Below are 54,887 nucleotides of genomic sequence, written 5' to 3'. Positions count from 1 at the left end.
CGAACCGACGTGTTCGACACGTTTGAGTTCCTTGGCGGCATGGTCACGGGCGATGCGGGCGGCTTTCTGGGCGTATTCGGCGTCGGTGGACGCCTCCCGGCCACGGTCCAGCTTCACCGCCAGCCCGGCGGCCTGCTTGGACAGATCCTCACGCAGGTTCCAGAATTCGTCGGCGCTGTCGGGGACGGGTACGCCGTGGGCGGTGACCATCTCCTCGTAGGCCGCGCGGCGGCGGCCGATCTCCTCGGCCTGTGCCTCGGCGCCGGCCACCTGCGACTGCAGCGGGCCGACGTTGGTGCTGGCCCCGCTGATCTGCGCATTGAGCGAATCACCTTCGGCCTTGGCAAGATTGAGCTGGCGGGTCAGGTCGCCGTACTCGTTCTCCAGCTGGTCGATGATGCTGTCCAGGTTCTCGACCTCGGCCGGGCACTGCTGCAGCCGGGCGTGATCGGTGTAGGCGCGGACCATCTGCATGTCGACGAGGTCGATGATGCCGAGGTCCGAGGACTCCGAGGCGTAGCGCTGCTGGATGGCCTCGATATCGCCGAGGATCTTGCGCTTACGCTGCGCGACCGCCAGCAGTTCACGGGCCTCGACCAGGGGGTCGATCTGCTTGAGTGCCTCGGGCAGCCGGGCCAGGCTGTCGGGTTCGTCGAGCATGAAGTCGCGGACGAACTGCTCCAGGCCGCCGACGCTCTTGAGCGACTTGGCCTTTCCCAGCAGCTGCTGGGCGGCCTCGGAGGCGCGGATGCCGATCGACGCGTAGAGCTGGGCCAGGTACTGGGACTCCACCTTGGTGGAGAACCGCCAGCGGTCCTTGAACACCGCGGTGTCGAACCGTCCGGCCGCCCAGCGGTTGCATACCTCTTCGATGTCGAGGTCGCCGTCGCCGAGCACGAATCGACTCGACGAGTCCGAACGGGACTCTCCGGTCAGCCATTTCAGCACGAGGCCGGTGATCGACCGGCCGGTGTTGCTGGTGTAGGTGACCGCGACCGCCGACCAGGTGGTGCCGTCCCCGCGCAGGTACATCACCTGGCTGACACCGGCATCGCTGCGCTGACCCCAGGCCCCGCGCACGTATTTGTCCACGGTCCGTCGGCCGGCGCTCGACCCGGCCGCGGTGTTGTCGCCGGAGGCATTGAAGTTGCGCCGGTTGAAGGGCAGGAACCCGAGCGAGATGGCGTCCAGCAGTGAGGATTTACCGCTACCCGAGGCGCCGGCGATCAGCGATCCGCCGGCATTGATGGGCACCGAGTGATAACCGTCGAAGACACCCCAGTTGATCACCTGCAGCCGGGAGAGGTGGAACTGCTCACTCATTCCGAACCGCCCTTCAACAGCTGCTCGAACTGCTGCTGCAGTTCGGTGATCACCGAGGCCGTCATGATCGCGGTGATGACCGGGCTGACGGTGTAGCTGTCCTCGTCGTCACGGGTCTTGCGCAGGATGTCCAGACCGGCCAGGCGGGCGATCGCCGCGTCGATCCGCGCGGTGAAGGTGACGGTGTCGCGGTCGGTGTCGTTGAGCACCCCGGAGAACAGCCCGTGGATCTCGTCGCGGGTGATGAGGAAGCTGACATCCCCACCGGCGCGCATCATCTGGGCCAGGTGCAGCGCCAGGATGGAGTCGTAGGTGCCCAGCGGCTCACGCCGCAGCAGCTTGATGCCCTTGGCGGATTCGTACCGGGCCTGTTCCACGTAGGCGATGTCCACCCCCTCGGCGATGCGTAACTGCAGGTCGAGTTCGGAGAGCCGGACCGACAGTTCGGAGCGGTACTCGATGATCCAGCTGTACACGTCGCGGTCGGACTCGCTGCTGATGTAGCGACGGGTCAGCAGGTGCTGCAGGGCCCAGCAGGCCCGGTCGGGCATGGCACTGACATCGCCGTCGAAGCGCGGGCGGCGCGGCCGATTCGAGTGGCCCCCACCGGAACCGGTGCGGTCCACCTCCGGCAGCGAGGCGAAGTCGATATCGGAGTCCGGTGTGGTCACGACGCACCTTCCAGGATCGGCTCGGTGAACATCAGATGCGGAACCTCCATTTCGCGGTCATGGCCGTCCAGCGACTGGAACCGGACCGTGACAGGCGGTGCATCCGAGGTGTTCGGCTGCTTGAGCGCCCACGACCACAGCACGATCACGTGACCCAGATACGCCGCGTCCAGCATCGTCAACGCGTCCGGAAGCGACACCGGCAGAGACGAATTCAGCATCTGCGTCAGGGCGGGCGCGTCGACCTGCGTGGTCAGCGAGGAGAAGGTGGACAGATCCACCTCGCCCTGGGCCGGCTCGGCGGGCTTGGGTGCGGACAGGTCGTTGATCCGGAAGCTGAGCGCACCGACCGAACTGATGGCATGCCGGGCCAGCGGCACCTCGATGTCCAGACGCGAGTCGGTCAACGACTCCTTGAGCAGTGCCCGGGCGGCGCCGATGGCCTCGTTGAGCTGACGGGCCACCCCGCGGGTCTGCTCCAGAGTCCCGAACGCGGTGAACCGCTTGACCCGCTGGGCGCAGCGCTGCTGGATACGCTCCACCTCGTCGATCTGATGCCCGACCAGTTCGAAGAACCCGGCCATCACCTTGCGCAGTGCGGGATCGAGTTCGGGCAGGGTGGACGCGACGGTGGCGATATCGGCTTCGAACTCGGCGCGCTGATCGGGATCGTTGATCATCCGCAGGAACGCCCGATGCGAGTCGCGGCCCGCGGAGTCCCAGGCGGCCTGGTAGTCGGCGTACATCTGGCGCTGCCGGTCCCGGTACTCGACATTGGTGTCGATCGGGTCGTCCAGGGCTGCGGTGGCCTGCTCGATCATGGTGCCGTACAGGCCGATATCGGTGATCAGGCGTTCCATCTGCAGGGCGATGGCGCGGGCCTCGTCGTACATGGCGGTGACGTCGGGTTCGGGTCGCAAACCTGCGTCGAGTTCGTCGAGTTCGGCGTGTAGTGCCGCGATCTCGGCTTCGATGCCGGCCCGGATCCGGTCCGGGTCGTCCCCGACCCGGATGGCCACCTGCTTGAGGCGCGAGGCGATGCCGTTGATGGATCCACCGGTGGCGATGGTGTCGTTGCGGCGCATCCCGCGCACGAAGTCCAGGGCGCGGCGCGCGTCCTGGGTGAGGTAGCAGACATTGCGTTCCCCGCTGGCCACGCGGTGCAGCCAGCCCTGGCTGGCCCACGACTTGATCAGTGCCAGTCCGGACTGCTCACCGGTCTCGTGCAGAGCCTCCAGGTCGCGTTCCAGCCGGACCACCAGGTCCGTCTCACCGATCAGCCCGTCGAGAAGATGACGTTCCATCAGGGTCGCGTAGACCGCCAGGTTCGAGGTGGCCAGCAGTCGCAGTGCGCGCGAGCCCTGCACCTCACGGTTGGCCTCGAGTAACTCACGCATGGGGCACGAGGCTATCTGCGCGGACATAGCGGTGCCGGTGGTGCAGCCGGAAACCGGAGGACTCGTAGAGGGCGAGCGCGGGTCCGTTGTCGTCGAGGACCTGGACATAGGCGCGGGTCGCGCCCTGGTCGGCGCCCCAGGACCGCAGTGCCTCCCAGACCCCGCGGGCCAGCCCGGTGCGCCGCGCGGACCCGGCGACACGCACGCACGACACACCGAGCCAGCGGGTGCCGTCGGGCGCGGTGGTGACCGCGCCGCGCCCGACCGCCGCGACATCGCCCGTCGCCGGGTCGGGCAACGAGGCGAACGTCACGGTGCCGTCGATCACGGCGGTGAGGACGTCGACCGGGACGTCGCGTTCATAGATCCGCAGCCACTCGGGGGACGGCGTGGAGGTGAGGGTGGCGGCGCCCGGGCCGGTGGGGGCGAGGTCAAAGACCAGCACCCGGTTGGCCTTGATGCCGGGGGCTTTGATCGGCAACAACCGTTCCGGCAGGGCCAGCCAGGGCTCCAGGCCGCGCGCCGCGTACCAGTCGATGATCTGGGGCAGGGATTGCACCGAGGACGAGAACAGCAGCGGCGCGGCCGAATTCGCGCGACTGGTGTGACCGTGCGCGGCGCGCAGCAGCCAGCCGTCGCACCAGTGCTGCTGGGTGCCGGGCCAGGCCAGCGCGGCGGCGTGCTCGAGGGCGCGGATCTCGGAGTTGCGCACCGGGGTATGCGAGAGCTCACGCACCGACACCACGTCGGCGGGGTCGATCTCGACGACCTCGCCGGATTTGGTGCGCACCATCACCACGGGGTCGGTTGCCTCCAGATGCCCGACCACGTCGTTCAGACCGTCGGGTATCCGGTATCGCAGGGACACCCGCGCGCCCAGAGACGCCATGCTTCAGTGGCCGAAGGGGTCGGGATCCTCGCCGGGCAGCCAGCTCAGTCCGGGCACACCCCACTTGTTGGACTTGATCATCCGCTTCGCGGCGCGGGCGTGCCGGCCGATCAGGCTGTCGAGGTAGGTGAAGCCGTCCAGGTGCCGGGTCTCGTGCTGCAGCATCCGCGCGAACAGCCCGGTGCCCTCCAGCGTGATCGGGGTGCCGTCGGCGTCCAGGCCGGTGACCCGGGCCCACGATGCCCGACCGGTCGGGAAGGATTCACCGGGCACCGACAGGCAGCCCTCGTCATCGTCGTCGGGATCCGGCATCGTCTCGGGGACCTCGGAGGTCTCCAACACCGGGTTGACGACGACGCCGCGGCGGCGCGCGGTCTTGCCGCGGTCCTCGGCGCAGTCGTAGACGAAGACGCGCTCGGTGCGACCGATCTGGTTGGCCGCCAAGCCGACACCGTTGGCGGCATCCATGGTGTCGTACATGTCGGCGATCAATGCGGCCAGTTCGGCCGGCAGTGAACCGTCGGCGGCGACGGGCACCGGAGTGGTCGGGGTATGCAGGACCGGGTCTCCCACGATGCGGATTGGTACGACAGCCACGATTGGTCAGCTTAGTCAGCCGACGCGCGGGTAACGATCACGCCTCAATTCCCGGCGCCGTGATTGAATGAGCGCCGAACCACACAACTGTCATTTGCGAGTTATCGGAAGGGTCCAAACAGCGATATGGATGGCGCCATCGCGCGGACCGGCCAATCCGGGGACGACTCCGAACCCGCGGACGGGCTGACCCGCCGCGAACACGACATCCTGGCGTTCGAACGCCAGTGGTGGAAATACGCGGGGTCGAAAGAAGACGCCATCAAGGAGCTCTTCTCGATGTCGGCGACCCGGTACTACCAGGTGCTCAATGCACTGGTGGATCGACCAGAGGCCCTCGCCGCCGACCCGATGCTGGTCAAGAGGCTCCGCAGGGTCCGGGCGAGCCGGCAGAAGGCGAAGGCGGCCCGGCGGCTCGGCTTCGACATCACCTGAGCCGTTAGGCTTGCGCCGATGAACCAGCGAGACTCTTCCGGGCTGCCCTTGCGCGCCATGGTGATGGTGCTGCTCTTCCTCGGCGTGGTGTTCCTGCTGGTTGCACTCCAGTACATGGGCCCCGACGACGAAGGGGACAGTGACGCCACCGTGGTGAGCACCACCACCAGCAGCGCCACCTCCAGTGCCAAGGCGTCTCCGGAGCCGGAACAGCCGAAGGCCGAGGTGCGGGTGTTCAACATCTCCGAGGTCGCCGGCGCCGCCGAGACCGTGGCCAGCCGACTCCGCGACGCGGACTGGAACGTGACCGAGACCGGGAACCTGGTCCTGGAAGGCGTCCCGGTGACGACCGTCTACTTCGGTGAGGCGGAAGGTGAGCGGGAAGCCGCCGAAGAGGTGGGCAAGACGCTGGAGGCACCGGTCGAACCGCGACGACCCGAACTTGTGGAGCAACCACCGGGCGTCATCGTGGTGGTCACCGGCTAGGCTCTCGGGCATGCCGATCTCAGCCTCGATTCGCCTTCTCGCCGCCGCTGCACTCATCGTGCCGATCGCCAGCGCGTGTGCACCCAACGAGCCGGTCGCAACGGAGCCCGGAACCACCCCGCCGGTGTGGACCGGATCGCCCTCCCCGACGCCGACGGCCGGAGCGGATCACGGCGGCGGCCACGGCGCCGCGCCCTCCGGTGAGACCCTCACCGCAAATCTGGCATTGGTGGACGGCACCGAGGTGGCCACCGCCACCATCGAATTCACCGACGACTACGCGACGGTGACGGTCGAGACCACCGCGGCCGGTGAACTGACTCCTGGCTTCCACGGCCTGCACATCCACCAGGTCGGCACCTGTGAAGGCGATTTCACCAGCGCCGGTGGGCACTTCCAGACCGAAGGGCACACCGGGCATCCGTCCAGCGGTGACCTGAGCTCGCTGCAGGTTCGCAGCGACGGCTCGGCCAAGCTGGTCACGACGACGGACGCGTTCACGGCCGAGGATCTGCTCTCGGGCACCAAGACCGCCATCGTGATCCACGAGAAGGCCGACAACTTCGGCAACATTCCGGCCGAGAAGTACCAGCAGGTCAACGGCACCCCCGGTCCGGATCAGCAGACGCTGGCCACCGGTGATGCCGGCGGCCGGGTGGCCTGCGGTGTCTTCGCCGCGGAGTAACCGCGCGCGAATCGACTTTGCCGGGTCGCCCCGGCCGACCGTCGGTGTCGAGTGGGAGTTCGCTCTCGTCGATCCCGACACCCGCGACCTGAGCAACGAGGCCGCGGCAGTGATCGCCGAGATCGGCGAAACCCCGCACGTGCACAAGGAATTGCTGCGCAACACGGTCGAGGTCGTCACCGGGATCTGTGAGACGGTTCCGGAGGCGATGACCGACCTGCACGACACCCTGGTCCCGGTGCGCCGGATCGCCCGGGAACGCGGGATGGAACTGTTCTGCGCGGGCACCCATCCGTTCGCCCAATGGGAGATGCAGCAGCTCACCGAGGGCGCACGCTATGCCGAACTGATCAAGCGCACCCAGTGGTGGGGCCGGCAGATGCTGATCTGGGGTGTGCACGTGCACGTCGGCATCTCCTCGGCGCACAAGGTGATGCCCATCATCACCTCGCTGCTCAATCACTACCCGCATCTGCTCGCGCTGTCCGCGTCCTCGCCCTACTGGGACGGTGAGGACACCGGCTACGCGAGCAACCGGGCGATGATGTTCCAGCAGTTGCCGACCGCCGGTCTGCCCTTCCACTTCCAGAAGTGGTCGCACTTCGAACGGTTCGTGCACGACCAGAAGAAGACCGGAATCATCGATCACATGAACGAGATCCGGTGGGACATCAGGCCGTCACCGCATCTGGGGACCATCGAGGTACGGATCTTCGACGGGGTGTCCAACATCGCCGAACTCGGTGCGCTGGTGGCGCTCACGCACTGTCTGATCGTGGACCTGGATCGTCGCCTGGACGCCGGTGAGCAGCTGCCCACCATGCCGCCCTGGCATGTGCAGGAGAACAAGTGGCGCGCAGCGCGATACGGGTTGGACGCGGAGATCATCCTGGACGCGGACAGCAATGAGCGCCTGGTCACCGAGGACCTCGACGATCTGCTGACCCGGTTGCAGCCGGTGGCGGCATCGTTGGGATGCGCCGACGAGCTGGCGCGGGTGTCCGACATCTACCGACACGGTGCCTCATATCAGCGGCAGCGCCGGGTCGCCGAGGAGAACGACGGTGACCTGCGGGCCGTCGTCGACGCGTTGATCGGTGAACTGGTGCTCTGATGGCGGCGACCCCGATGTTTCCGCTCGAAGTGGCCATGCTGCCCGGCGAGGAACTGCCGCTGCGGATCTTCGAGCCGCGCTACACGGAGATGATCTCGCACTGCCTGGCCGGCGAACCGGAATTCGGGGTGGTGATGATCGAGGCCGGCCGCGAGGTCGGCGGCGGTGACCTCCGAAGCGATGTCGGGGTGCTGGCCCGCATCGTCGAACACGCCGATCTCGGTGGTGGGCGGTATCGGTTGCGCTGCATCCTCGGTGAGCGCATCAGGGTGACCGAATGGCTCGAGGACGCGCCCTATCCGCGGGCGCACACGGTGCCGTGGCCCGATGAGCACGGCCCCACGGTGGCCGGTGCGGACATCGCAGGCGTGGAGGACGTGGTGATGGCACTGTTCGAGCGGATCGCGCAGGCCCGCGACGCCACCCTGCCGCCGCGCGAGGAGTTGCTGGGCGGGCCCGAGCCGGGCCAGCAGGCCGGAGATCGGCTGTACGCGTTGGCCGCCCGGCTCCCGATCGGCCAGGCCGACCGGTATGCGGTGCTCGCCGCGCCGAGTGCGTGCGCGCGGCTGGAGGCTTTACGTGAGGCCGTCGAGACGGTCGCGGCGATGGTGGAGTTCCAGCTCGGCTGACTACTCGGGGTCGGGAAACGGGTTGTGCGCCAACTCGTCGGACACCACGCTCTCGCCGACGTTCTGTTCCCGGTAGGCCAGTTGGCCGACACGATTGGCGACCACCGGCGCGGTGATGAGGGTGAAGAACCCGGCCAGGATGATCATGCCCACGTCGGGATGGCCGCGCAGCCGTGTCGCCGCACCCGCCAGCACCAGCAACAGACCCAACACCTGCGGCTTGCTGGCCGCGTGCATGCGGGTCAACGTATCCGGGAACCGCACCACCCCGATGGCCGCGGTCAAGGCGAGCGCCGACCCGCCCAGCACCAGGACCGCGGTGATGATGTCGACAGCGGTCATCGGATTCTCCGATCGGTCACGTCCCGATCGGCCAGGTCGCGGTCCGGGACGCGGAAACGGGCCACGCTCACCGAACCCACGAAGCTGATCAACGCCAACGCGGTCAGGCTGTAGGTGACGGTGCTGTCCAGGCTGAACGCGGCCCAGGTCCCGACCCCGCACATCGACACGGCCACAAAGGCATCCAGGGCCACCAGCCGGTCCAGGGTGCTCGGCCCGGCCAGCAGCCGGTAGACCGTGATGGCGGCGGCAGCGGTCAGCATCACCGCCGCGGCGATCCACACCAGATGCATCAGGCGTCCTCCTTCTCGGCCGACGGTCGCCAGTCGGCGTCCCGCTCGAACGCCGCGACCATCAGCCGCTCCACCGTCTTCACCTGGCGGTAGAAGGATTTCACGCCCTTCTCGGAGCCGACGTCGAGCACGTGCACGTAGATGAGCCGCCGTTTCTGGTCGATCTCCAGCACCACCGAACCCGGGATCAGCGTGATGACCCCGACCGCCAGTGCCAACACCAGATCGGACTTGACGGCCAGGTGCGCGCGCAGCACCGCGGTGGCGGGCGGCGGCCCGGGCCGGATGGCCAGCCAGGCGACCTGGAAGGAGGACGCCACCAGTTTCACGGCGACGTAGAGCACCAGGCGCAGGAACGCCAGCGGCCGGAGCTTGCCCTCGACCGGCACCCGGGGCAGCGGCAGCAACAGGGTGATCACCAGCGCGACGACCAGCCCGCCGATGACGTTGGCGGCCGAGAAGGTGCCCCACAACAGCACCCACACCAGGGTGAGGAAGCACAGCGTCCAGATGCGTAGGCTGAATTTCCTCATGGCTGCAACACCGCCGAGACGTATTGGCTGCGGTCGAGAATCGCCTCGGCCGCCCGCTCACTGTAGGCGTAGATCGGTCCGGCGAACACGGTGAGCGCCAGGCCGACGGCGATCAGCGCGCCGGTGGGCAGCAGCATGCCGACCGGCATCCGCCCGACGTCGTCGCGGTCGGCGAAGGCGATGTCGTCATCGTCGTCGATCAACGCGGCCGGCACGGTGTTGGACAGATCGCCCTCGGGGGCGTCGGCACGGGCGCGCCAGAACGCCTTGGTCCACACCCGGGTGACCGCGTACAGGGTGAGCAGGCTGGTGACGACGCTGCCGGCCACCAGGATCCAGGCCAGCACCGAACCGTCCTGCGCGCCGGCCTCCACGAGGGCGACCTTGCCGATGAAGCCCGAGAACGGCGGTATGCCGCCGAGATTCAGTGCGGGGATGACGAATACGAAGGCCAGCAACGGGCTGGCCGCGGCCAGCCCACCGAGGCGTTGCAGGGTCGAGGCCCCGGCTTGGCGTTCGATGAGACCCACCACCAGGAACAGCGTGGTCTGTACGACGATGTGGTGCGCGACGTAGTAGACCGCACCGGACATCCCGAGGTGGTTACCCAGCGCGATACCGAAGACCATGTAGCCGATGTGGCTGACCAGGGTGAAGGACAGCAACCGTTTGATGTCGTTCTGGGCGATGGCGCCCAGGATGCCGATGATCATCGTCAGCAGGGCGGCCACCATCAGGACGTTGTCCAGTGCACCGCCGGGGAACAGCAGCGAGTGCGCCCGGATGATCGCGTACACGCCGACCTTGGTCAGCAGGCCGGCGAACACCGCGGTCACCGGGGCGGGCGCGGTGGGATAGGAGTCGGGCAGCCAGGCCGACAGCGGGAACACCGCGGCCTTGATGCCGAAGGCGACCAGCAGCACCGCGAACAGGGCGGTACGGGTGCCGTCGGGGACATCATCGAGGCGTAGCGCCACCTCGGCCATGTTCAGGGTGCCGGTGGTGGCGTACACCAGCGCGATACCGATCAGGAAGATCAGCGACGACACCATCGACACCATCACGTAGGCGATCCCGGCGCGGACCCGTTCGGCGCTGCCGCCGATGGTCAGCAGCACGAAGCTGGCGGCCAGCAGCACCTCGAAGCCGACGAACAGGTTGAACAAATCACCGGCGAGGAACGCGGTGCACACGCCCGCGGACAGGATCAGATAGGTGGGCTGGAAGATCGACACCGGTTGGCGTTCGTCGCCGTCGCTGATGCCCTGCCCGATGGCGTAGAACACCACCGCCAGCAGCACGATCGAGGACACCACCAGCATCAGTACCGAGAGCCGGTCGGCCACCAGGGTGATGCCCAGCGGTCCCATCCCGGGTTCGCTCTGACCCCAGCCACCCACCTGCACGGCCACCGTGCCGTCGCGGTCCACCAGGTACAGCAGGACCGAGCACACCGCCACCACCGCGGTCAGCGATGTCAGCGAGATCAGTTGCTGCAGACGTGGACTGCGGCCGGCGACCATGGTGATGGCCGCCGCGATGGTCGGGATGAGGACAGGCAGGGGCGTGAGGACTGTCGCAAGGCTCATCAGCGTGACCCCTCCGCACCCGGTAGCGCGTCGAGTTCGTCGGGTGCGTCGGTATCGCGGGCGGGCACCACGTCGGGGATGTCGCGGTCGACGGTTTCGTCGTCCACCCGCTCGGCCACCCGGGTGTCCTCGGGGTCGTTGCTGACTTCTTCGACGGTGGTCAGCTGGTAGGACCGGTACGCCAGCGCCAGCACGAAGGCGGCGATGCCCATGCTGATCACGATGGCGGTCAGGATCATGCCCTGGGCCAGCGGGTCGGCGTCGGTGGTCGAACCGTTGCTGGTGCGGCCGTAGATCGGGGGATTACCGGACGGGCCACCGACATTGAGGAGCAACAGGTTGACGGCATTGCCGATGAGCAACAGCCCCAACAGCATTCGGGTCAGGGTGCGTTCCAGCAGCAGGTAGACCCCGGTGCTGGTGAGCCCACCGATCAGGATGAGCGGGACGAGGTAAGCGGTCATCTGGCCATCTCCACATCGACGCGGGCACCCAGGCTGCGCAGGATGTCGAGAACAAGGCCGACCACGATCAGATACACACCGAGGTCGAAGAACAGGGCGGTGACCAGTTTGATGTCACCGAGCACCGGAATGTCCAGGTACAGCACCGCCGAGGACAGCACCGGCGCACCGAGCAGCAGTGAGGTCAACGCCGTTCCCGCGGACAGGCAGAGACCCGCTCCGAGGATCTTCCCGGCGTCCAGTGGCAGCGTCTCGCCGAGTTCGTAACGGCCGCCGGCCAGATAGCGCAGCACCAACGCCAGGCCCGCGGTCAGGCCCCCGGCGAACCCGCCGCCGGGGGTGTTGTGCCCGGCGAAGAACAGGTATGCCGAGAGCACCATGATGAGCGGGAAGATGATGCGGGTGGCCACCTCGAGCACCAGCGAGCGGTGCCGCGGGTCACGCAATTCGCTGCCGCGCAACCAGGTGACGTCGCCGGCGGCCGGGCTGTACGCGGCGACCGGGCCGATGTCGGGTTGGCCGACGCTGGCGGGCCGCGCCTGGGAGACTCGGGGGGCGGCGCCGAAACGCCTGTTGCGGAACACCATCGAGGCCACCCCGGTGGCGGCGACGACCAGTACCGAGATCTCGCCCATGGTGTCCCAGGCGCGGATGTCGACGAGCAGGACGTTGACGGCGTTGGCCCCGTGCCCGCGGTAATAGGCGGCGTCGGGCAGCAACTCGGCGATCGGTCTGCTGTCGCGGGCCGCCATCGCGAACACCGCCAGCCCGGTGACCGCCGCGCCGACCGCCAGGGACAACGCGGCCCGCGGCAGCCGGCTGCGGCTGATGTTGGACCGGTCGGCCTCGGCCGGCAGGGTACGCAGCACCAGCACGAAGATCACCAGCAGCAGCGTCTCCACCAGGAACTGGGTCAAAGCGAGGTCGGGAGCGCCGTGGAAGGCGAAGATGGCGCCGCAGCCGTAGCCGGTGACGCCGACCAGCAGCACCGCGGCCAACCGGTTGCGCATCACCGTGGCGCCCACCGCGGCGGCGAGGATGACCAGGCCGACGACCACCTGCAGCGGGGAATCCCAGAGCGCAAGTTCCGGGCGGTCCCGGGCGCCCAGCACCAGGGCGGCCACCGGCAGCAGCACCAGGGTGCACAGGATCACCGACTGCGTCGCGGGCAGCGACCCGCGCTGGGTCTGGGCCGTGGTGCGGACCGCCAGCACGTCCAGACCCCGCATCACCTCGTCGTAGATCCGGTCCGCGTTGCCCAGTGGGGTGAAGCCCCTTTTCCCGCGCGGCAACCGTTGCCGGCCGAAGAACACCACCGTGCCGACCGCCAGGATCAGCACCGAAAGCAGCAGCGGCGCGCCCACTCCATGCCACAGCGCGAGGTGATACTCGGCCCGGCCGGGGACGGTCTTGGCGTAACCGCCGAGCGCGGAATCCAGCGCCGCCGGGTACAGCCCGAAAACCAGTCCCGCGGCGGCCAGGATGGCCGGCGGCAGCAGGAAGTTCACCGGCGGGCGGTGCATCTCCTGCACCCGGACGCTGGGTTCGGTCTGACCCTTGCCGGAAAAGGCGCCCCACAGGAAGCGCAGGCTGTAAATGGTGGTGAAGACCGAGCCGATCGCGATGCCGGCCAGGACGAAGGGCGCGGCCGGCCCGAGTGCGGCACTGTGCAGCACGGTCTCCAGATCCGCCTCCTTGGCGACGAACCCGAAGAACGGGGGCAACGCCGCCATGCTGGCCGTCGCGCCCACTGAGATGACGAGCAGCGGTCGATGCGCCGTGCCCAGCCCGGCCAGCTTCCGGATGTCGCGGGTACCGGTGGCGTGGTCGATCACCCCGACGACCATGAACAACGCGGCCTTGAACATGGCGTGTGCGCAGAGCATGGCCAGCCCGGCCAGCATCATGTCCGGTCCGCCGGCCCCGACCATGATGGTGATCAGGCCGAGCTGACTGACGGTGCCGAAGGCCAGGATCAGCTTGAGGTCGTACTCGCGGACCGCGCGCCAGCCGGCCAGCAGCATGGTGAGCAGACCGAGACCGATCACCATCGGCCGCCACAGCGGGGTGTCGGCGAATCCGGGCGTCATCCGGGCCACCAGGTACACGCCCGCCTTCACCATGGCGGCGGCGTGCAGGTAGGCGCTGACCGGAGTCGGGGCGGCCATTGCCCCCGGCAACCAGAAGTGCAGCGGCACGATCGCCGACTTGGACAGGGCCCCGACCAGGATCAGCGCGATGCCGATCGTGGCGGCCAGACCGGTCGGCGGGGCGGCGATGAGTTCGGAGAGCAGGTAGGTGCCCGACAGGTTGCCCAGGATGATGATGCCGACCAGCATGGCCAGGCCGCCGAACGTCGTGACCAGCAGCGCCTGGGTAGCCGCCCGACGGCTGGTGGCGCGTTCGGCGTAGTGCCCGACCAGCAGGAACGACAGCACCGTGGTCGTTTCCCAGAAGATGTAGAGCAGCAGCATGTTGTCGCTGATCACCAGGCCGAACATGGCGCCGGAGAAGGCGACGAGTTCGGCGGCGAAGCTGGGCAGCCGCTTCTCGATCTTGCCCTCGTGGTGGTGGAAGTATTCGGCGCAGTAGAAGAGGACGAGCGCGCCGATGGCCAGGACCAGCACGCTCATGATCGCGGCCAGCGAATCGAAGCGCAGCGTGATGTCCATGGCGAGTTCCGGTACCCACGGGATGTGGACGGTCGGAACGTGCCCACCGGTAGGCCAGTTCATGCCCACCCAGATCAGTGATCCGAGCGGCACCAGTGCCAGGGGATAGAACGCCAGACGACCCCACCTGGCGACCAGGAGGGGCGCGATCGCGGTGGCAACCGCGTGCGCGATGAGAACGGTGAGCATGGCACTCCGATCGGATTGGGGTCGGGGTGTCAGCCACGAGGGCTAAAGGCAGTCTACCTGCACCGATTTTGCGACCCGGTGCCAGCCAGGATGGGAATGGCATGAGAAAATACGCCGATTCCCCAGCTCAGGATGGGCCAGATCGGCCAGAAGTACCATCCGCCGCCGCCGAGTCCGACGGCCAACCAGATACCGAGCATGAGCACCGCGCCGGCCAGGTAGGCGCCGAGGTGGATCCGCACACTCAGTCGGGCAGCCCGGACCTGTTCGGCCCGGCGGCGGGGGTCGTTGCGCCGCAGGGTGCCGACCGGCAGATCGGCGACCAGTCGGTCCAGTTCTTCGGTGTCCTGGGCGGCGAAGGCGCGGCCGAGGCGGTCCTCGTACTCGTCCATGGGCAGGTAGCCCTGGGCCAGGGCCTGACCCAGGGTGCCGGCGGTGCGTTCGCGCTCACGGTCTCCTGCGCGGATGACGGGCATGAGAGCCTCCCGGGGTAACTAGTCATTGACTAGTTCCACTATGGCCCGGGAACTTGTCACCGTCAAGATGGGTAGCCTGCGGAGGTGGACCGGATTGTGAGCGCCAGCCGCGAGATCGCCGCGGACCCCGCCGTCATCTTCGAACTGATCGCCGACCCCGCGCAGCATCCGCGGTGGGACGGCAACGACAACCTCATCGAAGCCGCGGCCGGACAGCGCGTCCACGCCGTCGGCGATGTCTTCCGGACCCTGATCTACACCGGCGACCACCGGGAGAACCACATCGTCGAATTCGAGGAGGGACGCCGTATCGCCTGGCTGCCGTCGGAGGAGGGCAAGCAGCCCCCCGGTCATCTGTGGCGCTGGGAGATCGAACCGCTCGAAAACGGTCACTCGAAGGTGACCCACACCTACGACTGGACGAACCTCACCGAGGAGAAGCGTCTGGTGCGTGCGAAGGCGACCACGGCGGACAAGCTGGCCGCCTCGATCGACCGGCTAGCGGTCCTCAGCGAAGGCGCGTAGCGACTCCACCTGCACCGGATCCAGTGAGGGGCGCACGTTCTCGCGTGCCTTGGCCACATCATCGGCGGTGACGTCGGCCGCGTCGATGGAACGGCGCATCGCGGTCAGCGCGGCCTCACGCAGCAGCGCCACGCAGTCCGCTGCGCTGTAGCCGTCCAGATCGTCGGCCAGTGCATCGAGGTCGACGTCATCGCTGAGCGGGATGGATTTGCCTGCGGTGCGCAGGATCTCGCGTCGGGCCGCGGCATCGGGCGGTTCGACGAAGACCAGCTTCTCCAGCCGGCCCGGCCGCAGCAGCGCCGGGTCGATCAGATCCGGACGGTTGGTGGCGCCCAGGACGACGACATCGCGCAGCGGGTCGATGCCGTCGAGTTCGGTCAGCAGCGCGGCCACCACCCGGTCGGTCACCCCGGAATCGTGGCTCTGCCCGCGCCGCGGCGCGAGCGCGTCGATCTCGTCGAGGAACACCAGCGAGGGTGCCGAATCCCGGGCCCGGCGGAACAATTCGCGCACCGCCTTCTCCGAGGACCCGACCCACTTGTCCATCAGTTCGGCACCCTTGACGGCGTGCACGGACAGCCGGCCCGAACTGGCCAGCGCCCGCACCACGAAGGTCTTCCCACAGCCGGGCGGGCCGTAGAGCAACACACCGCGCGGCGGTTGCACACCGAGACGGGCGAAGGTGTCCGGATGCTGCAGCGGCCAGAGCACCGCCTCGGTCAGCGCCTGTTTGGTCTCGACCATGTCGCCGACGTCTTCGAGGGTGACTGACCCGACCGCCACCTCCTCGGTGGCCGATCGGGACAGCGGACGGATCACCGACAGCGCGCCGACGAGGTCGTCCTGTTTCAGTGCCGGTGACTCGGCGCTGGCGCTGGCCCGCGCCGCGGCCCGCAGCGCGGCCTCACGGACCAGAGCGGCCAGATCGGCGACAACGAAACCCGGTGTGCGGTCCCCGATCTCGTCGAGATCCAGTGCCTCGGCCGGTACATCGCGCAGCAGCACCTCCAACAACGCCTTGCGGGTGGCGCCGTCCGGCAGGCTCAGACCCAGTTCGCGGTCGCACAACTCCGGGGCCCGCAACCGGGCGTCGACGTTGTCGGGCACAGCCGAGGTGGCGATGAACACGACGCCGTCGGTGGCTACCGCGTTTCGCAATTCGGTGAGGATCAGGGTGGCCACCGGCTGTGGGGTGGCCGGCAGCAGCGCGTCGATATCGGTGACGAGCAGGACACCGCCGGAGCTCACCGCGGCGACCGCCGAGGTCACCGCCGACAGCCGGTCCTCCTCGGCCAGCGCGCCGATCTCGGGCCCGTCCAGTTCGATCAGCCGGCGCTCGGCGCACACCGCCCGGACCAGGGTGGCCTTCCCGACACCGGCGGGACCCGACACCAGGACGCCGAGATGTGCCGTGGCGCCGAGGCTTTCCAGCAGTTGCGGTTCGTCGAGGGCCAGTTTGAGCCATTCGGTCAACTTGCCGGCCTGCACGTGCGCGCCCTTGAGGTCATCGAGCGGGATCGCCGCGGGGGCCGGTGACCGGCTCGGTGCGACGGGCGCCGCGGCGGTGGAGATGCCGTCCCCCCAGCAGACATTCGAATTGGGTTGCACGCTCACGGTGCCCGCCGGGTCGACACCGGTGACGGTCAGCAGTTCCGAGGTCCAGGTGATGCCCACCGAAGTGGTCAGCGCCGTGGTCGCCGCCGAGGTCGACGTGCCCGGCCCCAGATCGCGGGGGAGCAGGGACACGGTGTCCCCGACGGTCATCACCTTGCCCAGCAGCGCCATCCGCAGGGTGGCCGGTGAGACAGACTGGGTGGCCAGCCGGGAGCCGGTCAGGGTCACCGAACGGGCACCGAACACCGTCACCGGGGCCACCACCACGGGGCTGTTCTCCCGGAGTCCGGCGTTGGACAACGTCACATCGTCGAGCAGTGCGACCCCGGCCGGGGTCCCGTCGGGGGCCACGCCCACCACCGCGGCCGTGGTCCGCGAACCGAGCAGCGATACCGCGTCCCATTCCCGGATACCCAACGCGGCGATGGCCTCCGGATGCAGGCGCACCACACCACGGCGACTGTCCAGGGCGGACGTGTTGAGGCGGGCGGTCAACCGGAGTTCGGTCATTGGCGCCCGGTCGGTTTACGCAGCCCCAGCCGCATCATCGACCGGCGGTTCGGCTGCGCCCGGCGGATCTCGCGGCGCTGCGCCCGCCGCTCCCGGGGTTTGGCATCCCATGCTTCCGGCCGGGCGGCCACCCAGCGCTGACTGCGCACGGTGAACGGGATGATGCAGACGTAACCGACGATGATCAGCAACACCAGCACGTACGGGAACAGCAACAGCGCGGCGGCCGCCGCGGCGATGGCGATGAGGAGGATGGGCGCCGCATTCGGCGGCATCGAGACCGACTTGAGCGCCAGGGTCGGGACCCGACTGACCAGCAACGCGGCATTGGCCGCGAACCAGAAGCAGACGAACCATTGCGACGTCCACCACCCGCCACCGAACTGCAGCATTGCCGCCAGCGGCCCGATGACGCCGACGGCACCGCACGGCGCGGGCATCCCGGTGAAGTACTGCCGGGTGTAGGCGGGTTTGGTGTCGTCGTCGAGCAGCGCGTTGAACCGCGCCAAGCGCAGCACGATGCAGACCGCGTAGAGCAGCGCGAAGATCCAGCCCACCGGAGAAGACGGCAGCAGCGTCACATAGACCACCAGCGCGGGGGCCACGCCGAAGTTCACCGCATCGGCGAGCGAGTCGATCTCGGCGCCCATGCGCGATTGGGCATCCAAGGCACGGGCGATACCGCCGTCGATGCCGTCGAGGACTGCCGCGGCGCCGATGAGCGCCAACGCGATATGCGGCTGGCCGTCGAGCGCGAACTTGATGGACGTCAGCCCCGCACAGATGGCCAATACGGTCGTCGCGCTGGGCAGGATCCGCATCGCCGCCGGGCGCTGCCTGTTAGCGGTCGGCATCACGCAGCTCGGCCAGGATCGTCTCGCCGCCGATCGCGCGCTGGCCGCTCTCCACCAGCACGTGGGCATCGGTCGGGAAGTAGGTGTCCAGCCGCGAGCCGAACCGGATCAGCCCGTAGGTCTCGCCGAGGGCCAGGTTGTCACCGGCCTGCGCGCTGCACACGATGCGCCGGGCGATCAGCCCGGCGATCTGCACGGCGACTATGTCGACGCCCTCGGGCGTGCGGAGCCACAGGCTGTTGCGCTCGTTGTCCTCGCTGGCGGTGTCCTTGTCGGCGGACAGGAACCTGCCCGGCCGGTGCACCACGCCCATCACCTTGCCGGCCACCGGCGCCCGTTGGACATGGGCGTCGAAGATCGACAGGAAGATGCTGATCCGCTGCATCGGGGCATCGCCGAGACCCAGCTCGGCCGGCGGGACGGCGGTGTCGATCAGCGTCACCAGCCCGTCGGCGGGGGCCACGACGGCCCCCTGCCGGGTCGGCGCGACCCGGGGCGGGTGGCGGAAGAACAGCGCACAGAATGCCGCCGCGCCCAGGCCGGTGTTACGCAGCCAGCGACGGTTCTTGCCGGCCGCGGCCAGGCCGAGCCCGCCGGCGATGAACGGCAGGCCGGCCTGATGGACCGGAGGGACGGTGGAACGGACGAGTTCGATGAAGCGTTGCGCTTCAGAGCTGTCATCATCGGGTGAACGCGCAGGTCTGGCCATTTGGGTCCCGATTCTACGTTGGGTTTTCGGGGTGTCAGCCGCCGGTGAGATCCCACACGTCGACCTGTGACCCCGCGGCCACCTTGTCGATACCGAGCGGAATGTCGAGCAGGCAGTTCGCGGACGCCAGCCAGCGCAGGTGATGCGAGGCGGGCGGGCCGTAACTGGTCACCACGGCCTGTCCCTTCTCATAGCCGAGGACACCGCGGCGGAACTGGCGCTTGCCGGCCGGCGACGTCAGGTCCTCGCCCAGGGTCGCGGTGATGCGGGGGCGCTGGGCGGGCAGGCCCATGGCGGCCCGCAGTGGCGGCCGCAGGAACACCTCGAAGGAGACCAGCGCGCTGACCGGGTTGCCGGGCAGCGTCACGATGGGCACACCGTCCACCCGGCCGGACCCCTGCGGCATCCCCGGCTGCATGGCGACCTTGACGAACTCGACGGTGCCGCCGAGGGCGTCCTTGACCACCTCGTACGCGCCGGCGCTGACACCGCCGGTGGTGACGATCAGATCCACCGCCCCGGCGTGCTCGGCCAGCGCGGCGCGGAACAGCTCGGGGTCGTCGCTGACCACCGGCCCGGTGACGGCCTCGGCACCGGCGTCGCGGACCGCCGCGGCCAGCATGACCGCGTTGGATTCGTAGATCTGGCCCGGCTGCAGCGGGGTGCCCGGACCGACCAGTTCCGATCCCGTGGACATCACCAGCACCCTGGGCCGGGGCGACACGCTGACCTCGGGCAGACCCAGCGCGGCCACCAGTCCCAGTGCGGCCGGGCTGAGAAGCTGGCCGGCCCGCAGCACCGTGGTGCCCGCGGCGACGTCCTCACCGGCGCGGCGGATGTGCTGGCCCTCGCGGGTGGCGACGCGGATCTGCACCTGGGGCTGGCTGGCGAAATCCGCTCCGAAATCGGAGTTGGTGGCTTCCACCGGGACCACGGTGGTCGCCCCCGGCGGCAGCGGGGCGCCGGTCATGATCCGTTGGGCGGTACCGGGTTCGAGCGGCTGGGTGTCGGTGCGGCCGGCCGGGATGTCGTCGGCGACCGGCAGCGTCACCGGGGCTTCCTCGCTCGCCCCGGCGATATCGGCGGCCAGCACCGCGAATCCGTCCATCGCCGAGTTGTCGAATCCGGGCAGCGATACCGGGGCCGTCACATCGGCGGCCAGAACCAGGCCCAGCGCGTCGGCCGGCGCCACGGTCCCGGCGGGGCGGGGCTGGATCAGACCGGCGATGACGTCCTGGTGTTCTTGGACTGAGCGCATGTGTCAGACGGGGAAGTGCACGTCGGTCAGGTCCTCGGAGACCGCCCACAACCGCTGCTGGATGGCCACGTCGTGGGACTGGCTGCTCGACGGAACCAGATGCGGATGCCCGACCACGCCGAACGCGCGGACGGGGAAGGCGGGGCCGTAGTACTGCCCGCCGCGGACCGCCGGGTCGGTGGCGGCGCGCAGGGTGGCCAGCGCACCCACCAGCGGTGAGTTGGTGACCAGATTCGCCAGGGTGGCGTAGCCGGGCAGATTCGTCCCGGGGGTGTGCCGCATCAGTTCGGTGTTCGAGACGCCCGGATGCGCGGCGACCGAGAGCGTGTTCCTGCCCTTGAGTCGACGGTCCAATTCGTAGGCGAACATCAGGTTGGCCAGCTTGGACTGCCCGTAGGCGGCAACCCGGTTGTAGCTGCGCTCCCACTGCAGATCGTCGAAATGAATTTTGGCCTGATTGCGGTGCGCGATGCTCGCGACCGTCACCACGCGTGAATTCTCCACGGGCAGAATGTTTTCCAGCAGGAGCCCGGTCAGGGCGAAGTGGCCGAGGTGGTTGGTGCCGAACTGCAACTCGAAGCCGTCGGCGGTGGTCTGCTTGGGCGGGTACATCACCCCGGCGTTGTTGATCAGCAGATCGATGCGGGGGTGCTCGGTTTTGAGCTGCTCGGCCGCGGTGCGCACCGACTGCAGCGAGCCCAGGTCGAGGGGGACCACCTGCAGGTCGGCCTTCGGGGTGGCGGCGCGGATCTTGGCCGCGGCCTGCTCACCCTTGGCGGTATCGCGGACCGCGATGACCACCGCGGCGCCGCGGGCGGCGAGCACCCGGGCCGTCTCGTAGCCGAGGCCGGTGTTGGAACCCGTGACGATCGCGACGCGCCCGGACTGGTCGGGGACATGTGATTCGGTCCATTTCTGGGTCATGTCTAGAACATACGGTGCCCGACGGCCATGCTCGAGTGATGGGTGCACCCGTGCAGATGGCCGAACCCGCCTATCCGCCCAGCCGCAGCGCGCCGCTGGTGTGGGCGCTGGGCGCGGCGATTCCGTGGCTGGGCGTGGTGTTCGCGCAGCTGATCTGGTTCGTCGTGGACCCGCGGATGCCCTGGTTGCATGCCGCCGCGGGGGCACTCACCGCGGCGGGTGCGCTGGTATCGGTGGTGGTGGCGCCGATCTGGCGGTACCGGGTGCACCGCTGGCAGATCGGTCCGCAGGCGGTGTACACCCGCACCGGCTGGCTGGTGCAGGAGCGTCGCATCGCACCGATCTCGCGGGTGCAGACCGTCGACACCTACCGTGGCCCGCTGGACCGGCTGTTCGGGTTGGCCAACGTGACCGTGACGACGGCGTCCTCGGCCGGCGCGGTGCGGATCGTGGCTCTCGATGCGCCGGTGGCCGATCAGGTGGTGGCCCAGCTGACCGACATCGCCGCGCTCGGCGGCCACGACGCAACATGACGGCAACGGAAAGTGCGCAATGGCAACGTCTTTCACCGCGCATGTTGTTGGTGCACCCGGTCCATGAGGTGCTCAACCAGCTTCCGTTGCTGATCGGGGCGATCGTTCTCGGATCGGCCACCCAGAATCCGGTGTGGTCGTTGGTCGGGGTGGGGCTCATCGTGGTGCTCGGTGTGGCCCGGTGGTTCACCACGAGCTACCGGATCGACGATCAGGATGTCGTGCTGCGTACGGGCCTGCTGCAACGCAGTGAACTCTCGGTGCCGCGCAACCGGATCCGCTCGGTGCAGACCGAAGCGCGGGTGCTGCACAGGCTGCTGGGGCTCAGTGTGCTGCGGGTCAGTACCGGCCAAGAAGACAAGGGCGGCAACGCCTTCGTGTTGGATGCGGTGGAAACCGGTCAGGTCGCCGTGCTGCGGGGGTTGCTGCTGGGCCAGGACGGGCAGTCCGCTCCGGCGGGCCGGGTGCTGGCCTCGTGGAAACCGTCCTGGCTGCGCTACAGCCCGCTGAGCTGGTCGGGGTTGCTGAGCATCGGTGCGGCGCTGGGGGTGGCCTATCAGGCCGGGTTCGGGGACGCGCTGAGCCGGTGGTTGGCCGGCCGGCTCAGCCCCGCGGTGGTGTTGGTCCTCGTGCTGGCGGCCGCGGTGCTGATCGCGGTCGGGCAGTCCCAGCTGACCTACGCGAACCTGGTGCTGACCCGGCGGCCGGACACGCTGAACCTGGTGCACGGACTGCTGCGGGTCCGGGAGCGCACCTTCGATCTGGACCGGCTGCGCGGCGGCAGCCTGCGGGAGCCGTTGTTGGTGCGGGCCATGGGCGGGGCGCGGCTGGATGCGGTGATGACCGGCGTGGCGGGGGCGGGGGAGTCGTCGCTGTTGTTGCCACCGTGCCCGGCCGGCACGGGGCGGGCCGTGCTGGCGGATCTGGTGGGGGACCCCGAGGTGGTCGCGGGCACGCTGGTGGCGCACGGGCCCGCGGCGGTGCGACGCCGGTGGGTGCGGGCGCTGGCGCTGCCGGTCCTGGTTGCGGTCGTGTTGCCGTTCACCCCCGCGCCGGGTTGGGCCTGGGCGGTGTGGAGTCTGCTGCTGGTCGGGGCGGCGGGGCTGGCGATCGACCGGGTGCGGGCCCTCGGGCACCGGGTGGATGCGTACTGGCTGGTGACCCGGTCCGGCAGTGTCGAACGACGCCGCGATTGTGTGCAGACCGCGGGCATCATCGGGTGGACGGTGCGGCAGACCTTCTTTCAGCGCCGGGCGGGTGTGGCGACCGTGGTCGCGGCCACCGCGGCGGGCACCAAACGCTATGTGCTGATCGACGTGCCGGCCGAATTGGCGTGGACGGTGGCGGCCACGGCGTCACCGTGGGTGGCCGACAGTCAGTGGGCCGCTTAGTCTCGCTGCATGGCAATCGGTGGAGTCCTGTTCGATATCGATGGGGTCCTGGTGACCTCGTGGCAGCCGATCGACGGTGCCGCCCGGACCCTGCAAGTCCTGGCGGACAACCAGATTGCCCGGTCCTACCTGACCAACACCACCACCCGGACCCGGACCCAGATCGCCGACCTGTTGACCGAGGCGGGCATGACGGTCCGTCCCGACGAGGTGATCACCGCGGCCGTGTTGACCGCCGACTATGTGCGAGACCGATATCCGGGGGCGCGGTGTTTCCTGGTCAACAGCGGACAGATCGCCGAGGACATGGCGGGCGTGGACATCGTCTACTCCCACGAGTTCAGCGGGCCGGCGGCCCCGGAGACCCCGGACGTGGTGCTGCTGGGCGGCGCCGGACCCGAATACAACCACCTGACCCTGTCCTGGGTGTACGACTGGATGGCGCAGGGCGTCCCGGTGGTGGCCATGCACCGCAGCACCGCGTGGACCACCAGCGACGGCCTGCGGGTGGACACGGGTATGTACCTGATCGGTATGGAGGAGACATCCGGGCGCAAGGCCACCGCGGTCGGCAAACCCGCACCCGAGGGATTCCTGTCGGCGGCCAACGTGCTCGGGCTGAACACCGAGGAGATGTGCATCGTCGGCGACGACCTCAACAACGATGTGCTGGCCGGTCAGGTGGTCGGTATGACCGGCGTGTTGGTACGCACCGGTAAGTTCCGGCAGGCCACGTTGGACCGTTGGGCCGCAGATGAATTCGCCATGCAGCCCAACCACGTCGTCGATTCGGTGGCCGACCTGCCGGAGCTGCTGGGCCTCTAGCGCTGCGAGGAGCTCAGGCCGCGCACGGCGTCGATGCGGGCCTTGATCTGCTCGCCGGTGGCCGCCGCCAACGGCGGGCCGCCGCAGATCTGGCGCAGTTCGTTGTGGATCTGCCCGTGCGACTTGCCGGTTCGGTGGTGGGCGATCGACACCAGCGTGTTCAGCTCGCGCCGCAGTTCCTGCAACTGTCCGTGGGTGCTCCGCGGTGCGGGCGGCCCGCCGGCAGCCGCGGCGGCGGTGCGCTTCTGCAACTGCTCGTCCTGGCGGCGGCTGAGCAGGTCGCGCATCTGGCTGGCGTCCAGCAGGCCGGGGATGCCGAGATAGTCGGCCTCCTCCTCGCTGCCCGCGGCGGCCGCGGTGCCGAACGACGACCCGTCGAAGATCACCTGATCGAGTTCGGCGTCCGCACCGAGAGATTCGAAACCGCGGTCCTGGTCGGTCTTTTCGTCCTTGGTCTTGTTCGCGTCCGCGATCAGCTCGTCTTCGAGTCCGTCGGATTCGCGGTGCGGCTTGCCCAGCACGTGGTTGCGCTGCGCCTCCAGCTCGCTGGCCAGCTGCAGCAGGTTGGGCACCGACGGCAGGAACACGCTGGCCGTCTCGCCGGGGCGCCGGCTACGCACGAACCGGCCGATCGCCTGGGCGAAGAACAACGGTGTCGACGCGCTGGTGGCGTACACGCCGACGGCCAGCCGGGGCACATCGACGCCCTCGGAGACCATGCGCACCGCGACCAGCCACGGCGTCGAGGAATCGGAGAACTCCGAGATCCGGTTCGACGCGGTCGGGTCATCGGAGAGCACCACGGTCGGGGCCTCGCCGGTGATGGTGGTCAGCAGCTTGGCGTACGCGCGGGCGGTCGTCTGGTCCGAGGCGATGATCATGCCGCCGGCGTCGGGCACGTGGGCGCGCTTCTGCAGCAACCGTTTGTGTGCGGCGGCGATGACCGCGGGCATCCACTGGCCCTCGGGGTTCAGCGCGGTACGCCAGGCCCGGGCGGTCTGCTCGGCGGTCAGCGGCTCGCCGAGGCGGGCCGCGTGCTCCTCACCGGCGCTGTCGCGCCACCGGGCCTCGCCCGAGTACGCCATGAACACGACGGGGCGCACCACGCCGTCGGCCAGTGCGTCGGAGTAGCCGTACACGTGGTCGGCCTTGGAACGTTGGTAGCCCGCGCCGTCGGTCTCATAGGTGACGAACGGGATGGGACTGTCGTCGCTGCGGAACGGGGTACCGGTCAGGCACAGGCGTCGGGTGGCGTCGCTGTAGGCCTCGCGGATCGCGTCGCCCCACGACTTGGCGTCACCGCCGTGGTGGATCTCGTCGAAGATGACCAGCGTCTTGTGGTTCTCGGTGCGGACCCGGTGCCGGGTCGGGTGGCTGGCCACCTGGGCGTAGGTGACGACGATGCCGTGGTAGTCGCTGGAGGTGTGCCCGGCCGAGTTGCTGAACTTGGGGTCCAGGGCCATGTGGAACCGGGTGGCCGCCTGCGCCCACTGGATCTTGAGGTGCTCGGTCGGCACCACCACCACGACCTGCTGCACGGTGCCGTCGGCCAGCAACTCGCTGGCGATGCGCAGCGCGAAGGTGGTCTTGCCGGCGCCCGGGGTGGCCACGGCCAGGAAGTCCTTCGGCTTGGCGGCGAGGTATTTGACCAACGCTCGACGCTGCCAGCTCCGCAAATTCTGGGCGCTGGGCGCTGTGTATGCCCGCACCCGGAACTCCTTTCTGGTCGAAGGGCAGTCTAGGTCAACGGGTTACGGGATCGCATATCCGCAGGAGACGTGTCGTGGCAGAGGGCGTGTCAGACGAAGATGTTGTCGTTGTCGATGAACCACTGGGTGCGTTCCTCGTCCGTGAGATCGCCCAGCCGGGCCAAGCCCTCGAAGTAATGCTCACGCGGCGCGCCGGGAGCAAACAGCATCAGCATCGAGGCAGGCGCGTCGGCGGTATTGCGGAAGCCGTGGATTCCGCCCGGCGGCACGTACAGGAAATCATTCGTGCCTGCCGTGGACCACTTGTCGCCGTCATAGATCTCCACCGACCCGGTGAGCACGAAGAAGGCCTCCGACATTCTCCGGTGGTAATGCGGGCCGGGTCCGCCGGCCTGCGCGGCCAGCTCGATCCGGAACAGGCCGTAGTCGCCGTCGGTCTGCTGTTGGTTGGCCAGGTAGTGGTACCGGACCAATCCGAACGAGTCGTGATCGGCGGGTGCGTCGCCCGGGCGCACCCAGGCACTGACCTCCGGCTCGTCCTTGGTGTATCGGGTCGGGGGATAAGACGGCACGTTCTCGGGGTCCCAGAGTGACACGCCCCCCACGCTAGACCGGGAAGGTCACCTCGGTGAGCTCTTGGGAGACCGCCCACAGCCGGCGTTGCAGATCGGTGTCGTAGGACTGGGCGCTGGAGGCGACGACGACGGGGGCGCCCTTCTGCTGGGCGATGCCGTCCGGTCCGTAGTACTGGCCGCCCAGCACGCCTGGGTCGGTGGCGGCGCGCAGGCTGGGCAGTGCGCCGGCGGCGGCGCTCTGGGCGATCAACGGCGCGACCGTCAGGAAGGCGCGCTCGGCGGGGCGTGGGATGTTGCGGGCCAGCTCGGTGATCGACGTGCCCGGATGGGCGGCCACGGCGATGGTCTTGCCGCGCGGAGCCAGCCGGCGCTGCAGTTCGTAGGTGAACATCAGGTTGGCCAGTTTGGACTGGGTGTACGCGCGCATCCGGTTGTAACTGCGCTCGGACTGCAGGTCGTCCCAGTGGATGGCGCCGCCCATCTTGTGACCGTTGCTGCTGACGGTGACGATGCGGGCGCCGTCCACATCGAGGATGGCGTCGAGCAACAAGCCGGTCAGGGCGAAGTGGCCGAGGTGGTTGGTGCCGAACTGGAGCTCGAACCCGTCCTTGGTGACGCCCTTGGGGGTGGTCATGACGCCGGCGTTGTTGATCAGCAGATCGATCTTCGGGTGGTCGGCTCGCAGCTGGGTGGCGGCCACGCGGATCGAATCCAGCGAGGTCAGGTCCAGTTCCTGCACCGAGACGGTGCCGGAGATGCGGTCGGCGGCCTGCTTGCCCTTCTCGGTGTTGCGGACGGCGAGCACGACCTGGGCGCCCCGGGCGGCGAGCGCCCTGGCGGTTTCGAAGCCCAGGCCGGTGTTGGCGCCGGTGATGACGGCCACCCGCCCGGTCTGGTCGGGGATGTCTGCGGTGGTCCATGCGGTCATATCGGCTCCTGGTGGGTGGGTATTCTTGTTCTCTCGAACATACGGAACGCTCGCCCCGTTTAGCCAGGAGGTGCGCTGTGAGCGAAAACGACCGTCCCCTGCGTGCCGACGCGGTGCGCAATCGCGCGAAGGTGCTGGCGGTGGCGTACGAGACGTTCGCCGCCGAGGGGCTGGCCGTGCCGATCGATGAGATCGCCCGGCGGGCGGGCGTCGGAGCGGGCACGGTGTACCGGCACTTTCCGACCAAGGAGGCCCTGTTCGGCGCGGTTTTCGAGGACCGGATCCGGCGCATCGAGGAGGCGGCGCACGGGTTGCTGGTCAGCGTTGGACCGGGTGAGGCGCTGTTCGCCTTCCTGCAAGAGATGGTGCGCGTCGGGGCCACCGACCAGGGCCTGGTCGACGCGCTGGCGGGTTACGGCATCGACCTGGAAACCGCCGCGCCCGGCGCCGAAGCCGTCTTCCTCGGCACGCTCGGTGAACTGCTGACTGCCGCCCGGAGCGCCGGGACGGTGCGGACCGATATCGGCGTGATGGACGTCAAGGCCCTGCTCGGGGTGTGCAAGGCCGCGCATCTCTATGGCGACGGCGTGTCGGAGCGGGTCGCGGGAGTCATCGCCGACGGGCTCCGGGCCTGACCCGGCGGCTGGTGTTTCCTTGCACTCGCCATGGGCGAGTGCTAAAAATGACGTTGGCACTCGCGATCGGTGAGTGCTAGGTCGGGACGGTGAGGCAGGGAGCACACCCACGCCGTCCGTCGCGGGCACTGAACCCGACCAACAAGACGTGCAATTCCCAACCGGAGGAATCACTTCGCAATGGCCAAGACAATTGCGTATGACGAAGAGGCCCGCCGCGGCCTGGAGCGGGGCCTGAACAGCCTCGCGGACGCCGTAAAGGTGACGCTGGGCCCCAAGGGCCGCAACGTCGTCCTGGAGAAGAAGTGGGGCGCCCCCACGATCACCAACGATGGTGTGTCCATCGCCAAGGAGATCGAGCTGGACGACCCGTACGAGAAGATCGGCGCTGAGCTGGTCAAGGAAGTTGCCAAGAAGACCGACGACGTCGCGGGCGACGGCACCACCACCGCCACCGTGCTGGCCCAGGCTCTGGTTCGCGAAGGCCTGCGCAACGTCGCGGCCGGCGCCAACCCGCTCGGCCTGAAGCGCGGCATCGAGAAGGCTGTCGAGGCTGTCACCGCTCGACTGCTGTCCACCGCCAAGGAGGTGGAGACCAAGGAGCAGATCGCTGCCACCGCCGGTATCTCCGCCGGTGACCAGTCCATCGGCGACCTGATCGCCGAGGCCATGGACAAGGTCGGCAACGAGGGTGTCATCACCGTCGAAGAGTCCAACACCTTCGGCCTGCAGCTCGAGCTCACCGAGGGCATGCGCTTCGACAAGGGCTACATCTCGGGTTACTTCGTGACCGACGCCGAGCGCCAGGAAGCCGTCCTGGAGGATCCCTACATCCTGCTGGTCAGCTCCAAGGTCTCGACCGTCAAGGATCTGCTGCCGCTGCTGGAGAAGGTCATCCAGTCCGGCAAGCCGCTGCTGATCATCGCCGAGGACGTCGAGGGCGAAGCCCTGTCGACCCTGGTCGTCAACAAGATCCGTGGCACCTTCAAGTCCGTCGCCGTCAAGGCCCCGGGCTTCGGTGACCGCCGCAAGGCCATGCTGCAGGACATCGCGATCCTGACCGGTGGCCAGGTCGTCAGCGAAGAGGTCGGCCTGTCCCTGGAGACCGCCGACGTGGCACTGCTGGGCACCGCCCGCAAGATCGTCGTCACCAAGGACGAGACCACCATCGTCGAGGGTGCCGGTGATTCCGACGCCATCGCCGGCCGGGTGGCCCAGATCCGCGCCGAGATCGAGAACAGCGACTCCGATTACGACCGGGAGAAGCTGCAGGAGCGTCTGGCCAAGCTGGCCGGTGGCGTTGCCGTCATCAAGGCTGGCGCTGCCACCGAGGTGGAGCTCAAGGAGCGCAAGCACCGCATCGAGGACGCCGTCCGCAACGCGAAGGCTGCCGTCGAAGAGGGCATCGTCGCCGGTGGCGGCGTGGCCCTGCTGCAGGCCGCTCCCGCGCTCGACGAGCTGGCTGTCGAGGGTGATGAGGCGACCGGTGCCAACATCGTGCGCGTCGCGCTGTCGGCTCCGCTGAAGCAGATCGCCTTCAACGGTGGTCTGGAGCCGGGCGTCGTCGCCGAGAAGGTGTCGAACCTGGAAGCCGGTCACGGCCTGAACGCCGCGACCAACGTGTACGAGGACCTGCTGGCCGCCGGCGTTGCCGACCCGGTCAAGGTCACCCGCTCGGCGCTGCAGAACGCGGCGTCCATCGCGGCGCTGTTCCTCACCACCGAGGCCGTCGTCGCCGACAAGCCGGAGAAGGCCGCCGCACCCGCGGGCGACCCGACCGGTGGCATGGGCGGTATGGACTTCTAAGTCCTACTCATTTCGGGAAGGCCCGGTCTGCTTTGGCAGACCGGGCTTTTCGCGTTTGCGGGACTGTGGTGAGTTACTTGATGAACAACACCACCGCGACCACAAGGCCTGCGCAGATCACGGTGTAGCGCAGAATCCGTTCGGACATCCGGCGGGTGACCACGGCGCCGAGTACGCCGCCCAGGTACGCGGTCGGCGCCAGTACGAGCACCGGCAGCCAAGCCACCTGGCCCGAGAACGCGAAGATCGCGACCCCGATCATCTTGATGAAAAGCGATACCGCAGAACGTAATCCGTTGAGCCGCTGCAGACCATCTACCACCAGGACCCCGAAGACGGCCAGCAAGATCACCCCCAGGCCCGCACCGAAGTAGGTGCCGTAGATCGCAGCCAGCAGGATGCCGATGTGAACCCCGGGGCCCAATCGCTTGGACTGATCGATCCCGTTGCGCTCATTTCGTTGCTGAACAAGTGCTTTCATCCGCGGTTGCACCATCAGCAGGGTGCAGGCCAGTAGTACGAGGTAGGGGACGATTGCGCTGAAGGTCGCGCCAGGGGTGAGCAGCAGGAGCACCGCCCCGGCCACCGCGCCGAGCACCACCGTCGGTGCGATCTGTCGCACCCGCCAGCCTTGGCCGCGAAGTTCCCTGCGATAGGACACCGATCCACCGAGGTAGCCGGACAGCAGTCCCACCGCCGAGGTGACGTTGGCGGTGATGGGCGGAAAGCCCAAAGCGATCAGGGCGGGGTAGGAGATGAAGGTCCCGCCGCCGGCGATCGTGTTTGCCGCGCCGGCGGCGATGCCGACGAGACCCAGTACCGCGATTTCCAGCGCGTCCATCGTGCCCTCTTCTTCTCTGGTTGCGTTGCAAGCTTCTAAGTTATAACTTATCTTATAAGTTGAGAGCCAGTTCACATACGCAGGAGGTTGTTAAGTGGGTTACGGGAAGTTCGGCGTGGTCGGGGCGGCGGCCGTTCCCCACGCCCCGCAGTTCTTCACGCTGCCGGATACCGAGGACCATGAGCAGGTCGCCCGGGTCGAACGGACGATGGCAGAGATGGGTCGGCGGCTGCTCGACCTGGAACCGGACGCGGTCGTCGTGATCGCCAATGATCACTTGGAGAACTTCCTGTTGCACGCCGTCCCGGCGTTCACGGTGCTGCGCGGTCCGCAGGCGCGGGGCAGTTTCGCCGGCCGCGACTTCGCCTGGCCGGTAGCCACCGAGGCGGCGACGCGCCTGGTCGTCGAATTGCAGGAGGCCGGATTCGATCCGGCGGTTTCGCTGAACGCGCCGATCGGCTACGAGTTCGGCATCCCGATGACTTTCCTGGGCATCCCGGCCGACAAGCCGGTCATCCCGATCTTCGTCAACAGCTACGTGCCACCGCAACCGTCGCCGGACAGGTGCTATGCGTTCGGCAAGGCGCTGCACCGCAGTGCCGTGCTGAGCGGGCTTCGGCTGGTGGTGGTGGCCAGTGGCGGACTCTCGCACTACCCGGGTACCGACCGTTACAGCGACCCGGACGTGGATACCGACCGCGACATCCTGACCAGATTCGAGCGCGGAAACATTCGCTCTCTCTTGGGTTTCGACGCCCACGCACTCGATGCGACCGGCAATGTAGAGGCCCGTTCCTGGTTGATCCTGGCAGGGGCGATCGGCGAGCGGGAACCAGCCGAGGTCGTCATGGAACCGTCGTGGCATCACAACTACGCCATGGTGTCTTGGGACGGGAGCCGCCCGCAAACCGATGCGGAGCCGCTGCACTATCCCATCCCGCAGGCCGACCGCCTGCCGCTCTACGAGGCGTTGTACGACCTGCGGATGAGTGCGGACCTGTGCCGGCAGTGGATCAGCAATCCGCAGGACGTCGCAGACCGTTATGACCTCGACCAAGTGTCCCGCACGGCGCTGCTGTCTCTGAACGAAACGGATCTCGCACGCACCGGCGTGCATCCGCTGCTCGGCTTCCTCGCCAACCTCAACATCAACCTCGTTCGTAAGAAGGAGAGCCACCGATGAAACCCGACGTCGCGATCAACCCTTGGACCGGCGATGAGGTCTGGTCGCGGATTGCCGACACGGAAGCCGATATCGACGCGGTGATCGGTCGCGCGCAGCGCGCATACCTGGCCACTCGCCGAGACTCGGGGTTGTCCCGCGCCCAGCGGCTGCGCACGGCCGCCGACGCGGTCTCCGGCGACCGGGCTGCGCTGGTGGACTTGCTGGTGCGCTGTATCGGCAAGCCGGTTCGCGCCGCCAATGTCGAGGTAACCCGCACGGTGGAGGTGTTGCGGCTCAGCGCCGAGGAGATTGCCCGGGCGACTGGCGAGACCCTGCCGCTCGATGCGGTTGCCAACGGCCAGGGCCGGTGGGGGCTGACTTTCCGGGAGCCCTACGGCGTCGCCGTGCTGGTGACCCCGTTCAACGCGCCGCTGAACTTGTTGGCCCAGAAGCTGGCTCCCGCGCTTGCGTGCGGCAACACCGTCGTCGTCAAACCCTCGGTGGAGGGTGCCGCAGTCACCGAGCGCCTGATGCGCACGCTGACACCGTGTTTCGCCGACGATACCATCCAGGTGGTGCACGGCGGCCCGGACCAGGTGCGGGCCTTGGTCGCCGACAGCCGGGTTCGGGTCGTCAGCCTGACCGGTGGTGCCGCTGCGGGGGAGGCCGTCCTGGCCGCCGCAGGTATCAAACCCGTGCACCTGGAACTAGGGTCGAACTCACCCAACATCGTGCTCGCCGACGCGGATGTCGAGTCCGCGGCCAAACAAATCGCCCGTGCCGCATTCGAAGCATCAGGGCAACAGTGCATTTCGGCCCAGCGGATCATCGTCACCGAGAGTATCGCCGAGCAGTTCACCGTGGCGATGTGTGACGAAGCCGCCGCGATGGTCGTCGGCGACCCCAGCGATGACAAGACCGATGTCGGCCCGGTCGTGCACACCCGCAGCGCGCGCCGGATCGCGGCGATGATCGCCGACGCTGAAAAATGGGGCGGCCGGGTGGTTCTGGACGGACGGACATACAGTGCGGACAACGAACGCCTCATCGGCCCAACCATCGTGGCCGACTCGCCGGCCACCGCGTCGGTTCGATGCGAGGAGGCGTTCGGACCGGTGGCCGTGATCATCCCGGTTGCCGACCTCGATGAGGCGGTGACTGTCGCCAACGATGTGCCCGGTTTGCTGCAGGCGTCCTGCTTCACCCGGGACCTCGCCGCGGCCATGCGGGCGGCCGATCTGGTCTCGGCCGGCGCGGTGTGGATCAATGAGGCCACCCGGTTCCGCCTCGACATTTACCCGTTCGGCGGAACGGGCACCAGCGGCCTTGGCCGCGAGGGCATCAAGTACGCGATGGAGGCGTTCTCCCAGACCAAGTTCGTCGGGGTGACCCCGTGATCGGACCGGTGCGCGGTGGCAACCTCATCGCCCGGCGGTGCAGCGCCGCCGGGCGGCTGGGTGTCGTCGGCACCAGCGCCCCCGAAGCGGCCTGGATCGGCCGTGACATGTTGCGTGCCGGCGGTAACGCCTACGATGCGGCCCTCGCGGCGGCCCTCGCCGAAACGGTTCTGGTGCCGTCCAAATGTGGATTGGCCGGTGACCTCATCGCGCTGACCCGCACCCCGGACGGGGAGGTGCGGTGCCTGGTCGCCATCGGCGGCGCGGCCGCCGGTCTCGCGGATGCGGTTGCCGAGCAAGGGTTACCGGTCACCGGCGGGCTCGCCACCGGAGTGCCGGGCGCGCCGGCCGGTTACCAGGAACTCGCCTCGCTGGCGACGTTGGCGCTGCCTGAACTCGCCGCGCCGGCGATCGGACTGGCCCGCAACGGTGCCGCGTGGTCCCCTTTGACCTACGACTACACCGTCCGTGCGGCAGCAACCCTGCGCCGGGAGAACCCCGAGGGCGTGGTGTTCCTGCCCAAGGACCAGCCCATTCCGGCCGGGAAGTGGACCGCGCTGCCCGGCCATGCCGACGCGCTCACCGAGTTCGCCCGGGTGGGCGCCGAACTGTTTCACGGCGTGCTGGGTGACGCGATGGTGAGCAAGGTCGCTGACCGCGGCGGGGTGATCACCATTGACGATCTGAAAAGTGCTTACGCGCAATGGGTTCCCCCGGCCACCGCGATGATAGGTGGGCGTCAACTGTGGGCGACGCCGTTACCGACGCACGGGCCGGCACTATTCGATGCATTGATGGGATCCGGCCCGGTCGCCGACCAGGCGACCCGCGTGCGTGATGCGCGTGACCGCCTGCGGGCCAGTGCCGGTGACCAGGTAGGTGACTCGGGCACGTCGGTGGTGACCGCCGCCGACGGTGCCGGAAACGTGGTGGTCCTGGTGCACTCGCTTTCACACCCGACGTTCGGTAGTGGTCTGGTGTTGCCCGGCGTCGACCTGGTCCTCGGAAATCGGCCCGGTCGCGGGTTCACCGATGAGGCCGGACACCCGAACGCTCCGGCACCGGGTCGGCGGCCGGTGACCACGCTGCACGCCTGGGCGATCGGCGGGACCGATGCCATGCCGTTCACCGCGGGCGCCACTTCCGGTGGTATCCAGCAAGTGCCGTGGAATCTTCAGGTGATCGAACGTCTGACCTCCAGTACCTGTATTGAACATGCTGTGCTGGAACCGATCTGGGAGATTTCTGGCGACGGTGTGGTCCGGTACGAGGACGAACCGTGGAGCATGGAATCAGGAATTCAGATCGTGCAACCGCCCGACGAGGCCGGCGTGTGCCACGTCGTCTCCGACATCCGCAGCATCGGTGGCACCGCCGCCGCATGAAATGTCAGCCGAGGAATCAAAACCGAAAGGAAACACCGCATGACCAACCCTGATTTCGAGCATCCCTACTCCGACACCGTGACCGTCGGTGACACGGTTTTCGTGTCGGGCTGCCTGCCGGTCGACGAGGCCGAGAACCTCGTCGAGGGTCCCGCCGCGTTGGACGCCGCACTGGGCATGGTGTCGCGTCGGCTCGCATCGGCCGGGCTCGGCCTCGACGACGTGGTGAAGTTGACCTACTTCGTCACCGATATCGGAGACCGGCCTGCGGCGAACGACCAGTACGTGCGCACCTGGAATGAGCCGCGCCCGGCTCGCACGCTGATCGGGGTCGCCGCGCTGCCGCGGGGGGCTTCGGTGGAGATCGATGCGATCGCTCGAGTGGCCAAATGAGCGCGCCCACAATGGCATCGCGGACCCGTGAACGCGCGGCGGTGTCCTTTCAGGGCGTCGGCCGTACGTTCGGAGGCGGGCGCACCGGCCTCGGGGAGGTGGTCGCCGTCGAGCATGCCGACCTTGACATCGCCCCGGGTGAGTTCGTCTGCGTGCTGGGCCCCAGCGGCTGTGGCAAGTCGACGTTGCTGAACATGGTGGCCGGACTCGACGCACCGTCGAAGGGCCGGGTGCTTTTCGAGGGCACCGAGGTGACCGAGGTCAACACCAAGGTCGGCTACATGCCACAGGAGAGCAAGCTGTTCCCCTGGCTCACCGCCGAACGCAACGTGGACTTCCCGCTGCGGGTCCGCAATGTGCCCGGCGAGCAGCGCAAGAAGCTGGTGTCGGAATATCTCTCGAAGGTCGGCCTGACCGGATTCGAGAACGCCTACCCCCATCAGCTGTCCGGCGGTATGCAGAAGCGGACATCGCTCGCGCGCACGCTGGTGTACCGACCGTCATTGCTGCTGATGGACGAACCGTTCAGCGCGTTGGACTCGCAGACCAAGATGGTGATGCACGAGGAGTTGCTGGCGCTGTGGGAAGCCGAGAAGTGCACCACCCTGTTCATCACCCACGACCTCGTCGAGGCCATCACGCTGGCCGACCGCGTAGTGGTGATGACCCGGCGCCCGAGCAGGGTCGCCGAGATCGTCGACATCCCGTTGAGCCGGCCCCGCGACGTGTACGCGATCTACGAGCAGCCCGGTTTCGACGCAATCTATGACCATTTGTTGGCGCTGGTCAAAAAGGAGATGCGCTATGAGTAAGACGCTCGATCAGGCCAGGCCGGTGCACCAGCCGTCCGGCTCCGCCCGGAACACCGGTGGAATGTCGTTGAAGACCAAACGGACGCTGATGACCTGGGGTCTGCGCTACGGCGTCATCACGTTGGTGTTGATCTCCTGGCAGCTGGCATCGGGCCGCGTGATGGCGTCCTACCTGATCAGCAGTCCGGTGGAGGTGGCGCAGTCGTTCATCTCCGGGATCACCGACGGTGAATTGCTTCGTCACACCGCGGTGACCCTGGGCGAGATTGCGCTCGGTTACCCGATCGGCGCGTTCATCGGAGTCTGCACCGGGTTCCTGCTCGGTTCATCCCCGTTGCTGGCCAGGGCTTTCCAACCGATCGTCACCGCGCTGTTCGGTATCCCGATCATCGCCCTGGCGCCGTTGATCGTTGTCTGGCTAGGCATCGGCTACGCCTCAAAGGTCGGCATCGTTGCGCTACTGGTCTTCTTCCTGACCTTCTTCAACACCTACTCGGGCCTGAAGAACATGGACCGTCAGTTCGTCGACCTCGCCCGCCTGATGGGTGCTGACCAGCGCACCGTCATCCTCAAGGTGGTGCTGCCCACCATCACGCCGTCCATCTTCGCGGGTTTGTCGATCGCGTTGCCGCAGTCGGTGATCGCCGCAACAGTCGGTGAGTTCATCGCCGCCTCAGAAGGTCTCGGCTACATGATCCGTCGCGCCGCCGGTGTGTTCGACACCCCGACGCTGATCGTCGGCGCGCTCGTGCTGATGCTGTTGGTGCTCGCGGCGAACGCGGTGCTGTCGGTCATCGAGCGCCGGGTGCTGGTCTGGAAACCGCAGAAAGAAGGAAACTGACATGGCAAACATGGTTACGGCACGACGCCTCGCGGGTGTGGCCGCGGTCGCAGCGCTCGCACTGGCCGGCTGCGGTGGGGGATCGGACACCAATGCCGACCCCAGCAAGGACAATCCGGTCGAGGTGACGTTCGTCGAGGGGCTCGACGTATTCCCCTACGAGGTCGTCACAGTCGGGATCGAGGAGGGCTTCTTCACCGAGCAGGGCATCGATGTCACGGTGACGCACACTGAGAACGAGATGCAGGCACTGGCCTCCGGCGGCGCACAGTTTGCCATCGGTGGGACGTTGGCGGTGCTACAGGCCGCTGACAGCGGTATCGACGCGACCACGATCTTCGCCTCGATGCAGGGATTGGGTATGAACTCGGCGTTCAGTAACCAGATCATCAGCGAGAACGGGCTGACGGCCGAGACGCCGATGCAGGAGCGCATGGAAGCGCTTCGCGGCCAGACGATCGGCCTCACCGCGCCACTGGGCGACGACGAGGTGTTCTTCCGGTACTTCCTGTCCAAGGCCGGAATGAACCCGGACACCGATGTCGAATTCTCCTATATCGGAGGTACTCCCGACCGGATCACCGCGATGGAGGCGGGTGAAATCGCGGCCTACATGTCGTCGGTGCCTGCGGCCGAACTTGCCGAGGACCGTGGAGTCGGACAGCGAATGATCACGCCGATCATCGAGCAGATCGACGGTCTCGACGGCATCCCGTACTCGGGGGTGCATGTCACGCGCGAGTACGCCGAGCGGAACCCGAAGGTGGTCCAGGCCGTCGGTCGGGCGTTGTCGGATGCGGCCAACTTCATGCGTGATGAGCCCGAGGCCACCATCACGATCGTCGAAGCGGCCTACCCGGAGTTGAACCCGGAAGTGGTAAGGGCCGGGATGGAGACCATCTTCCCGGCGGTGCCGGAAAGCGGCCGGATGACGCAAGAGGGCTGGGATCGGCTGCGGGATGCCGGCGCCGCGGCGGGAGTGGTTTCGGTCGACCGGGACGTCAGCGAAGGGCACGCCTGGACCAACGAGTACCTGGCCCCGTGACCGATCAGCAGTACCGGGTGATGTCCGTCGATCCCTGCGCGACGTTGCCGGACATCCCCGGTGCCGGTGGCACCACCGCCGACCGGCTCTACGTGGTCCTGGAGGAGGCGATCATCGATCGCTCGCTTCCCCCGGGAACACATCTGAAGGCGGAATCCCTATGTCGCCGTTATGGAGTCAGTATGATCCCCGTCCGCGAGTCCCTGCGCACGCTGCAGGCCAACGGCTGGGTGGACATCAAACCGCATCACGGCGCATTCGTCATCTCCGGAACCGAATCGGAGGTCGCCGACCTCTACGAGGCGCGGATCGTGCTGGAGACCGCGGCCAGCGCGATGGCCGCGCAGCGCCGCACCGACGATGATCTGCGCATGCTCGACGCCGCGGTGGCGGCTGGCACCGACATCGTCAGCAGTGGCGCGCTGCGCGACTTCGCGAGGCTGAACAGCCTGTTTCACGAGCGGGTGACCGAGGCGACCCATAACAGCACCCTGATCGTGGTGCAGCGGCGGTTGAGTCAGCGGGTGCGGTTCTACTCCTCCGTGCTCACCATGGACCGAGTTCAGAGCTCCGTCGAGGAGCACGCCGCGCTGGTCGAGGCGATCCGCAACCGTGACCCGGATACTGCGAGATCCGTTGCGCAAGAACATATCGGTGAATCGCGGGCGAAGGTGGCAGAGCGTCTGCCCGTGAAGCCGGCGCCGCGACGAGGATCAGGACGGATCGAGGCCACGCACCCGGCGTAGCGAGTTGTCCAGATGCTCAGCGGCCAGCGCGCCGGCCGAGGCGGCGTCACCGGCCTCGATCGCTTCGACGATCCTTGCGTGTTCATGCGCCGACGCTTCGATTCGCTCCAGGTCGATGGCCCTGGTGTAGAGCCGCACCCGTTGATTCAGCACCTGCTGGCTCTCGCGCATCACCTGGTTGCCCGCGGCGGCAGCGACGGCGTCGTGGAAGCGGCTGTTCATGTCCGGGAATCTGGCGAACTCGCGGGCGTCGACGAGGTCGAATCCTTCGGTGACGATGCCGCGCAGCAGATCCACGTCAGCATCGGACCGTCGCTCGGCAGCCAACCGGGCGGCGGCCACTTCGATGACACCCCGGAATTCGTTGATCTCGTCGAGTTCCCTGCGGGACAGCGATCGCACGAAGGAGCCGTGATGGGGCCGGCTGACCACCCAACCCGCGGCCTGCAACGCCCGAAGCGCTTCCCGGACCGGAATGATGCTCAGGCCGTACCGCCGGGTCAGTCCCTCGGCCTTCAGATGCGAGCCGGGCGGGAGCGTCCCGTCAAGGATCGCCTCGAGCAGGACCTCATGGACCTGGTCGGCTAGTGTCCCCGGGCGGTTGGCCAGCGGCGGGAGGTCATCGAAGGACGCCGCCTGGCTCAGTCCCGGTGGGAAGTCAACACTCACGAGCGTCATTATGCGGGATCGAGGACTGCTGAATCGTGTCCGCACCTTTGAGCGGAACACAGTCGTGAAGGCCCCCTGGATCGGTGCCTGCACCGGGGGCGACGGCGCTACGGTGCAGCACCGCACGGCTCGGGGTAAGCCGGATCACGTTGTCGGCGACCCGCGCGGCGCCGTCGACGATGAGCGAGTAGCCCGTCGGCTCCCGTGGCGGCCAGAGCACGGTGACGGCGTCATGGGCGGCAGCATTGCGCGCGGTGGTGCCGCCGATGGGCCCGATGGTGAAGACCTCGCCGTCGAACACCGGGGTGACGGCAACGGTGTGGGCGCGGTGATCGTCACCGACGGTGATCAGGTAGCCGAATGGGAAATCGGCCAGGGTGTCGGCGAGTTTGTCCAGATCGACTTTGACGCTCATGAAGGCGAACCTACCCAGTCGGCGCCGGGCGGCGGCCGCGCACCAGCCGGCCCGGCCGCGCATCGGTGGGCACCCCGTTCTCGGCGATGATCTCACCGGAAACGATGGTCGCCACATAACCATCGGCGCCCTGGTCGAGTCGGCGTCCGCCGGCGGGCAGATCGTGCACGACGACCGGGCGGTGCAGACGCAGCTCCTGGGCGTCGATGACATTGAGGTCGGCCTTGTAGCCGACGGCGATGCGGCCCCGGTCTCCCAGGCCGGCCACTCGGGCCGGGACGGAGGTCAGTTCCCGGACCGTCGCGGCCAACGACAGCCGGCCTTCCGGGCGGTCGCGGACCCAGTGGGTCAGCATGTAGGTGGGAAAGCTTGCATCGCAGATCATTCCGTAGTGGGCACCGCCATCGCCGAGTCCGAGAACGACATCGTCGCGGTGGATCAATTCGGCGACGGTGTCCAGCGAACCGTCCCGGAAGTTGGCGAGGGTGACCATCAGCATGGCTTTGCCGTCATCGTCGAGCACCCGGTCGTAGGCCTCTTCCAGTGGGCTCACCCCGCGGGCGCGGGCCCGTTCGGCGATGCTGTCGGCGCGATCGGGTTCGTAGTTCGGAGGGTCTTCGAGCGGGAACATCCACTCGAACGCCTGTGCCGCGAACATCAGCGGATGCCCGTCCCCGGCCGGCGTGTCGTTCAGGATACGTTCGCGGACTTCGGGTTTACGCATCTCGGCGACCCGCTCGGCCAGTGGCAGATGCGCGAGCTCGCGGTAGCTGGGGTACAGCACGAAGGGATGGCCGGACAGGCCGAGCCCGAGGACCAGGCCGATGGGTCGCGGGAAGATCTGCGCGGTGACGGTGGGGCCGTCCGCTCCGGCCTGTTGGTTGGCCTTCTCCACCATCCGCAGCGCGTCCAGATGCAGGGGCGGCCCGGCATTTCCGATGGCCAGCGTGAAGGTGACGGGCAGGCCGACCTCGGCGGCCGCGTCGAACACCGACTGCAGCGCCTGCTCATAGTCGGTGGCGAACAGATCGGGCACGAACTGGATGAGGCCGCCTCCGGCATCGTCCACCCCGCGGGCGATGGCCTCGATCTCGGCCTGGGCGGCGTCGAAGCTGGGGATCGGTTGCCCGCTCTCGGTTTTATGGATGGTCAGGCGTGAGGAGGCGAAGCCCAGCGCGCCGACCTCCACTGCCTCGGAGGCCAGCTTGCGCATCAGCGCCAGGTCCTCGGCGGTGGCGGGTTCACGGTTGACGCCGCGCTCACCCATCACATAGACGCGCAGCGGGGAGTGGGGAAGGAACGCGGCCACATCGATATCGCGTCGGCGGGCATCGAGTGCGTCCAGGAATTCCGGGAACGTCTCCCAGGTCCAGGGCAGCCCGTCGACCATCACCACGCCGGGAATGTCCTCCACACCGGCCATCACGTCGACGAGGGTCTCGTGATCCTCCGGGCGGCACGGGGCGAATCCGACACCGCAGTTCCCCATGACCGCGGTGGTGACACCGTGCGCCGAGGACGGGTTGAGTCGGTCGCTCCAGATGGCCTGGCCGTCGTAGTGGGTGTGCAGGTCGACGAAGCCGGGTGTGACGAGCAGCCCGGTGGCGTCGATCTCGCGGTCACCCGGTTCGGTGACGGTGCCGACCGCCCGGATCACGCCGCCGGACACCGCGACATCCCCGACGTAGGGCTCGCCGCCCAGGCCGTCGACGATGGTTCCGCCCCTGATCACGAGGTCATATGTCATCCCTCGAATGTACGGTGGCCCCGTGATAGATCACTTCGGAATCAACTGCGCGGATTGGGAGCGGTCGAAGGCCTTCTACGACAAGGTCCTCGGCGTACTGGGGTATACCCGGCAGATGGATCACCAGGTCGCGATCGGGTACGGCGCCGACGGTAAACCGGATTTCTGGATCGCGGACATGAACGCCGGTGCGGCGGGCGGTGCGAACCGGGAGACGCATTTCGCGTTCCAGGCCGCCGACCGCGAGGCGGTTCAGGCCTTCTATGACGCCGCCGTGGAGTCCGGTGCGGAGTCCCTGCATGCCCCGCGATTGTGGCCGGAGTACCACCCGGGCTATTTCGGGGCCTTCGTCCGTGACCCGGACGGCAACAATGTGGAGGCGGTGTTCCACGGCGCCGCGGAGGTGTAGGCCGATCGACCGGAAGCGGGACCGGGCCGTTCGGCGTATGTTCGGTCTACATGGCCACTGCTGTGAGAGAACTGCTGCGGGACTTCTTCACACGACTGATCGAACATGCCGATGAGCTCACCGACGGGCTGACCGACGAGGTGTCGTCGTGGCAGCCGGTGGCGGGGGCCAACAGCATCGCCTGGCTGATCTGGCACAGCGCGCGCTGCCAGGATCTGCAGCTCTGCGATATCGCGGGTACCGAGCAGGTGTGGACCCGCGACGGATGGTTCGAACGTTTCGGCCTGGATCTGCCGCCTGCAGACATCGGATACGGCCACGGGCCCGATGAGGTGGCCAAGGTGCGGGCACCGGCGAAGTTGCTGTCCGACTACTACCACGCGGTGCACAAGGTGACGTTGGAGTACGTCGCCACCATCGACGACGGCGAGCTGGAGCGCATCGTCGACGACAACTGGGATCCACCGGTGACGGCCGGCGCGCGGCTGGTCAGCATCATCGACGACTGCGCGCAGCACCTAGGACAGGCCGCCTACATCAAGGGCACCCTCAAGCGAACTTGACAGGTGTCAACCCCGCTGCGAGCTACGTCACAGCCCGGGTCTAGCATGTGCGTATGACTGCCACTGCTGACCGCTCCGAGGTCGCCACCATCCTGAATCCCGCCACCGGTGAGGTGGCCGGGGAAGTTCGCTGGACCAACCCTGCCGATGTCCCGCAGATCGCCGCCGGCCTGCGCGAAGCGCAGCGCGGGTGGGAGGCCCGCGGCGCCAAGGGGCGCGCCAAGGTGCTCGCCCGCTACGCCGTCTGGCTGGGCGACCACCGCGACGAGATCGAGAAACTGCTGATCGCCGAGACCGGCAAGTCGGCGACCGACGCGGCCCAGGAAGTGCCGATGGTGATCGCGATCCTGTCCTACTACATCAAGACCGTGGAGAAGGCGATGGCGCCGGAGACCCGGCCGGCCCCGCTGCCCTTCCTGTCGATCAAGAAGATCGAGGTGCACTACCGGCCCCGCCCGGTGGTCGGTGTCATCGCGCCGTGGAACTACCCCGTCGCCAACGCCCTGATGGATGCGATCGGTGCGCTGGCCGCCGGGAGCGCGGTGCTGCTCAAGCCGTCCGAGCGCACCCCGCTGACCGCCGAGGTGCTGCTGCGCGGCTGGCTGGACTCGGGTGCCCCCGAGGTGCTCGCCCTCGCGCAGGGTGCCCGCGAGGTGTCCGAAGCCGTCATCGACAACGTCGACTACATCCAGTTCACCGGCTCCACCGCCACCGGTACCAAGGTGGCCGAACGGGCGGCCCGCCGGCTCACCCCGGTCAGCCTCGAGCTGGGCGGTAAGGACCCGATGATCGTGCTGGAGGACGCCGACATCGAACTCGCCGCCAATGCCGCGGTCTGGGGTGCGATGTTCAACGCCGGTCAGACGTGTGTGTCGGTCGAGCGGGTCTACGTCCTCGATCAGGTCTATGACCAGTTCGTCGCCGCGGTCGTCAAGGCCGTGGAGAACCTCAAGATGGGCGCGGGGGAAGGGCACTCGTTCGGCGCACTGATCGATGATTCGCAGGTCGCCGTGACCGCGCGGCACGTCGACGACGCCCTGGCCAAGGGCGCCCGGGCGCTCACCGGCGGCAAGCGTCCGGAGGGACGGGGCAGCTTCTACCCGCCCACCGTGCTGGTCGACGTCGACCACGAGATGTCCTGTATGACCGAGGAGACCTTCGGCCCGACCCTGCCGATCATGAAGGTGTCCTCCGTCGGTGAGGCCGTCCGGCTGGCCAACGACAGCCCGTACGGACTGAGCGCGTCGGTCTTCTCCAAGGACACCGCGCGGGCCAAGGATGTTGCACTGCAACTGGATTGCGGCGCCGTCAACGTCAACGACGTGATCTCCAACCTGATGTGCACCACCGCTCCGATGGGCGGCTGGAAGACCTCGGGTATCGGGGCGCGGTTCGGCGGGATCGACGGGGTGCGCAAGTTCTGCCGGCAGGAGACGGTGGTCGTGCCGCGACTGTCGGTCGGCGCGGGCGGCACCTACTACAACAACTCGCTCAAGGCGCTGGCCCGGATGAACAAGATGATGACCAAGATGGCACTGTCGCGGCCCAAGCGCGAAGCCAAGTAGAAACCCCAGCTGTTCACCCGGACGTCACCGTGTGGTCCGTCCGGGTGGATAGCTTCTGCCGGTGACCCTTGACCTTTCCGGCTCGGATCTCTCCGGTTATGCCGTCCGTGACGATGACGACGACGATCCCGAGCTGTTGTCGCCCGGGGGAGCGGTGGTCGACACCTGGCGGGAGGGCTACCCGTACGGCGAGCGGATGGACCGCGGCGAGTACGAGCAGCAGAAGCGGCTGCTGCAGATCGAGCTGCTCAAGTTGCAGAAATGGAGCCAGGCAAACGGGCTGCGGCACGTCATCGTCTTCGAGGGACGTGACGCCGCCGGTAAGGGCGGCACCATCAAGCGCTTCATGGAACATCTCAACCCGCGCGGGGCGCGGGTGGTGGCGCTGGAGAAGCCGACCGAGCGGGAACGCACCCAGTGGTACTTCCAGCGCTACGTCGGGCATCTGCCGGCCGCCGGTGAGATCGTGCTGTTCGACCGGTCCTGGTACAACCGGGCCGGCGTCGAACGGGTGATGGGTTATTGCACACCGCGCCAGCACGCCGAGTTCATCCGCCAGGCTCCGCTGTTCGAGCAGATGCTGGTCAACGACGGCATCAGCCTGACCAAGCTGTGGTTCTCGGTGACTCAGAACGAGCAGCGCACCCGGTTCACCATCCGGCAGGTCGATCCGGTGCGGCAGTGGAAGCTGTCGCCCACCGATCTGGCGTCTTTGGACAAGTGGGACCACTACACCGCGGCCAAAGAGGACATGTTCGCCTGGACCGATACCGAGATCGCCCCGTGGACCGTGGTGAAATCCAACGACAAGAAACGCGCCCGGATCAACGCGATGCGCCATGTGCTGAGTAAGTTCGACTACGACAACAAGGACTACGAGGTGATCGGGCAGCCCGATCCGCTGATCGTGGGACGCGCACTGTCGGACTGACGCAGAAAGGGGTGCCATGCGGTCTCTGCTGGCGCTCCTGCTCTGGCTGCTGACCACGGCACTGCTGGCCGTCAGCATCCCGGCGCTGTGGACGCAGCACCATGTGGTGAGCGAAGACGGCTACTCCGATCTGGCTGCGGGGGCCGCGCGGAATCCCGCCCTGCAGCAACCGATGGCCGCCGAGCTGACCGAGCAGGTGGTCAATGCCACCGGTGCGTCCGGGGTGCAGGCAACCCTGATCGGCGCCGCCGCCAACTCCTACACCGGCAGCGAGGTGTTCCCCGGCCAGTTCGCCGCGGTGAACCGGGTGGCGCACCGCTGGTTGTTCACCAACGATGCGCAAGGCCGGTGGGAGGTCGACCTGTCGCCGATGCTGGCGGACAATTCCATCCGGCAGACGCTGGACGGATTCGGCGTGCAGGCGCCGGCCACCTTGCGCGTCCCGGTGAGCGAGAACGAATCGGGCGGGTTACGCCCCGGCCAGCTGCGTCCGGTGGCAATGTGGGGTCCGTGGGCCAGTGTCGCTGCCGCCGTACTGACCGGCGTGTTCGCCCTGCTGACCCTCACCGCATCCCGTAAGCGCGGCAGGATGATTGCCGCACTGGGTGTTTCGGGACTGCTGGTCGGTGCGGCCGGCTGGGCGGGCATCGAGATCGGGCGACGCTACGTCGACGATGCCCTGTCCCGAACGGCCGGCAACATCCACGCGGTCGCGGATGTGATGGTCGACCATGCCGTGGCGAGTATGCACATGTGGCTGAACCTGACGCTGACCATCGGCGGTGGGATGGTCATCATCGGCGTGATCGTATCGCTGCTGAGCGGGCTGGGCCGGTCCCGCACGGAAGAGGTTCCCGCTACCCGCAAGCGGTGACGAGAGGATCGACAATGGCGCCGTTCACTCTTCGCTTCGACATGCGCTCGCAGTCCCCGGGTGCGGCGACATCCGAGTTGTACGCGGCCGCAAGCGCGATGGCGGCGTGGGCCGAGACCCGTGGCTGCATCGCCGCGGTGCTGTGCGAACACCACTGCGCAGAGGACGGTTACCTACCTTCGCCGCTGCTGCTGGCATCCGCTATCGCCGCGCGCACCGAGAAGCTGATACTCAATCTCGTCCTGCTGCTGCCGTTCTACGACCCGGCCCGGCTCGCCGAGGATATCGCGGTACTCGACCACATCAGTGCCGGGCGGGCCAGCTACGTCTTCGGAATCGGCTATCGGCAGGAGGAATTCGACCACTTCGGACTCTCGTTGTCAGACCGGGGGCGTCTGGCCGACGAGAAACTGGGGATCCTGCGTCGCCTGCTGCGCGGCGAGACCGTCGAGTATGACGGCCGGCGGATGCTCACAACACCGCAGCCGCGTACCCCCGACGGCCCGATGCTGATGTGGGGTGGTGCCAGCCTGGCCGCGGCACGACGGGCGGGCCGGAACGGGCTCGGGTTACTGGCCAACGGCGTCGTGCCGGGGATGCGGGAGGCGTACGAGAAGGCGTGTCGGGATAACGGCCACGAGCCGGGGTTCGTCCTGCTGCCCGACCGTGAGACGGTCACCAATTGCTTTGTGGCAGAGGACGTCGACGCGGCCTGGGAGGAAATCGGCGATTACCTGCTGCATGACGCGCAGTCGTATGCGCAGTGGAATCCCGATAACACGGTGTCGGCCAACATCAATCATGTCGCGACGGTCGAGGAGCTTCGTGAGACGTCACGGACCCACGTGATCCTGTCCACCGAGGAGGCCGCCCGTCGGGCAGCCTCCGGCGAAATGTTCAACGTGTCACCGCTGTGCGGGGGGATACCGCCGGAGGTGGCGTGGCCGTATCTGGAGCGGGCCGCAGCGATCGGCTAATCGTTGCCGATGCGGGTGCGGATCTTCTCCAGCGCCAGAAACGCCCTGGTGTCCAGTGGTGCCCGCTCGGCCTTCGTCAGCGACGACGTGATCGCCAGCGCTATGAGCACATCGGCGGCGGTGATGAACAGCCCGGCCCAGTACATCCACTTGATGGTGGCGTCGGGCCGCGCGGCGAAGTACACGAACAGGAAGATCGGTCCGACGATTCCGCAGACCAGCGTCATCGCCTGGATGGCGAGGTAGCGCTTGAACACCGAGAGCCCGGACATCGGGCTCAGCTTAGCGGCCCCTTCAGGTTTTGCGCCTCAGACGGCGGATCGTGCTGCCGTAGCCCGGACACCCGCACCCATCGATGCGACCCGCGCGAGACCGCCCGGCGTCATGGGCTCAGGCCGCTAGCCGAGCGTCTTCCACAGGTACCGGTATATCAACGCCGAGCGGAACGCGGCCTGCGAATTGTCGGCTGCGCCTCCGTGCCCACCCTCGATGTTCTCGTAGTAGCTCACCGGATGGCCGGCGGCCTCCAGGGCGGCCGTCATCTTGCGGGCATGCCCGGGGTGCACCCGGTCATCGCGGGTGGAGGTGGTGATGAGGATCGGAGGGTAGCTGCGATCCGGCGAGATGTTCTGGTACGGAGAGTATTTCGAGATGAACTCCCAGTCGTCGGGATCGTCGGGATTGCCGTATTCGGCGACCCAGGACGCGCCGGCCAGCAACAGGTGGAAGCGCTTCATGTCCAGCAGGGGAACGCTGCACACCAGCGCGCCGAACAATTCCGGATAGCGGGTGAGCATGATGCCCATCAGCAGACCGCCGTTGCTGCCCCCCTGGGCGCCCAGCCGGGCCACCGTGGTGACCCCGCGATCGACCAGATCCTTGGCCACCGCGGCGAAATCCTCGTCCACCAGGTGGCGGCCCTCGCGCATCGCCTGGGTGTGCCAACCCGGCCCGTACTCGCCGCCGCCGCGAATGTTGGCCAGCACGTAGGTCCCGCCGCGCGCCAGCCACAGCCGGCCGAGCACCCCGTCATAGCCGGGCGTCCGGGACACCTCGAATCCGCCGTACCCACCCAGTAGTGTCGGCCCGTCCGAGCCGGGCTTACCGACCACGAAGTAGGGCACCCGGGTGCCGTCTGCGGAGATGGCGAAGTGCTGCGAGACCTCGATCCCGGTCGCATCGAAAAATCCGGGAGCCTGCTTGACCGGCGTCACCGGTCCGCCCGCGGTGCCGTGCAGCAGCTGCGACGGGGTGACGAAACCGCTTGAATCCAGGAAGATTTCGTCACCGTTGGAATCGGCAGCCACGATCACCGTGTTCGTGTTGGCCGGAACACCGACGAGATCCTCGGCCGTCCACCCGCCCGGGGTGAAGATCTGCACCCGGCTGGCCACGTCCGCCAGGGTGACCACGACGAGCTTGTCCCGCGTCCACGAGTACTGGTGCAGGCTGGTTCGGGCGTCCGGCTCGAACACCACCGTCAGATTCCGGGTGCCCGAGAGGAACTCGGCATAGCTCGCCGCCAACAACGAGCCGGCCCGATACCCATCCCAGTCGGTGCGCAGCTCGATCAGCAGCCAGTCGCGATGCACGGACACGGTGGCATCGGTGGGGGCGTCCACCCGCAGCAACTCATCGCCGCGTAGCTCGTAGATCTCGTCGTTGAAGAAATCGACGGCCCGGCTGATCATCGTCCGCTCGAAACCCGGGGTCCGGTCCACCGAGGCCGCCACGATCACATCGGCCTGCTCGCCGGCGAACACCTGCACGGCATCCGCCAACGCCGTGCCACGCCGCCACCGCTTGACCAACCGGGCATAACCCGAATCCGTCAGCGATCCGTCACCGAAATCCGTGCCGACCAGCACGGTGTCCTCGTCCTCCCAGCTGATCTGGGTCTTGGCTTCCGGGAGTTCGAACCCGTCGGGCACGAATTTCTGTGTCCGCATGTCGAATTCGCGTACCACCACCGCGTCGGCGCCACCGCGGGAGAGGCTGATCAGGGCCCGCGAGTAATCGGGCTCGATGACATCGGCGCCCGCCCAGACCCAGTTGGTGTCGTCGGTCCGGGCGAGTTCGTCGACGTCGATGACCACCTCCCAGTCCGGGGCGTCGGTCAGATAGCTCTCCAGCGTGGTGCGCCGCCACAACCCGCGCGGGTTGGCCTCGTCGCGCCAGAAGTTGTAGAGGTGCTCCCCGCGCCTGCGCACATAGGGGATGCGCGCGTCGGTATCGAGGACCTCCAGCGCGGCGGCGCGCATGGCCTCGAACTCCGCGTCACCGAGATCGGACAACGTCGGGTCGTTGTGCCGGCGCACCCAGTCCAGGGCGTCGTCACCGGACACGTCTTCGAGCCAGAGGTGCGGGTCGACAGGGTCTACAGAAGCCACCAGACATTCTTACCGTGCGCGTAGCCTGAATTCATGACCAGCCGAGTCCTGATCACCGTGGCGGCCGCGGATCTGTTGCAGTCCCTGCAGAACCGGCACGGCGCCTTGATGTTTCACCAGTCCGGCGGATGCTGCGACGGATCCTCGCCGATGTGTTACCCGAACGGCGACTTCATCGTCGGGGACCGCGACGTCCTGCTGGGAACCCTCGACGTGGGCGACGGGGTCCCGGTGTGGATCTCCGGACCGCAGTTCGAGGCCTGGAAACACACCCAGCTGATCATCGACGTGGTGCCCGGCCGCGGCGGGGGATTCAGCCTGGAGTCCCCCGAGGGCATGCGCTTCCTGAGCCGCGGACGCGTGTACTCCGAGCAGGAGAGCGCCGAGCTGGCGGCGCAGCCGCCGATCACCGGCGCCCAGTACGAGACCGGGGCACGCCCGGTCCACAAGGGCACCCGCATCATCGACGAGGCCTCCGAGGAAGCGGCCCTGGCTTGCGCCATCCCGGACCGTTCCAGCTGACAGATCAGCCTTTCTCCAGGGTGAACTGCACGACATCGGTCTGGCGGGCCCGGAACAACTTGGCGCAGCCGGTCAGGTACTTCATGTAGCGGTCGTAGACCTCTTGCGACTGGATCGCGATCGCCTCGTCGCGGTGGGCCTGCAGTGACTCCGCCCAGGTGTCCAGGGTGCGGGCGTAGTGCAGTCGCAGCGACTGCTCGCGGGTCAGGGTGAACCCGCCCTCGGCGGACTTCTCCTGGACCATCTCGATCGAGGGCAACCGGCCCCCCGGGAAGATCTCGGTGATGATGAACTTCACGAACCGGGCGAGTTCGAAGGTCACCGGGATGCCGTGCTCGGCGGCCTTCGCGGGATTGAAGGCGCAGATCGTGTGCAGCAGCATCACCCCGTCGGGCGGCAGCGCGTCGTAGGCCATCCGGAAGAAGTCCGGGTAGCGGTCGAATCCGAAGTGCTCGAAGGCGCCGATCGAGACGATCCGGTCCACCGGCTCGTCGAACTGCTCCCAGCCCTGCAGCAGCACCCGGCGGTCGCGCGGTGATTCGATCGCGTCGAAGGTCTGCTCCACGTGGGCGGCCTGATTCCTGGACAATGTCAGACCGATGACGTTGACGTCGTAGCGCTCGATGGCGCGCCGCATGGTCGCACCCCACCCGCAGCCGATGTCCAGCAGAGTCATGCCGGGTTGCAGCCCCAGCTTGCCCAGCGCCAGGTCGATCTTGGCCAACTGGGCCTCTTCCAGCGTCATGTCCTCGCGCTCGAAGTATGCGCAGCTGTAGGTCCGGGTCGGATCCAGGAACAGCGCGAAGAACTCGTCGGACAGGTCGTAGTGGGCCTGGACGTCCTCGAAATGCGGTGTCAGCTTGTCCGGCATGGGTTGATCCCCCTCAGTTGGTCCGGATCGGCGCCGGAGCCCGATCGCGGTTACCCGGACCGGTTCGCGAACAAACCCGTGCCCGATAGGGTGGTACCCGTGACCCACTATGACGTCGTTGTACTCGGAGCCGGCCCGGGCGGATACGTGGCGGCCATCCGCGCTGCTCAACTCGGCCTCAACACCGCGATTATCGAACCCAAGTATTGGGGCGGCGTCTGCCTGAACGTCGGGTGTATCCCGTCCAAGGCGCTGCTGCGCAACGCCGAACTCGCGCACATCTTCACCAAGGAAGCCAAGACCTTCGGCATCTCCGGTGAGGCCAGCTTCGATTTCGGCGCGGCCTTCGACCGCAGCCGCAAGGTCGCCGACGGCCGGGTGGCCGGTGTGCACTTCCTGATGAAGAAGAACAAGATCACCGAGATCCACGGTTACGGCAAGTTCACCGGGCCCAACGGGCTGACCGTCGACCTCAACGACGGCGGCTCCGAGGACGTCACCTTCGACAACGCGATCATCGCGACCGGATCGTCCACCCGACTGGTGCCCGGCACCTCGCTGAGCGAGAACGTGGTCACCTACGAGAAGCAGATCATGTCGCGGGACCTGCCCTCCTCGATCATCATCGCGGGCGCGGGTGCGATCGGAATGGAGTTCGCCTACGTCCTGAAGAACTACGGCGTGGACGTCACCATCGTCGAGTTCCTGCCGCGCGCGCTGCCCAACGAGGACGCCGAGGTCTCCAAGGAGATCGAGAAGCAGTACAAGAAGCTGGGCGTGAAGATCCTCACCGGCACCAAGGTCGAGTCCATCCAGGACTCCGGTTCCGAGGTCACCGTCACCGTCAGCAAGGACGGCAAGACCGAGGAACTCAAGGCCGACAAGGTGCTGCAGGCCATCGGTTTTGCCCCGAACGTGGAAGGCTTCGGCCTGGAGAAGGCCGGTGTCGCGCTCACCGATCGCAAGGCCATCGACATCGACGACCACATGCGCACCAACGTGCCGCACATCTACGCCATCGGCGATGTCACCGGCAAGCTGCAGTTGGCACACGTCGCCGAGGCTCAGGGTGTGGTGGCCGCCGAGACCATCGGCGAAGCCGAGACGCTGACTCTGGGTGACTACCGGATGATGCCGCGCGCCACGTTCTGCCAGCCGCAGGTGGCCAGCTTCGGGTTGACCGAGGAGCAGGCCCGCGAAGAGGGCTACGACGTGAAGGTCGCCAAGTTCCCGTTCACCGCCAACGGCAAGGCGCACGGCCTGGCCGATCCGACCGGCTTCGTGAAGCTGATCGCCGACGCCAAGTACGGCGAGCTGCTGGGCGGGCACCTGATCGGCCCGGATGTCTCCGAGCTGTTGCCCGAGCTGACGCTGGCGCAGAAGTGGGACCTGACGGTCAATGAGCTGACCCGCAACGTGCACACCCACCCGACCCTGTCGGAGGCGCTGCAGGAGGCCTTCCACGGCCTGGCCGGCCACATGATCAACTTCTGACGCACGTGCCGTCCAGAGCCGTTGTGGTGGCCGCCATCGGCGGTCTGGTGATCGGGCACATGCTGTGGCTGCTCGCCATCACGCTGGCGATCGATACCAGCGATGTGAGCTTCTGGGTGCTCATCGCCTCCGCGGTGATCGCGGTGTTGGCGGCAGCGGTCGGATGGCTGGGCTGGCGTGCCTACCAGCGCAAGGACCAGGTATGGACGGCGTTCCTGTGGAGTGTGCCGGTCGCCCCGGTGCTGCTGACGCTGACCGTGCTGGGCGTGACGTACCTCTGATCCCCTAGTCCGGGAAGTCGAGCGGGATACGCAGCGTCGCCATGGTGGCGGCCAGCGCGTCGTATTGCCCTGCGAGCGTGCAGAATTCGATGATCTGCGCCCGGTTGTACAGCTTGGACAGGGCCGTCCAGGTCTCGGTGGACATGGACCGGGTGATGACGAACTCGTCGGTGGCGGTGATCAGCACCCGTTGGTGCGGGGCCAGGCCGGGCGCATCGGGGCCCTCGAAGATGGCGGCCTGGGTCGCGGCGTCCAGGCCGCGGCTGCGGGCCAGCCGCCGGTGCTGCTGCAGTTCGTACTCGCTGTTGCGCAGATGGCCGACCCGCAGGATGACCACCTCGGCGTCCTGGCGGGACAGCTTGCCCGCGTAGAGCAGATAACCCGAGAACGGCAACCACGCCAGGAACAGCAGCCGGTGCTGACCGATCACGTTGAACAGGTGGAACTTCGGGGCCCGGATGCCGCGGGCGCCGATCTTGGCGATGACCCAGTTCAGTGGGCCCAGTTCACGGAAGCCGCCGGGCGGGATCCGGGGCGGTGGAGTGGGTTCGATGTCGGATTCGGTCATGTCGTCTGCCTCACCAGATATGGGGACACCGTGCTGCGGTGTGCATCGAGGTCGAGAGCCTTGCCGAGGGCCGGGAAGGCGCGCTGCGGGCAGTTGTCGCGTTCACACACCCGGCAGCCGGCGCCGATCGGTGTGGCCATCGGGTTCGACGAGGTTGTCGCACCTGCGCCACCGGACAGATCCAGCCCTTCCGAGTAGACCAGCCGATGCGCATGGCGGAGTTCGCAGCCCAGGCCGATCGCGAATGTCTTGCCCGGCTGACCGTACCGCGCCGCGCGTCGTTCCACGGTGCGTGCCACCCACATGTAGTCGCGGCCGTCGGGCATCTGGGCGATCTGCACCAGGATCTTGCCCGGATAGGCGAACGTCTCGTAGACGTTCCACAGCGGGCAGGTACCGCCGGACGAGGAGAAGTGAAAACCCGTGGCGGACTGGCGTTTGGACATGTTCCCGGCCCGGTCCACCCGGACGAAGGACAGCGGGACACCGCGCATCGACGGGCGCTGCAGGGTGGACAGCCGGTGCGCGATCGTCTCGTAGGACACCGAGTAGAACGCCGAGAGCCGTTCGACGTCGTAGCGGAAGTTCTCGGCGATCTCGTGGAATTGCCGGTACGGGAGCACCACGGCGGCGGCGACGTAGTTGCCCAACCCCAGCCGGGCCAGGGTGCGGGACTCGTCGCTGGTGAACTTGCCCTCGTCGACCTGTGCGTCGATCAGGTCGCCGAACTCCAGGTGGCCGAGTTCGGCGGCCAGCCTGAACACGTATTGCCCGCCGGACAGGTGCTCGCCGATCTCCAGCGTGCGGCTGTCGGGGTCGAACCGGTGCAGGACCGAATCGTCGAGGTCGTTGCGCCGCACGATGCGCACCCCGTGCACCCGGGTCAGCCGGTCGGACAGTTCCCGGGTCAGCTCGGCCCGGTGCATCCGCATCCGGATGGTGAGGTCCTCGGCGGCGGTGTCGAGCTCGTGCAGATAGTTCTGCCGCTGGTAGAAGTAGTCGCGCACCTCTTCGTGCGGCATGGTGATGGTGCCCGTCCCGCTGCCTCCGCTGCCGGAGGTATACCGCCCCTCGGTGGCCGCCGCGAGCTGGGTGGTGGTGAGCCGGTAACGCTGGTGCAGGCTCACCATGGCCCGCGCGAACTCCGGGTGGCCGCTGACGATATCGGCGAGTTCGGCCGGGTCGACGGCGATGCCGAGGTCGCGGTCGAGGGTCACCTCGCGCAGTTCGGCGACCAGCCGGGTGTCGTCCTGGGAGGCGAAGAAGGTGGCGTCGACCCCGAACACCTCGGTGATGCGCAGCAGGACGGCGACGGTCAGCGGACGGACATCGTGCTCGATCTGATTGAGGTAGCTGGGGGAGATGTCGAGCATCTGCGCCAGCGCGGCCTGACTGAAGCCGCGCTCGCGGCGCAGTTGGCGCACCCGTGATCCGACGTATGTCTTGGACACCTCACGAGGCTAACAACTTTGTGAATGAGGGGTTCGCAGGATTCGCATCAGTGGGCCGCGCGGCGTCCTGGCATGATCGCGATTGTTGACTTACTGGGAGGACGAGCGTGAGCGAACCCACGGCGAAGGCGGTATCCGGCCTGGCGAAAACCATGATGCCGGTGCCGGATCCGCATCCCGACGTGTTCGACGTCGAGTGGCCGCTGCGGATGGCCGATATCGACCGCAACGGCAGGTTGCGATTCGACGGCGCCGCCCGGCACATCCAGGACATCGGCCAGGACCAGCTGCGCGAAATGGGCTATGAGGACGTGCACCCGGCATGGATCGTCCGGCGCACCATGATCGATCTGGTGAAGCCCATCGAGGGCCGGGACTTCCTGCGGCTCCGCCGCTGGTGTTCGGGCACGTCGAACCGGTGGTGCGAGATGCGGGTGCGCATCGACGGTCGCAAGGGCGGGCTGATGGAATCTGAGGCCTTCTGGATCAACTTCAGCAAGGAGACCCAGGGCCCGTCGCGCATCTCCGAGGACTTCCTGGCCGGCCTGCAACGCACCACCGACATCAACCGGTTGCGCTGGAAGGCGTACCTGAAGGCGGGTGACCGCGCGGACGCCGAGCAGGTCCGTAAGTTCCCGCTCCGGGTCACCGACATCGACCTGTTCGACCACATGAACAACTCGGTCTACTGGAGCGTGGTCGAGGATTACCTGGAGTCTGCCCCGGATCTGTTGAAGGAGCCGTTGCGGGTGACCATCGAGCACGACTCTGCCGTGGCGCTCGGTGACGATCTGGAGATCCTGTTGCACACCTACCCGGCCGGCTCGACCGAGAAGTTCGGTGCCGACCTGGCCGACCGGACTGTTAGAACGCTCACATACGTGGTCGGCGACGAGGTCAAAGCGGTCGCATCGGTCTTCGGCCGGTGACCGGACGGTTTTAACAGTACGCGCGT

Annotated in this window: 58 protein-coding genes (1 of these 58 cut by a window edge); 29 read left to right on the top strand and 29 right to left on the bottom strand. The window is 67.7% G+C overall.

Going from position 1 to position 54,887, the window contains the following annotated elements; genetic code table 11:
* The 5 genes in view from V4U86_RS24785 to V4U86_RS24765 are tightly spaced (at most 3 nt apart) and all read right to left on the bottom strand, a layout consistent with a single transcriptional unit that may run on beyond the window.
* On the bottom strand, positions 1 to 1,323 hold the start of the coding sequence (locus V4U86_RS24785; protein ID WP_395308499.1) for an ATP-binding protein. It extends 2,016 nt beyond the left edge of the window; the window shows 1,323 of its 3,339 coding nt (coding positions 1-1,323); the start codon lies at positions 1,321 to 1,323; the stop codon falls past the left edge of the window.
* Positions 1,320 to 1,994, bottom strand: a complete 675-nt coding sequence (locus tag V4U86_RS24780; RefSeq protein WP_395308498.1) for a DUF4194 domain-containing protein — start codon at positions 1,992 to 1,994, stop codon at positions 1,320 to 1,322. Before V4U86_RS24780 ends, V4U86_RS24785 begins: the two co-directional genes overlap by 4 nt.
* Positions 1,991 to 3,391, bottom strand: a complete 1,401-nt coding sequence (locus tag V4U86_RS24775) for a DUF3375 domain-containing protein (RefSeq protein WP_395308497.1) — start codon at positions 3,389 to 3,391, stop codon at positions 1,991 to 1,993. The genes V4U86_RS24780 and V4U86_RS24775 overlap by 4 nt, the downstream gene beginning before the upstream one ends.
* The gene (locus V4U86_RS24770; RefSeq protein ID WP_395308496.1) at positions 3,384 to 4,280 is read right to left on the bottom strand and encodes an N-acetylglutamate synthase, CG3035 family; all 897 of its coding nucleotides are present in this window, start codon (positions 4,278 to 4,280) and stop codon (positions 3,384 to 3,386) included. The genes V4U86_RS24775 and V4U86_RS24770 overlap by 8 nt, the downstream gene beginning before the upstream one ends.
* Before the next feature lie 3 nt (positions 4,281 to 4,283).
* Complete coding sequence (locus V4U86_RS24765; protein ID WP_395308495.1) at positions 4,284 to 4,877, bottom strand: peptide deformylase; 594 nt, start codon at positions 4,875 to 4,877, stop codon at positions 4,284 to 4,286.
* Between the two features lie 126 nt (positions 4,878 to 5,003).
* Between V4U86_RS24765 and V4U86_RS24760 the strand changes: the two genes are divergently transcribed.
* From V4U86_RS24760 to V4U86_RS24740, 5 genes are read left to right on the top strand one after another with little or no spacing between them, the layout of a single operon-like run.
* Positions 5,004 to 5,312, top strand: coding sequence for a DUF3263 domain-containing protein (locus tag V4U86_RS24760; RefSeq protein WP_019513723.1), 309 nt, complete (start codon positions 5,004 to 5,006; stop codon positions 5,310 to 5,312).
* 18 nt (positions 5,313 to 5,330) lie between these two features.
* Positions 5,331 to 5,798, top strand: a complete 468-nt coding sequence (locus V4U86_RS24755) for a LytR C-terminal domain-containing protein (protein ID WP_395308494.1) — start codon at positions 5,331 to 5,333, stop codon at positions 5,796 to 5,798.
* A gap of 10 nt (positions 5,799 to 5,808) precedes the next feature.
* Positions 5,809 to 6,483, top strand: a complete 675-nt coding sequence (sodC, locus tag V4U86_RS24750; RefSeq protein WP_395308493.1) for a superoxide dismutase[Cu-Zn] — start codon at positions 5,809 to 5,811, stop codon at positions 6,481 to 6,483.
* Positions 6,440 to 7,597, top strand: coding sequence for a glutamate--cysteine ligase (locus tag V4U86_RS24745; protein WP_395312204.1), 1,158 nt, complete (start codon positions 6,440 to 6,442; stop codon positions 7,595 to 7,597). Before sodC ends, V4U86_RS24745 begins: the two co-directional genes overlap by 44 nt.
* Positions 7,597 to 8,226 (top strand): LON peptidase substrate-binding domain-containing protein, encoded by a 630-nt coding sequence (locus V4U86_RS24740; RefSeq protein WP_395308492.1) that lies wholly within the window; start codon positions 7,597 to 7,599, stop codon positions 8,224 to 8,226. The genes V4U86_RS24745 and V4U86_RS24740 overlap by 1 nt, the downstream gene beginning before the upstream one ends.
* Here the strand turns inward: V4U86_RS24740 and mnhG are convergent, their stop codons facing one another.
* From mnhG to V4U86_RS24705, 7 genes are read right to left on the bottom strand one after another with little or no spacing between them, the layout of a single operon-like run.
* The gene (mnhG, locus tag V4U86_RS24735; RefSeq protein ID WP_395308491.1) at positions 8,227 to 8,568 is read right to left on the bottom strand and encodes a monovalent cation/H(+) antiporter subunit G; all 342 of its coding nucleotides are present in this window, start codon (positions 8,566 to 8,568) and stop codon (positions 8,227 to 8,229) included. It abuts the gene before it with no gap.
* On the bottom strand, positions 8,565 to 8,861 hold the full coding sequence (locus V4U86_RS24730; RefSeq protein WP_395308490.1) for a monovalent cation/H+ antiporter complex subunit F: 297 nt from the start codon (positions 8,859 to 8,861) through the stop codon (positions 8,565 to 8,567). The genes mnhG and V4U86_RS24730 overlap by 4 nt, the downstream gene beginning before the upstream one ends.
* Positions 8,861 to 9,394, bottom strand: coding sequence for a Na+/H+ antiporter subunit E (locus tag V4U86_RS24725; RefSeq protein WP_395308489.1), 534 nt, complete (start codon positions 9,392 to 9,394; stop codon positions 8,861 to 8,863). The genes V4U86_RS24730 and V4U86_RS24725 overlap by 1 nt, the downstream gene beginning before the upstream one ends.
* Complete coding sequence (locus V4U86_RS24720; protein ID WP_395308488.1) at positions 9,391 to 10,983, bottom strand: Na+/H+ antiporter subunit D; 1,593 nt, start codon at positions 10,981 to 10,983, stop codon at positions 9,391 to 9,393. The genes V4U86_RS24725 and V4U86_RS24720 overlap by 4 nt, the downstream gene beginning before the upstream one ends.
* Positions 10,983 to 11,447 carry a Na(+)/H(+) antiporter subunit C gene (locus tag V4U86_RS24715; protein ID WP_395308487.1) on the bottom strand — a complete coding sequence of 155 codons (465 nt, stop codon included), beginning with the start codon at positions 11,445 to 11,447 and terminating at the stop codon, positions 10,983 to 10,985. The genes V4U86_RS24720 and V4U86_RS24715 overlap by 1 nt, the downstream gene beginning before the upstream one ends.
* Positions 11,444 to 14,308 (bottom strand): Na+/H+ antiporter subunit A, encoded by a 2,865-nt coding sequence (locus V4U86_RS24710; protein WP_395308486.1) that lies wholly within the window; start codon positions 14,306 to 14,308, stop codon positions 11,444 to 11,446. Before V4U86_RS24710 ends, V4U86_RS24715 begins: the two co-directional genes overlap by 4 nt.
* A 53-nt stretch (positions 14,309 to 14,361) precedes the next feature.
* Positions 14,362 to 14,784: a DUF1707 domain-containing protein gene (locus V4U86_RS24705; protein ID WP_395308485.1), complete on the bottom strand. Its 423-nt coding sequence runs from the start codon at positions 14,782 to 14,784 to the stop codon at positions 14,362 to 14,364.
* A gap of 93 nt (positions 14,785 to 14,877) precedes the next feature.
* Here V4U86_RS24705 and V4U86_RS24700 point away from each other — a divergent pair, with 93 nt between their 5' ends.
* Entirely contained in the window at positions 14,878 to 15,309 is a 432-nt protein-coding gene (locus tag V4U86_RS24700) for an SRPBCC family protein (RefSeq protein WP_395312203.1), read from the top strand.
* Here the strand turns inward: V4U86_RS24700 and V4U86_RS24695 are convergent.
* From V4U86_RS24695 to V4U86_RS24675, 5 genes are read right to left on the bottom strand one after another with little or no spacing between them, the layout of a single operon-like run.
* Entirely contained in the window at positions 15,283 to 17,433 is a 2,151-nt protein-coding gene (locus tag V4U86_RS24695; protein WP_395308484.1) for an AAA family ATPase, read from the bottom strand. The two genes, V4U86_RS24700 and V4U86_RS24695, sit on opposite strands and share 27 nt — an antisense overlap.
* The gene (locus V4U86_RS24690; protein ID WP_395308483.1) at positions 17,430 to 18,287 is read right to left on the bottom strand and encodes a CDP-alcohol phosphatidyltransferase family protein; all 858 of its coding nucleotides are present in this window, start codon (positions 18,285 to 18,287) and stop codon (positions 17,430 to 17,432) included. Before V4U86_RS24690 ends, V4U86_RS24695 begins: the two co-directional genes overlap by 4 nt.
* The gene (locus V4U86_RS24685; RefSeq protein ID WP_395308482.1) at positions 18,274 to 18,996 is read right to left on the bottom strand and encodes a phosphatidylserine decarboxylase; all 723 of its coding nucleotides are present in this window, start codon (positions 18,994 to 18,996) and stop codon (positions 18,274 to 18,276) included. Before V4U86_RS24685 ends, V4U86_RS24690 begins: the two co-directional genes overlap by 14 nt.
* A 34-nt stretch (positions 18,997 to 19,030) precedes the next feature.
* Positions 19,031 to 20,254, bottom strand: a complete 1,224-nt coding sequence (gene moeA, locus V4U86_RS24680) for a molybdopterin molybdotransferase MoeA (protein WP_395308481.1) — start codon at positions 20,252 to 20,254, stop codon at positions 19,031 to 19,033.
* 3 nt (positions 20,255 to 20,257) lie between these two features.
* Positions 20,258 to 21,178 carry an SDR family NAD(P)-dependent oxidoreductase gene (locus tag V4U86_RS24675; protein ID WP_395308480.1) on the bottom strand — a complete coding sequence of 307 codons (921 nt, stop codon included), beginning with the start codon at positions 21,176 to 21,178 and terminating at the stop codon, positions 20,258 to 20,260.
* Positions 21,179 to 21,216: 38 nt separating this feature from the next.
* On the opposite strand from V4U86_RS24675, the gene V4U86_RS24670 reads away from it, so the two are divergent.
* Genes V4U86_RS24670 through V4U86_RS24660 form a run of 3 tightly spaced genes read left to right on the top strand, consistent with a single transcriptional unit; the run spans position 21,217 to position 23,927 of the window.
* A complete protein-coding gene (locus tag V4U86_RS24670) occupies positions 21,217 to 21,711 on the top strand; it encodes a PH domain-containing protein (protein WP_395308479.1) in 495 nt (164 codons plus the stop codon).
* Positions 21,708 to 23,102, top strand: a complete 1,395-nt coding sequence (locus V4U86_RS24665) for a PH domain-containing protein (protein ID WP_395308478.1) — start codon at positions 21,708 to 21,710, stop codon at positions 23,100 to 23,102. The genes V4U86_RS24670 and V4U86_RS24665 overlap by 4 nt, the downstream gene beginning before the upstream one ends.
* 9 nt (positions 23,103 to 23,111) lie before the next feature.
* Entirely contained in the window at positions 23,112 to 23,927 is an 816-nt protein-coding gene (locus V4U86_RS24660) for an HAD-IIA family hydrolase (RefSeq protein WP_395308477.1), read from the top strand.
* On the opposite strand, the gene V4U86_RS24655 is transcribed toward V4U86_RS24660, so the two are convergent.
* From V4U86_RS24655 to V4U86_RS24645, 3 genes are all read right to left on the bottom strand, one after another.
* Positions 23,924 to 25,636: a DEAD/DEAH box helicase gene (locus V4U86_RS24655; RefSeq protein WP_395308476.1), complete on the bottom strand. Its 1,713-nt coding sequence runs from the start codon at positions 25,634 to 25,636 to the stop codon at positions 23,924 to 23,926. The genes V4U86_RS24660 and V4U86_RS24655 overlap by 4 nt on opposite strands.
* A gap of 89 nt (positions 25,637 to 25,725) precedes the next feature.
* Positions 25,726 to 26,232 (bottom strand): cupin domain-containing protein, encoded by a 507-nt coding sequence (locus V4U86_RS24650; RefSeq protein ID WP_395308475.1) that lies wholly within the window; start codon positions 26,230 to 26,232, stop codon positions 25,726 to 25,728.
* A gap of 10 nt (positions 26,233 to 26,242) precedes the next feature.
* The gene (locus tag V4U86_RS24645; RefSeq protein WP_395308474.1) at positions 26,243 to 27,139 is read right to left on the bottom strand and encodes an SDR family NAD(P)-dependent oxidoreductase; all 897 of its coding nucleotides are present in this window, start codon (positions 27,137 to 27,139) and stop codon (positions 26,243 to 26,245) included.
* A gap of 77 nt (positions 27,140 to 27,216) precedes the next feature.
* On the opposite strand from V4U86_RS24645, the gene V4U86_RS24640 reads away from it, so the two are divergent.
* Complete coding sequence (locus V4U86_RS24640; protein ID WP_395308473.1) at positions 27,217 to 27,774, top strand: TetR/AcrR family transcriptional regulator; 558 nt, start codon at positions 27,217 to 27,219, stop codon at positions 27,772 to 27,774.
* A gap of 180 nt (positions 27,775 to 27,954) precedes the next feature.
* Entirely contained in the window at positions 27,955 to 29,580 is a 1,626-nt protein-coding gene (gene groL / locus V4U86_RS24635) for a chaperonin GroEL (protein ID WP_395308472.1), read from the top strand.
* A 73-nt stretch (positions 29,581 to 29,653) separates the two neighbouring features.
* Here the strand turns inward: groL and V4U86_RS24630 are convergent, their stop codons facing one another.
* On the bottom strand, positions 29,654 to 30,421 hold the full coding sequence (locus V4U86_RS24630; protein WP_395308471.1) for a sulfite exporter TauE/SafE family protein: 768 nt from the start codon (positions 30,419 to 30,421) through the stop codon (positions 29,654 to 29,656).
* A gap of 94 nt (positions 30,422 to 30,515) precedes the next feature.
* Here V4U86_RS24630 and V4U86_RS24625 point away from each other — a divergent pair, with 94 nt between their 5' ends.
* Genes V4U86_RS24625 through V4U86_RS24590 form a run of 8 tightly spaced genes read left to right on the top strand, consistent with a single transcriptional unit; the run spans position 30,516 to position 38,205 of the window.
* Entirely contained in the window at positions 30,516 to 31,604 is a 1,089-nt protein-coding gene (locus V4U86_RS24625) for a hypothetical protein (RefSeq protein ID WP_395308470.1), read from the top strand.
* Positions 31,601 to 32,983 carry an aldehyde dehydrogenase family protein gene (locus tag V4U86_RS24620; RefSeq protein WP_395308469.1) on the top strand — a complete coding sequence of 461 codons (1,383 nt, stop codon included), beginning with the start codon at positions 31,601 to 31,603 and terminating at the stop codon, positions 32,981 to 32,983. Before V4U86_RS24625 ends, V4U86_RS24620 begins: the two co-directional genes overlap by 4 nt.
* Positions 32,980 to 34,368 (top strand): gamma-glutamyltransferase, encoded by a 1,389-nt coding sequence (locus V4U86_RS24615; RefSeq protein ID WP_395308468.1) that lies wholly within the window; start codon positions 32,980 to 32,982, stop codon positions 34,366 to 34,368. The genes V4U86_RS24620 and V4U86_RS24615 overlap by 4 nt, the downstream gene beginning before the upstream one ends.
* A gap of 39 nt (positions 34,369 to 34,407) precedes the next feature.
* Entirely contained in the window at positions 34,408 to 34,761 is a 354-nt protein-coding gene (locus tag V4U86_RS24610) for a RidA family protein (RefSeq protein WP_395308467.1), read from the top strand.
* Entirely contained in the window at positions 34,758 to 35,573 is an 816-nt protein-coding gene (locus tag V4U86_RS24605) for an ABC transporter ATP-binding protein (RefSeq protein ID WP_395308466.1), read from the top strand. Before V4U86_RS24610 ends, V4U86_RS24605 begins: the two co-directional genes overlap by 4 nt.
* Positions 35,566 to 36,414 (top strand): ABC transporter permease, encoded by an 849-nt coding sequence (locus V4U86_RS24600; protein ID WP_395308465.1) that lies wholly within the window; start codon positions 35,566 to 35,568, stop codon positions 36,412 to 36,414. Before V4U86_RS24605 ends, V4U86_RS24600 begins: the two co-directional genes overlap by 8 nt.
* A gap of 1 nt (position 36,415) precedes the next feature.
* Positions 36,416 to 37,459, top strand: coding sequence for an ABC transporter substrate-binding protein (locus V4U86_RS24595; RefSeq protein ID WP_395308464.1), 1,044 nt, complete (start codon positions 36,416 to 36,418; stop codon positions 37,457 to 37,459).
* The gene (locus V4U86_RS24590) at positions 37,456 to 38,205 is read left to right on the top strand and encodes a GntR family transcriptional regulator (protein WP_395308463.1); all 750 of its coding nucleotides are present in this window, start codon (positions 37,456 to 37,458) and stop codon (positions 38,203 to 38,205) included. The genes V4U86_RS24595 and V4U86_RS24590 overlap by 4 nt, the downstream gene beginning before the upstream one ends.
* On the opposite strand, the gene V4U86_RS24585 is transcribed toward V4U86_RS24590, so the two are convergent.
* From V4U86_RS24585 to V4U86_RS24575, 3 genes are read right to left on the bottom strand one after another with little or no spacing between them, the layout of a single operon-like run.
* Complete coding sequence (locus tag V4U86_RS24585) at positions 38,173 to 38,874, bottom strand: GntR family transcriptional regulator (RefSeq protein ID WP_395308462.1); 702 nt, start codon at positions 38,872 to 38,874, stop codon at positions 38,173 to 38,175. The genes V4U86_RS24590 and V4U86_RS24585 overlap by 33 nt on opposite strands.
* Positions 38,864 to 39,289 carry a pyridoxamine 5'-phosphate oxidase family protein gene (locus V4U86_RS24580; protein WP_395308461.1) on the bottom strand — a complete coding sequence of 142 codons (426 nt, stop codon included), beginning with the start codon at positions 39,287 to 39,289 and terminating at the stop codon, positions 38,864 to 38,866. Before V4U86_RS24580 ends, V4U86_RS24585 begins: the two co-directional genes overlap by 11 nt.
* A gap of 10 nt (positions 39,290 to 39,299) precedes the next feature.
* Entirely contained in the window at positions 39,300 to 41,036 is a 1,737-nt protein-coding gene (locus V4U86_RS24575) for an N-acyl-D-amino-acid deacylase family protein (RefSeq protein WP_395308460.1), read from the bottom strand.
* 22 nt (positions 41,037 to 41,058) lie between these two features.
* Here V4U86_RS24575 and V4U86_RS24570 point away from each other — a divergent pair, with 22 nt between their 5' ends.
* The 6 genes from V4U86_RS24570 (at position 41,059) to V4U86_RS24545 (ending at position 46,355) form a co-directional block, all read left to right on the top strand.
* Complete coding sequence (locus V4U86_RS24570) at positions 41,059 to 41,445, top strand: VOC family protein (RefSeq protein ID WP_395308459.1); 387 nt, start codon at positions 41,059 to 41,061, stop codon at positions 41,443 to 41,445.
* Positions 41,446 to 41,495: 50 nt separating this feature from the next.
* Positions 41,496 to 42,008, top strand: a complete 513-nt coding sequence (locus tag V4U86_RS24565) for a mycothiol transferase (RefSeq protein ID WP_395308458.1) — start codon at positions 41,496 to 41,498, stop codon at positions 42,006 to 42,008.
* 53 nt (positions 42,009 to 42,061) lie between these two features.
* A complete protein-coding gene (locus V4U86_RS24560) occupies positions 42,062 to 43,573 on the top strand; it encodes an aldehyde dehydrogenase family protein (protein ID WP_395308457.1) in 1,512 nt (503 codons plus the stop codon).
* 61 nt (positions 43,574 to 43,634) lie between these two features.
* Complete coding sequence (gene ppk2, locus V4U86_RS24555) at positions 43,635 to 44,504, top strand: polyphosphate kinase 2 (RefSeq protein WP_395308456.1); 870 nt, start codon at positions 43,635 to 43,637, stop codon at positions 44,502 to 44,504.
* 16 nt (positions 44,505 to 44,520) lie between these two features.
* A complete protein-coding gene (locus V4U86_RS24550) occupies positions 44,521 to 45,378 on the top strand; it encodes a hypothetical protein (protein WP_395308455.1) in 858 nt (285 codons plus the stop codon).
* Positions 45,379 to 45,392: 14 nt separating this feature from the next.
* Positions 45,393 to 46,355 (top strand): LLM class flavin-dependent oxidoreductase, encoded by a 963-nt coding sequence (locus tag V4U86_RS24545; protein ID WP_395308454.1) that lies wholly within the window; start codon positions 45,393 to 45,395, stop codon positions 46,353 to 46,355.
* Here V4U86_RS24545 and V4U86_RS24540 read toward each other — a convergent pair.
* Positions 46,352 to 46,627 carry a hypothetical protein gene (locus V4U86_RS24540; protein ID WP_395308453.1) on the bottom strand — a complete coding sequence of 92 codons (276 nt, stop codon included), beginning with the start codon at positions 46,625 to 46,627 and terminating at the stop codon, positions 46,352 to 46,354. The genes V4U86_RS24545 and V4U86_RS24540 overlap by 4 nt on opposite strands.
* 126 nt (positions 46,628 to 46,753) lie before the next feature.
* Complete coding sequence (locus V4U86_RS24535; RefSeq protein WP_395308452.1) at positions 46,754 to 48,745, bottom strand: prolyl oligopeptidase family serine peptidase; 1,992 nt, start codon at positions 48,743 to 48,745, stop codon at positions 46,754 to 46,756.
* A 33-nt stretch (positions 48,746 to 48,778) separates the two neighbouring features.
* Between V4U86_RS24535 and V4U86_RS24530 the strand changes: the two genes are divergently transcribed.
* On the top strand, positions 48,779 to 49,267 hold the full coding sequence (locus V4U86_RS24530) for a DUF779 domain-containing protein (protein ID WP_395308451.1): 489 nt from the start codon (positions 48,779 to 48,781) through the stop codon (positions 49,265 to 49,267).
* A gap of 4 nt (positions 49,268 to 49,271) precedes the next feature.
* On the opposite strand, the gene V4U86_RS24525 is transcribed toward V4U86_RS24530, so the two are convergent.
* Positions 49,272 to 50,138, bottom strand: a complete 867-nt coding sequence (locus tag V4U86_RS24525) for a cyclopropane mycolic acid synthase family methyltransferase (RefSeq protein WP_395308450.1) — start codon at positions 50,136 to 50,138, stop codon at positions 49,272 to 49,274.
* 99 nt (positions 50,139 to 50,237) lie between these two features.
* Here V4U86_RS24525 and lpdA point away from each other — a divergent pair, with 99 nt between their 5' ends.
* Positions 50,238 to 51,632 carry a dihydrolipoyl dehydrogenase gene (lpdA, locus tag V4U86_RS24520; RefSeq protein ID WP_395308449.1) on the top strand — a complete coding sequence of 465 codons (1,395 nt, stop codon included), beginning with the start codon at positions 50,238 to 50,240 and terminating at the stop codon, positions 51,630 to 51,632.
* Positions 51,633 to 51,691: 59 nt separating this feature from the next.
* A complete protein-coding gene (locus V4U86_RS24515; RefSeq protein WP_395312202.1) occupies positions 51,692 to 51,913 on the top strand; it encodes a hypothetical protein in 222 nt (73 codons plus the stop codon).
* Between the two features lie 4 nt (positions 51,914 to 51,917).
* On the opposite strand, the gene V4U86_RS24510 is transcribed toward V4U86_RS24515, so the two are convergent.
* Both V4U86_RS24510 and ramB read right to left on the bottom strand, forming a co-directional pair.
* The gene (locus V4U86_RS24510) at positions 51,918 to 52,481 is read right to left on the bottom strand and encodes a carboxymuconolactone decarboxylase family protein (RefSeq protein WP_395308448.1); all 564 of its coding nucleotides are present in this window, start codon (positions 52,479 to 52,481) and stop codon (positions 51,918 to 51,920) included.
* The gene (gene ramB, locus V4U86_RS24505) at positions 52,478 to 53,932 is read right to left on the bottom strand and encodes an acetate metabolism transcriptional regulator RamB (RefSeq protein WP_395308447.1); all 1,455 of its coding nucleotides are present in this window, start codon (positions 53,930 to 53,932) and stop codon (positions 52,478 to 52,480) included. The genes V4U86_RS24510 and ramB overlap by 4 nt, the downstream gene beginning before the upstream one ends.
* A gap of 152 nt (positions 53,933 to 54,084) precedes the next feature.
* Between ramB and V4U86_RS24500 the strand changes: the two genes are divergently transcribed.
* Complete coding sequence (locus V4U86_RS24500) at positions 54,085 to 54,861, top strand: acyl-ACP thioesterase domain-containing protein (RefSeq protein WP_395312201.1); 777 nt, start codon at positions 54,085 to 54,087, stop codon at positions 54,859 to 54,861.
* Positions 54,862 to 54,887 lie beyond the last annotated feature (26 nt).

Source organism: Mycobacterium sp. AMU20-3851, from assembly GCF_043974665.1.
In the GTDB taxonomy this organism is placed as follows: domain Bacteria; phylum Actinomycetota; class Actinomycetes; order Mycobacteriales; family Mycobacteriaceae; genus Mycobacterium.
Note: the sequence above shows the minus strand (reverse complement) of the source record. Positions and strands in the feature narration are given on the sequence as shown.

What these genes read in the sequence shown, in the direction of transcription:
- V4U86_RS24775 (WP_395308497.1), bottom strand. Translation starts at nt 3,391, where the DNA reads ATGCGTGAGTTACTCGAGGCCAACCGTGAGGTGCAGGGCTCGCGCGCA.
- V4U86_RS24770 (WP_395308496.1), bottom strand. Translation starts at nt 4,280, where the DNA reads ATGGCGTCTCTGGGCGCGCGGGTGTCCCTGCGATACCGGATACCCGAC.
- V4U86_RS24760 (WP_019513723.1), top strand. Translation starts at nt 5,004, where the DNA reads ATGGATGGCGCCATCGCGCGGACCGGCCAATCCGGGGACGACTCCGAA.
- V4U86_RS24755 (WP_395308494.1), top strand. Translation starts at nt 5,331, where the DNA reads ATGAACCAGCGAGACTCTTCCGGGCTGCCCTTGCGCGCCATGGTGATG.
- sodC (WP_395308493.1), top strand. Translation starts at nt 5,809, where the DNA reads ATGCCGATCTCAGCCTCGATTCGCCTTCTCGCCGCCGCTGCACTCATC.
- V4U86_RS24745 (WP_395312204.1), top strand. Translation starts at nt 6,440, where the DNA reads ATGCCGGCGGCCGGGTGGCCTGCGGTGTCTTCGCCGCGGAGTAACCGC.
- V4U86_RS24740 (WP_395308492.1), top strand. Translation starts at nt 7,597, where the DNA reads ATGGCGGCGACCCCGATGTTTCCGCTCGAAGTGGCCATGCTGCCCGGC.
- mnhG (WP_395308491.1), bottom strand. Translation starts at nt 8,568, where the DNA reads ATGACCGCTGTCGACATCATCACCGCGGTCCTGGTGCTGGGCGGGTCG.
- V4U86_RS24730 (WP_395308490.1), bottom strand. Translation starts at nt 8,861, where the DNA reads ATGCATCTGGTGTGGATCGCCGCGGCGGTGATGCTGACCGCTGCCGCC.
- V4U86_RS24725 (WP_395308489.1), bottom strand. Translation starts at nt 9,394, where the DNA reads ATGAGGAAATTCAGCCTACGCATCTGGACGCTGTGCTTCCTCACCCTG.
- V4U86_RS24720 (WP_395308488.1), bottom strand. Translation starts at nt 10,983, where the DNA reads ATGAGCCTTGCGACAGTCCTCACGCCCCTGCCTGTCCTCATCCCGACC.
- V4U86_RS24715 (WP_395308487.1), bottom strand. Translation starts at nt 11,447, where the DNA reads ATGACCGCTTACCTCGTCCCGCTCATCCTGATCGGTGGGCTCACCAGC.
- V4U86_RS24710 (WP_395308486.1), bottom strand. Translation starts at nt 14,308, where the DNA reads ATGCTCACCGTTCTCATCGCGCACGCGGTTGCCACCGCGATCGCGCCC.
- V4U86_RS24705 (WP_395308485.1), bottom strand. Translation starts at nt 14,784, where the DNA reads ATGCCCGTCATCCGCGCAGGAGACCGTGAGCGCGAACGCACCGCCGGC.
- V4U86_RS24695 (WP_395308484.1), bottom strand. Translation starts at nt 17,433, where the DNA reads ATGACCGAACTCCGGTTGACCGCCCGCCTCAACACGTCCGCCCTGGAC.
- V4U86_RS24690 (WP_395308483.1), bottom strand. Translation starts at nt 18,287, where the DNA reads ATGCCGACCGCTAACAGGCAGCGCCCGGCGGCGATGCGGATCCTGCCC.
- V4U86_RS24685 (WP_395308482.1), bottom strand. Translation starts at nt 18,996, where the DNA reads ATGGCCAGACCTGCGCGTTCACCCGATGATGACAGCTCTGAAGCGCAA.
- moeA (WP_395308481.1), bottom strand. Translation starts at nt 20,254, where the DNA reads ATGCGCTCAGTCCAAGAACACCAGGACGTCATCGCCGGTCTGATCCAG.
- V4U86_RS24675 (WP_395308480.1), bottom strand. Translation starts at nt 21,178, where the DNA reads ATGACCCAGAAATGGACCGAATCACATGTCCCCGACCAGTCCGGGCGC.
- V4U86_RS24670 (WP_395308479.1), top strand. Translation starts at nt 21,217, where the DNA reads ATGGGTGCACCCGTGCAGATGGCCGAACCCGCCTATCCGCCCAGCCGC.
- V4U86_RS24665 (WP_395308478.1), top strand. Translation starts at nt 21,708, where the DNA reads ATGACGGCAACGGAAAGTGCGCAATGGCAACGTCTTTCACCGCGCATG.
- V4U86_RS24660 (WP_395308477.1), top strand. Translation starts at nt 23,112, where the DNA reads ATGGCAATCGGTGGAGTCCTGTTCGATATCGATGGGGTCCTGGTGACC.
- V4U86_RS24645 (WP_395308474.1), bottom strand. Translation starts at nt 27,139, where the DNA reads ATGACCGCATGGACCACCGCAGACATCCCCGACCAGACCGGGCGGGTG.
- groL (WP_395308472.1), top strand. Translation starts at nt 27,955, where the DNA reads ATGGCCAAGACAATTGCGTATGACGAAGAGGCCCGCCGCGGCCTGGAG.
- V4U86_RS24630 (WP_395308471.1), bottom strand. Translation starts at nt 30,421, where the DNA reads ATGGACGCGCTGGAAATCGCGGTACTGGGTCTCGTCGGCATCGCCGCC.
- V4U86_RS24620 (WP_395308469.1), top strand. Translation starts at nt 31,601, where the DNA reads ATGAAACCCGACGTCGCGATCAACCCTTGGACCGGCGATGAGGTCTGG.
- V4U86_RS24610 (WP_395308467.1), top strand. Translation starts at nt 34,408, where the DNA reads ATGACCAACCCTGATTTCGAGCATCCCTACTCCGACACCGTGACCGTC.
- V4U86_RS24605 (WP_395308466.1), top strand. Translation starts at nt 34,758, where the DNA reads ATGAGCGCGCCCACAATGGCATCGCGGACCCGTGAACGCGCGGCGGTG.
- V4U86_RS24600 (WP_395308465.1), top strand. Translation starts at nt 35,566, where the DNA reads ATGAGTAAGACGCTCGATCAGGCCAGGCCGGTGCACCAGCCGTCCGGC.
- V4U86_RS24595 (WP_395308464.1), top strand. Translation starts at nt 36,416, where the DNA reads ATGGCAAACATGGTTACGGCACGACGCCTCGCGGGTGTGGCCGCGGTC.
- V4U86_RS24580 (WP_395308461.1), bottom strand. Translation starts at nt 39,289, where the DNA reads ATGAGCGTCAAAGTCGATCTGGACAAACTCGCCGACACCCTGGCCGAT.
- V4U86_RS24575 (WP_395308460.1), bottom strand. Translation starts at nt 41,036, where the DNA reads ATGACATATGACCTCGTGATCAGGGGCGGAACCATCGTCGACGGCCTG.
- V4U86_RS24565 (WP_395308458.1), top strand. Translation starts at nt 41,496, where the DNA reads ATGGCCACTGCTGTGAGAGAACTGCTGCGGGACTTCTTCACACGACTG.
- V4U86_RS24560 (WP_395308457.1), top strand. Translation starts at nt 42,062, where the DNA reads ATGACTGCCACTGCTGACCGCTCCGAGGTCGCCACCATCCTGAATCCC.
- V4U86_RS24550 (WP_395308455.1), top strand. Translation starts at nt 44,521, where the DNA reads ATGCGGTCTCTGCTGGCGCTCCTGCTCTGGCTGCTGACCACGGCACTG.
- V4U86_RS24545 (WP_395308454.1), top strand. Translation starts at nt 45,393, where the DNA reads ATGGCGCCGTTCACTCTTCGCTTCGACATGCGCTCGCAGTCCCCGGGT.
- V4U86_RS24540 (WP_395308453.1), bottom strand. Translation starts at nt 46,627, where the DNA reads ATGTCCGGGCTCTCGGTGTTCAAGCGCTACCTCGCCATCCAGGCGATG.
- V4U86_RS24530 (WP_395308451.1), top strand. Translation starts at nt 48,779, where the DNA reads ATGACCAGCCGAGTCCTGATCACCGTGGCGGCCGCGGATCTGTTGCAG.
- V4U86_RS24525 (WP_395308450.1), bottom strand. Translation starts at nt 50,138, where the DNA reads ATGCCGGACAAGCTGACACCGCATTTCGAGGACGTCCAGGCCCACTAC.
- V4U86_RS24515 (WP_395312202.1), top strand. Translation starts at nt 51,692, where the DNA reads ATGCTGTGGCTGCTCGCCATCACGCTGGCGATCGATACCAGCGATGTG.
- V4U86_RS24510 (WP_395308448.1), bottom strand. Translation starts at nt 52,481, where the DNA reads ATGACCGAATCCGACATCGAACCCACTCCACCGCCCCGGATCCCGCCC.
- V4U86_RS24500 (WP_395312201.1), top strand. Translation starts at nt 54,085, where the DNA reads ATGATGCCGGTGCCGGATCCGCATCCCGACGTGTTCGACGTCGAGTGG.